General features: G+C 63.5%; 51 protein-coding genes and 6 pseudogenes (1 of these 57 cut by a window edge). 16 read left to right on the top strand and 41 right to left on the bottom strand.

The features are described from left to right. Window positions 1-1392: the 5' portion of a 4-hydroxyphenylacetate 3-hydroxylase N-terminal domain-containing protein gene (locus ACSKB9_RS40695; protein WP_438079861.1), read on the bottom strand. It extends 186 nt beyond the left edge of the window; only the first 1392 of its 1578 coding nucleotides appear in the window; it begins with the start codon at window positions 1390-1392; its stop codon lies beyond the left edge, outside the window. A 251-nt stretch (window positions 1393-1643) separates the two neighbouring features. Between ACSKB9_RS40695 and ACSKB9_RS40690 the strand changes: the two genes are divergently transcribed. The 5 genes from ACSKB9_RS40690 (at window position 1644) to ACSKB9_RS40670 (ending at window position 6051) form a co-directional block, all read left to right on the top strand. Beyond that, complete coding sequence (locus ACSKB9_RS40690) at window positions 1644-2261, top strand: FAD synthetase (RefSeq protein ID WP_438079860.1); 618 nt, start codon at window positions 1644-1646, stop codon at window positions 2259-2261. After that, the gene (locus ACSKB9_RS40685) at window positions 2258-2782 is read left to right on the top strand and encodes a flavin reductase family protein (protein ID WP_438079859.1); all 525 of its coding nucleotides are present in this window, start codon (window positions 2258-2260) and stop codon (window positions 2780-2782) included. Before ACSKB9_RS40690 ends, ACSKB9_RS40685 begins: the two co-directional genes overlap by 4 nt. 70 nt (window positions 2783-2852) lie before the next feature. Continuing rightward, entirely contained in the window at window positions 2853-3722 is an 870-nt protein-coding gene (locus ACSKB9_RS40680; RefSeq protein ID WP_438079858.1) for a dioxygenase, read from the top strand. 67 nt (window positions 3723-3789) lie between these two features. Continuing rightward, window positions 3790-4968 (top strand): muconate/chloromuconate family cycloisomerase, encoded by a 1179-nt coding sequence (locus ACSKB9_RS40675; RefSeq protein ID WP_438079857.1) that lies wholly within the window; start codon window positions 3790-3792, stop codon window positions 4966-4968. Between the two features lie 165 nt (window positions 4969-5133). Continuing rightward, entirely contained in the window at window positions 5134-6051 is a 918-nt protein-coding gene (locus tag ACSKB9_RS40670; protein ID WP_283062172.1) for a LysR family transcriptional regulator, read from the top strand. A gap of 9 nt (window positions 6052-6060) precedes the next feature. Here ACSKB9_RS40670 and dusA read toward each other — a convergent pair whose 3' ends face one another. The 6 genes from dusA to ACSKB9_RS40640 all read right to left on the bottom strand — a co-directional run bounded on the left by dusA (window position 6061) and on the right by ACSKB9_RS40640 (window position 11404). Next, on the bottom strand, window positions 6061-7047 hold the full coding sequence (gene dusA, locus ACSKB9_RS40665; RefSeq protein ID WP_438079856.1) for a tRNA dihydrouridine(20/20a) synthase DusA: 987 nt from the start codon (window positions 7045-7047) through the stop codon (window positions 6061-6063). Between the two features lie 162 nt (window positions 7048-7209). Beyond that, window positions 7210-7890 carry a cupin domain-containing protein gene (locus tag ACSKB9_RS40660; protein WP_438079855.1) on the bottom strand — a complete coding sequence of 227 codons (681 nt, stop codon included), beginning with the start codon at window positions 7888-7890 and terminating at the stop codon, window positions 7210-7212. Between the two features lie 91 nt (window positions 7891-7981). Then, window positions 7982-9292, bottom strand: a complete 1311-nt coding sequence (locus tag ACSKB9_RS40655) for a tetratricopeptide repeat protein (RefSeq protein ID WP_438079854.1) — start codon at window positions 9290-9292, stop codon at window positions 7982-7984. After that, window positions 9289-9519, bottom strand: coding sequence for a hypothetical protein (locus ACSKB9_RS40650; RefSeq protein ID WP_438079853.1), 231 nt, complete (start codon window positions 9517-9519; stop codon window positions 9289-9291). Before ACSKB9_RS40650 ends, ACSKB9_RS40655 begins: the two co-directional genes overlap by 4 nt. Window positions 9520-9861: 342 nt before the next feature. Then, a complete protein-coding gene (locus ACSKB9_RS40645; RefSeq protein WP_438079852.1) occupies window positions 9862-10164 on the bottom strand; it encodes a hypothetical protein in 303 nt (100 codons plus the stop codon). A 19-nt stretch (window positions 10165-10183) separates the two neighbouring features. After that, a complete protein-coding gene (locus ACSKB9_RS40640; protein ID WP_438079851.1) occupies window positions 10184-11404 on the bottom strand; it encodes an MFS transporter in 1221 nt (406 codons plus the stop codon). Between ACSKB9_RS40640 and ACSKB9_RS40635 the strand changes: the two genes are divergently transcribed. Further along, window positions 11394-12419 (top strand): AraC family transcriptional regulator, encoded by a 1026-nt coding sequence (locus ACSKB9_RS40635; protein ID WP_438079850.1) that lies wholly within the window; start codon window positions 11394-11396, stop codon window positions 12417-12419. The genes ACSKB9_RS40640 and ACSKB9_RS40635 overlap by 11 nt on opposite strands. A 134-nt stretch (window positions 12420-12553) precedes the next feature. On the opposite strand, the gene aspT (ACSKB9_RS40630) is transcribed toward ACSKB9_RS40635, so the two are convergent. Beyond that, window positions 12554-14248, bottom strand: a complete 1695-nt coding sequence (gene aspT, locus ACSKB9_RS40630; RefSeq protein ID WP_438079849.1) for an aspartate-alanine antiporter — start codon at window positions 14246-14248, stop codon at window positions 12554-12556. 26 nt (window positions 14249-14274) lie between these two features. Further along, on the bottom strand, window positions 14275-15966 hold the full coding sequence (gene aspT, locus ACSKB9_RS40625; protein ID WP_057017161.1) for an aspartate-alanine antiporter: 1692 nt from the start codon (window positions 15964-15966) through the stop codon (window positions 14275-14277). A gap of 362 nt (window positions 15967-16328) precedes the next feature. Between aspT (ACSKB9_RS40625) and aspD the strand changes: the two genes are divergently transcribed. Then, window positions 16329-17954: an aspartate 4-decarboxylase gene (gene aspD, locus ACSKB9_RS40620; protein WP_168856808.1), complete on the top strand. Its 1626-nt coding sequence runs from the start codon at window positions 16329-16331 to the stop codon at window positions 17952-17954. A gap of 105 nt (window positions 17955-18059) precedes the next feature. Here the strand turns inward: aspD and ACSKB9_RS40615 are convergent, their stop codons facing one another. From ACSKB9_RS40615 to ACSKB9_RS40560, 12 genes and pseudogenes are all read right to left on the bottom strand, one after another. Next, entirely contained in the window at window positions 18060-18797 is a 738-nt protein-coding gene (locus tag ACSKB9_RS40615) for an outer membrane protein (protein WP_438079848.1), read from the bottom strand. A gap of 214 nt (window positions 18798-19011) precedes the next feature. Next, the gene (locus tag ACSKB9_RS40610; protein ID WP_229189088.1) at window positions 19012-19278 is read right to left on the bottom strand and encodes a hypothetical protein; all 267 of its coding nucleotides are present in this window, start codon (window positions 19276-19278) and stop codon (window positions 19012-19014) included. 209 nt (window positions 19279-19487) lie between these two features. Next, on the bottom strand, window positions 19488-19781 hold the full coding sequence (locus ACSKB9_RS40605) for an HdeA/HdeB family chaperone (RefSeq protein WP_438079847.1): 294 nt from the start codon (window positions 19779-19781) through the stop codon (window positions 19488-19490). Window positions 19782-19804: 23 nt separating this feature from the next. Then, entirely contained in the window at window positions 19805-20101 is a 297-nt protein-coding gene (locus ACSKB9_RS40600) for an HdeA/HdeB family chaperone (RefSeq protein WP_016842236.1), read from the bottom strand. 53 nt (window positions 20102-20154) lie between these two features. Next, window positions 20155-20583 (bottom strand): universal stress protein, encoded by a 429-nt coding sequence (locus ACSKB9_RS40595; protein WP_438079846.1) that lies wholly within the window; start codon window positions 20581-20583, stop codon window positions 20155-20157. A 187-nt stretch (window positions 20584-20770) separates the two neighbouring features. Continuing rightward, window positions 20771-21193: a hypothetical protein gene (locus ACSKB9_RS40590; RefSeq protein ID WP_438079845.1), complete on the bottom strand. Its 423-nt coding sequence runs from the start codon at window positions 21191-21193 to the stop codon at window positions 20771-20773. A gap of 29 nt (window positions 21194-21222) precedes the next feature. Next, window positions 21223-22156: pseudogene (locus tag ACSKB9_RS40585) on the bottom strand (DUF2950 domain-containing protein). Then, window positions 22153-23872: pseudogene (locus ACSKB9_RS40580) on the bottom strand (DUF3300 domain-containing protein). Before ACSKB9_RS40580 ends, ACSKB9_RS40585 begins: the two co-directional pseudogenes overlap by 4 nt. 99 nt (window positions 23873-23971) lie before the next feature. After that, entirely contained in the window at window positions 23972-25294 is a 1323-nt protein-coding gene (locus tag ACSKB9_RS40575; protein WP_438079844.1) for a TAXI family TRAP transporter solute-binding subunit, read from the bottom strand. A 91-nt stretch (window positions 25295-25385) separates the two neighbouring features. After that, on the bottom strand, window positions 25386-25799 hold the full coding sequence (locus ACSKB9_RS40570) for a hypothetical protein (RefSeq protein WP_438079843.1): 414 nt from the start codon (window positions 25797-25799) through the stop codon (window positions 25386-25388). A gap of 24 nt (window positions 25800-25823) precedes the next feature. Beyond that, on the bottom strand, window positions 25824-27056 hold the full coding sequence (locus ACSKB9_RS40565; RefSeq protein ID WP_438079842.1) for an HlyD family secretion protein: 1233 nt from the start codon (window positions 27054-27056) through the stop codon (window positions 25824-25826). After that, window positions 27049-27486: a hypothetical protein gene (locus ACSKB9_RS40560; protein ID WP_438079841.1), complete on the bottom strand. Its 438-nt coding sequence runs from the start codon at window positions 27484-27486 to the stop codon at window positions 27049-27051. Before ACSKB9_RS40560 ends, ACSKB9_RS40565 begins: the two co-directional genes overlap by 8 nt. Window positions 27487-27642: 156 nt before the next feature. On the opposite strand from ACSKB9_RS40560, the gene ACSKB9_RS40555 reads away from it, so the two are divergent. Next, window positions 27643-28098: a hypothetical protein gene (locus tag ACSKB9_RS40555; protein ID WP_438079840.1), complete on the top strand. Its 456-nt coding sequence runs from the start codon at window positions 27643-27645 to the stop codon at window positions 28096-28098. A 22-nt stretch (window positions 28099-28120) separates the two neighbouring features. Then, on the top strand, window positions 28121-28921 hold the full coding sequence (gene ppk2 / locus ACSKB9_RS40550; RefSeq protein WP_438079839.1) for a polyphosphate kinase 2: 801 nt from the start codon (window positions 28121-28123) through the stop codon (window positions 28919-28921). Between the two features lie 42 nt (window positions 28922-28963). Here ppk2 and ACSKB9_RS40545 read toward each other — a convergent pair whose 3' ends face one another. The 3 genes and pseudogenes from ACSKB9_RS40545 to ACSKB9_RS40535 form a co-directional block, all read right to left on the bottom strand. After that, a complete protein-coding gene (locus ACSKB9_RS40545; RefSeq protein WP_253610045.1) occupies window positions 28964-29398 on the bottom strand; it encodes a hypothetical protein in 435 nt (144 codons plus the stop codon). A 91-nt stretch (window positions 29399-29489) separates the two neighbouring features. Next, complete coding sequence (locus tag ACSKB9_RS40540) at window positions 29490-32237, bottom strand: decarboxylase (protein WP_438079838.1); 2748 nt, start codon at window positions 32235-32237, stop codon at window positions 29490-29492. Between the two features lie 184 nt (window positions 32238-32421). Next, window positions 32422-34115: pseudogene (locus tag ACSKB9_RS40535) on the bottom strand (SulP family inorganic anion transporter). A 162-nt stretch (window positions 34116-34277) separates the two neighbouring features. Between ACSKB9_RS40535 and ACSKB9_RS40530 the strand changes: the two are divergent. Further along, window positions 34278-35166 (top strand): annotated as a pseudogene (locus tag ACSKB9_RS40530) (alpha/beta hydrolase family protein). Continuing rightward, window positions 35124-35774 (top strand): invasion associated locus B family protein, encoded by a 651-nt coding sequence (locus ACSKB9_RS40525; RefSeq protein ID WP_438079837.1) that lies wholly within the window; start codon window positions 35124-35126, stop codon window positions 35772-35774. Before ACSKB9_RS40530 ends, ACSKB9_RS40525 begins: the two are co-directional and overlap by 43 nt. A 16-nt stretch (window positions 35775-35790) precedes the next feature. Here the strand turns inward: ACSKB9_RS40525 and ACSKB9_RS40520 are convergent, their stop codons facing one another. From ACSKB9_RS40520 to ACSKB9_RS40510, 3 genes are all read right to left on the bottom strand, one after another. Continuing rightward, on the bottom strand, window positions 35791-36138 hold the full coding sequence (locus tag ACSKB9_RS40520; protein WP_438080611.1) for a response regulator: 348 nt from the start codon (window positions 36136-36138) through the stop codon (window positions 35791-35793). A 196-nt stretch (window positions 36139-36334) separates the two neighbouring features. Next, complete coding sequence (locus tag ACSKB9_RS40515; protein ID WP_076826313.1) at window positions 36335-36967, bottom strand: response regulator transcription factor; 633 nt, start codon at window positions 36965-36967, stop codon at window positions 36335-36337. A gap of 118 nt (window positions 36968-37085) precedes the next feature. Further along, entirely contained in the window at window positions 37086-38834 is a 1749-nt protein-coding gene (locus ACSKB9_RS40510; protein ID WP_438080609.1) for a sensor histidine kinase, read from the bottom strand. A gap of 347 nt (window positions 38835-39181) precedes the next feature. On the opposite strand from ACSKB9_RS40510, the gene ACSKB9_RS40505 reads away from it, so the two are divergent. Continuing rightward, window positions 39182-39850, top strand: coding sequence for a helix-turn-helix domain-containing protein (locus tag ACSKB9_RS40505; RefSeq protein WP_057017143.1), 669 nt, complete (start codon window positions 39182-39184; stop codon window positions 39848-39850). Between the two features lie 6 nt (window positions 39851-39856). On the opposite strand, the gene ACSKB9_RS40500 is transcribed toward ACSKB9_RS40505, so the two are convergent. Next, a complete protein-coding gene (locus ACSKB9_RS40500) occupies window positions 39857-40336 on the bottom strand; it encodes a potassium channel family protein (RefSeq protein WP_438079836.1) in 480 nt (159 codons plus the stop codon). Then, window positions 40294-41373, bottom strand: a complete 1080-nt coding sequence (locus tag ACSKB9_RS40495) for an AI-2E family transporter (protein WP_438079835.1) — start codon at window positions 41371-41373, stop codon at window positions 40294-40296. Before ACSKB9_RS40495 ends, ACSKB9_RS40500 begins: the two co-directional genes overlap by 43 nt. 404 nt (window positions 41374-41777) lie before the next feature. On the opposite strand from ACSKB9_RS40495, the gene ACSKB9_RS40490 reads away from it, so the two are divergent. Next, window positions 41778-42197 (top strand): hypothetical protein, encoded by a 420-nt coding sequence (locus ACSKB9_RS40490; RefSeq protein ID WP_438079834.1) that lies wholly within the window; start codon window positions 41778-41780, stop codon window positions 42195-42197. Window positions 42198-42233: 36 nt separating this feature from the next. On the opposite strand, the gene ACSKB9_RS40485 is transcribed toward ACSKB9_RS40490, so the two are convergent. Together ACSKB9_RS40485 and ACSKB9_RS40480 are read right to left on the bottom strand one after the other, a co-directional pair. Then, entirely contained in the window at window positions 42234-42551 is a 318-nt protein-coding gene (locus tag ACSKB9_RS40485) for a hypothetical protein (protein ID WP_082653777.1), read from the bottom strand. 440 nt (window positions 42552-42991) lie between these two features. Beyond that, complete coding sequence (locus tag ACSKB9_RS40480) at window positions 42992-43735, bottom strand: ATP-dependent Clp protease proteolytic subunit (RefSeq protein ID WP_438079833.1); 744 nt, start codon at window positions 43733-43735, stop codon at window positions 42992-42994. A gap of 605 nt (window positions 43736-44340) precedes the next feature. Between ACSKB9_RS40480 and ACSKB9_RS40475 the strand changes: the two genes are divergently transcribed. Next, a complete protein-coding gene (locus ACSKB9_RS40475) occupies window positions 44341-44463 on the top strand; it encodes a hypothetical protein (RefSeq protein WP_256520575.1) in 123 nt (40 codons plus the stop codon). A 29-nt stretch (window positions 44464-44492) separates the two neighbouring features. On the opposite strand, the gene ACSKB9_RS40470 is transcribed toward ACSKB9_RS40475, so the two are convergent. The 10 genes and pseudogenes from ACSKB9_RS40470 to ACSKB9_RS40425 all read right to left on the bottom strand — a co-directional run bounded on the left by ACSKB9_RS40470 (window position 44493) and on the right by ACSKB9_RS40425 (window position 53664). Beyond that, the gene (locus ACSKB9_RS40470) at window positions 44493-45485 is read right to left on the bottom strand and encodes a formate dehydrogenase subunit gamma (protein WP_057017138.1); all 993 of its coding nucleotides are present in this window, start codon (window positions 45483-45485) and stop codon (window positions 44493-44495) included. 41 nt (window positions 45486-45526) lie between these two features. Beyond that, window positions 45527-46123, bottom strand: coding sequence for a formate dehydrogenase FDH3 subunit beta (fdh3B, locus tag ACSKB9_RS40465; RefSeq protein WP_438079832.1), 597 nt, complete (start codon window positions 46121-46123; stop codon window positions 45527-45529). Between the two features lie 12 nt (window positions 46124-46135). Then, window positions 46136-49079, bottom strand: a pseudogene (locus tag ACSKB9_RS40460) (molybdopterin-dependent oxidoreductase). 2 nt (window positions 49080-49081) lie between these two features. Further along, window positions 49082-49300: a twin-arginine translocation signal domain-containing protein gene (locus ACSKB9_RS40455; protein WP_028345027.1), complete on the bottom strand. Its 219-nt coding sequence runs from the start codon at window positions 49298-49300 to the stop codon at window positions 49082-49084. Between the two features lie 29 nt (window positions 49301-49329). After that, the gene (locus ACSKB9_RS40450) at window positions 49330-50109 is read right to left on the bottom strand and encodes a Cro/CI family transcriptional regulator (RefSeq protein ID WP_438079831.1); all 780 of its coding nucleotides are present in this window, start codon (window positions 50107-50109) and stop codon (window positions 49330-49332) included. Window positions 50110-50238: 129 nt separating this feature from the next. Beyond that, on the bottom strand, window positions 50239-50859 hold the full coding sequence (locus tag ACSKB9_RS40445; protein ID WP_438079830.1) for a DUF3306 domain-containing protein: 621 nt from the start codon (window positions 50857-50859) through the stop codon (window positions 50239-50241). Further along, window positions 50856-51371, bottom strand: coding sequence for a DUF3305 domain-containing protein (locus ACSKB9_RS40440; RefSeq protein ID WP_438079829.1), 516 nt, complete (start codon window positions 51369-51371; stop codon window positions 50856-50858). The genes ACSKB9_RS40445 and ACSKB9_RS40440 overlap by 4 nt, the downstream gene beginning before the upstream one ends. Next, window positions 51368-52376, bottom strand: a pseudogene (locus ACSKB9_RS40435) (DUF6352 family protein). Before ACSKB9_RS40435 ends, ACSKB9_RS40440 begins: the two are co-directional and overlap by 4 nt. After that, window positions 52373-52912 carry a DUF6505 family protein gene (locus ACSKB9_RS40430; RefSeq protein WP_438079828.1) on the bottom strand — a complete coding sequence of 180 codons (540 nt, stop codon included), beginning with the start codon at window positions 52910-52912 and terminating at the stop codon, window positions 52373-52375. The pseudogene ACSKB9_RS40435 and the gene ACSKB9_RS40430 overlap by 4 nt, the downstream one beginning before the upstream one ends. Beyond that, window positions 52909-53664: a biotin/lipoate--protein ligase family protein gene (locus tag ACSKB9_RS40425; protein ID WP_438079827.1), complete on the bottom strand. Its 756-nt coding sequence runs from the start codon at window positions 53662-53664 to the stop codon at window positions 52909-52911. Before ACSKB9_RS40425 ends, ACSKB9_RS40430 begins: the two co-directional genes overlap by 4 nt. 148 nt (window positions 53665-53812) lie before the next feature. Here ACSKB9_RS40425 and ACSKB9_RS40420 point away from each other — a divergent pair, with 148 nt between their 5' ends. Together ACSKB9_RS40420 and ACSKB9_RS40415 are read left to right on the top strand one after the other, a co-directional pair. Continuing rightward, window positions 53813-55783 carry a 4Fe-4S binding protein gene (locus ACSKB9_RS40420; RefSeq protein ID WP_438079826.1) on the top strand — a complete coding sequence of 657 codons (1971 nt, stop codon included), beginning with the start codon at window positions 53813-53815 and terminating at the stop codon, window positions 55781-55783. Between the two features lie 4 nt (window positions 55784-55787). Continuing rightward, window positions 55788-56081 carry a hypothetical protein gene (locus tag ACSKB9_RS40415; RefSeq protein WP_225159402.1) on the top strand — a complete coding sequence of 98 codons (294 nt, stop codon included), beginning with the start codon at window positions 55788-55790 and terminating at the stop codon, window positions 56079-56081. Window positions 56082-56143: the final 62 nt, after the last annotated feature.

The following is a 56143-nucleotide window of genomic DNA, read 5'->3' as shown; positions in this document are numbered from 1 at the left end:
ATAGTTGCGCTCGTAGAGCTCATGCCGGCCGCCGAACTCGGAGCCGACCGCGTCCCAGAGCAGCTTCAGCAGCTTGATGCGGTCGATCGCGGCATAGCCGTTGGAGCCGCGCACGAAGCGGTCGAGATAGGGCCGGATCGCCTCGCTCTCCAGATCGGCCGAGCTCGACGGCAGATAGATCAGGCCGCTCGCGACATGGCGCTCGATCAATTCCTTGATCCGCGGATAGGCCATCGGTGCGAACACGCGATAGGCCAGCCCGTAGTTCAGGTTCGGCAGATTGTAGCCATCGGTCCCCTGCCAGGCGATCGGCGACTTCACCATGGCGTCCGCAATGCCGTGGAACAGATTGCGCCAAGCGATCACCTCGCCCACTGCCGTCTGCACGCCGCGAAAATCCTTCGACCCGGTCGCCTCGACGGCCATCGAGAACAGGCCGGCGATGAAGTCGAGCTTGACGGCAAGCCGCGTCACGCCGTGCAGCGTGAACCGCGGGATGAAACCCGAGGCCGGGAAGAACTGGTTGATCTTGTCGACATCGCCATAGATGAAGACGTTCTCCCAGGGCACCAGCACCTTGTCGAACACGAGGATCGAGTCGTTCTCGTCGAAGCGGCTGGACAGCGGATAGTCGAACGGCGAGCCGGTCGCCGCCGCCGTGAATTCGTAGGACGAGCGGGCAATCAGCTTGATGCCCTTGGCATCCATCGGCGCCGTGAAGATCAGCGCGAACGACTTATCCTTGATCGGAATACCGTAGTGGGCGATGAAGTTGTAGTGCGTCAGCGCCGAGCCGGTCGCGACCACCTTCGCGCCCGAAACGATCAGGCCGGCGTCTGTCTCCTTCTCGACATGCATGAAGACGTCGCGCACCTCCTCGATGGCGCGGTCGCGATCGATCGGCGGATTGACGATGGCATGATTCCAGAAGTCCAGACGCTCCTGGGTCCGGGCATACCACTTCTTCGCATTGCCGGCGTAATCGCCATAGAAGCTTGAATTCGCCCCCAGCGTGCCGAGGAACGACGCCTTGTAGTCCGGCGAGCGGCCCATCCAGCCGAACGCAACCTTCTGCAATTCGGCAATCGCATCGCGGCCCTTGACGAGGTCGTCGGTCGTCTTCGAGCCGAGGAAGAACGGATGGGTCAGCTGTCCCGAGCCGGTGTCGGTCAGGACGCCGATCTGATCCTTCTTCTCATGGAAACGGTCGTACCAGCGCGCCACCATCCGCGCCGAATTGCGGAAAGCGGGATGCTGGGTGACGTTCTTGACGCGCTCGCCGTAGATGTAGATTTCCCGGCCGTCCTGGATGCTGTCCAGGAATTCCGCACCGGTATAGACGCTGGTGGTCGACGCTGGCACGTCGGCCCGCAGGGCTGCTGCTGTAGTCATGGGTTTCTCCTCCGCTTGTGTCGCTGGACCGGCGGCGTTGCCACACCGGCCTTAAGACCATCTCGTCACGCTCTTGGACGGCGTGACATCGGAGGAAACGCTACGCGCTCACCCGAAGCGGGCGAAAGGTATCACACGATACCGCGCAGACCGGCCCGGCTCGGGCTATGACTCGATGGCACGGACCGGACGGCAGGGATCGTTCGGCCGGCGCAAGCCGCAGCTGATGCAGCACGGCAAGGGAGCGAACCATGGGCAAGGGTTTTGACAGCAGCGCTGTCGCTTTCCATCGCGATGGGGAATTGGCCCTCGGCGCCTGCGTCGTGACCATCGGCGCATTTGACGGCGTCCACCGCGGCCATCAGGAACTGCTGCGGCAGACCATCGCGGCAGCGCGGCGCCGCGGCATTGCAGCCGTGGTCTACACCTTCGATCCGCCGCCAAAAGTGTATTTCGGCCAGGCCGAGCCGCTGATTTCGCTTCGCGAAAAACTCGAGCGCATCGCAACATTCGCGCCTGACCACGTCGTCGTCGCCGATTTCAACCAGATCTACGTCCGGCGCACCGCGCTCGATTTCCTCGCCGAATTGCAGCTTCTGCGACCACGCGAAGTCATCGTTGGCGAGGATTTCCGCTTCGGGTCCTGCAAGGGCGGCACCGCGCTGCTGTTGCGGCAGCACTTCAACACCCGCATCCTGCCGCCAGTGCGCTGCGGCAATGGCGAGATCGTCTCCAGCAGCCGGATTCGCGCCTTGCGACGATCCGGCCTTGCCGCCACCGCGGCGACGCTGGAAAACTGGCGGGATATCGTGACCGCGCCACCGGCCAACCGATCCGGTTTGGCCCAACTCGAGGTCGCAAGCCAATGACCGCCATCGATCCGCGAGAGTTGCGCAATGCCTGTGGCCAGTTCGGCACCGGCGTCACCATCATCACCACGCATTGCCAGGGCCGCGATCACGGCATGACGGCCAACGCCTTCATGTCGGTCTCGCTCGATCCGCCGCTTGTCGCGATCTCGATCGCGAAGAGCGCGAAGATGCTGTGCAACATCCAGAACACCGGCCGCTTTGCGGTCAGCATCCTCTCCGAGGGCATGGAGGATTTCGCCTGGCATTTCGCCGGCAAGCCAAGGCTCGACCTCTGCAACGTCTTCGAACGCCGCAACGACCTGCCTGTGATCGCCAACGCGGCGGCATACTTCGTGACCGATCTCGCCGATGAGATCGTCGCCGGAGACCACACGATCTTCCTTGGCCACGTCCGCGAGATGTCGCTGGAGCCCAGCAAGAAGCCGCTGCTGTTCTTCCGCGGCCGCTTCGGCGGCCTTGCCGATCCGCACCCTGCGCCCGCAACGCTGGAGAATGCCGCTTACGAATTTGTCTGGTGAGACCAGCAACCGATATTCCCGAAAACGGGGATGCAAGTTTGAGCAAACTGCAAGAAAAGGAGGAACGACCATGCCGAACGTCAACAAGGACACCATCACCGACCACGTGATCGCCGCGCTCTCCAAGGACATTCCGGATCGCAACCGGCGGATCATGACGAGCCTGATCCGCCACATGCACGACTTCTGCAAGGAGGTCGACCTGACCTTCGCCGAGTGGTTCGCCGCATGCGAATTCCTGCGCCGCGCGGGCGACATCTCGGACGAGAAGCGCAACGAGTTCATCCTGATCGCCGACATCCTCGGCGTCGAAGTGCTGGTCGACATGCTCGACCACCGGGTCACCGACGGCGAGAGCGAATCCACCGTGCTCGGACCGTTCTACCGGGAAAACCCGCCAGTGCTTCCCAAGGGCGCCTCCATCATCAAGAAGACGTTCGACAACGCGCAGACCGTCAAGGTCTCAGGGCGCATCAGCGACACCGCGGGGCGGCCGATCGAGGGCGTCACGATCGACGTCTGGGAAGACGCGCCGAACGGCCTCTACGACCTGCAGGATCCGGAACAGCCGGCCTACAATCTGCGCGGACGCTTCACGACCGACGCCAACGGCGAATATGCCTTCGTCGCGCTCCGCCCCGAGCCCTACCCGATCCCCTATGACGGCGCCGGCGGCGAGCTGCTGAAATATATGGGCCACCATCCCTGGCGTCCTGGCCACATCCATTTCATGCTTTCGAAGGACGGCTATCAATCGCTGATCTCGCAGATCTACGATTCCGAGACCAAGTATCTCGACAACGATTTGGTGTTCGCCGTGAAGCAGAGCCTGATCGGCAAGTTCGCCAAGGCCCCCGCCGGCGCCGACACCGATCTGGTTCTCAACTTCGACTTCAAGCTCAAGAAAGCCGCCGTCGAACGGCTCGTCGCGGCCGAGTAAGACCCGTTACGTCCTGCCAGGCCCATCAGCCTGGCAGGGCTCACTCTGAACTGACCTGCGAGGACATATGAGTCGTGCCGTGATCGAAATCGCCGAGCCCGTGGAGCGCGTGCAGGCTCACGCGAAGGACACTGCGATCCGCAGCATCCGCGCGACCATCGTGGAGGCACCGACCCGCCGCCGGCACAAGCTCTCGAACACGGAAGTCACGCATCAGGGTTACGTGCTGGTGCGCGTCCTGCTCGATAACGGCGTGACGGGCATCGGCGAAGCCTCGACGCTCGGCGGGCCGCGCTGGGCCGAGGAGAGCGTGGAGTTGATCAACGCCACGGTCACGAATTATCTGGCGCCGGCGCTGCTCGGACAGCCTGCGCTCGCCTTCGAAGCCAATGCCTTGCGCATGAGCAAGGCCGCCACCCGCAATTTCGCCGCCAAGGGCGCCATCGAGTCCGCCCTGCTCGACGCCACCGGCAAGACGCTGGGCCTGCCCGCCAGCGCGCTGCTCGGCGGCGCCGTGCGCGAACGCATGGAGGTGATCTGGGCGCTGGCCTCGGGCGACAGCGGCCAGGAGGTGGAAGAAGCGGAAGAGAAGCTGCGGCGCCGCGAACATCGCCAGTTCAAGATCAAGTTCGGCTTCAACCGGCCGCAGGTCGATCTGAAGCGGCTGCAAGCGCTGCGCGCCGGCCTCGGCGACGAGGTGCGCCTGATCGTCGATGTCAACCAGGGCTGGACCGAGGCGGAATGCATCCGTTTCATGCCCGCGCTGGAGGAGCTGGATGTTGCCCTGATCGAACAACCGGTGTCGGCGCTGCAACTGGAAGCGATGGCGCGTGTCGCGGCCCGCACCTCGATTCCGTTGCTGGTCGACGAAGCGGCTTTCACCAAGGAGGAAGTCGCGCGCGCGGGCGCGATGGGCTGCGGCAGCGTCTACTCGCTGAAGCTCGTCAAGAGCGGCGGCCTGTTCGAGATGAAGCGCGCCGCGGCGGTCGCCAGCGCGCACGGCCTCGAGCTCTATGGCGGCTGCCTGCTGGAGAGCAGCATCGGCGCGGCGGCGCATCTCGCCGCCTTCGCCACCCTGCCCAGGCTCGAATGGGGCACCGAACATTTCGGTCCGCGAATCCTGGTGGAGGATCTGGTCGTCAACCCGATCAGATTCGACGAGTTCGAAATCTGCGCCCCTGACGGCCCCGGTCTCGGCGTAGAGGTCGACGAGGACAAGATCCGCGCCTTCGCCCGGAAGGACTAGCCGGATGGCGTCGTTCCCGCGGACAATTGACAATCCACGGACCCACGCCCAGTCTTCGCGTCGGAACCGTCGTCTCGATCGTGCGCACATGACCACGCGATATCGAACCCGGCAGGATTTTTCCGCCGCTTCCGCGGAAGCGCGCGAACAGGCGTTCGGCTAGCCGTGACCGATCGCGACGATGTCATGGATCTCAGGCGGCTGGTCTATTTCGTCGCCGTCGCCGAGGAATTGCATTTCGGCCGTGCCGCATCGCGGCTTGCGATCGCGCAGCCGCCCCTCAGCCGGCAGATTGCGCAACTCGAGAGCGATCTCGGCGTCATGCTGATCGACCGGAGCCGCAGCCAGATCCGGCTGACCCAGGCCGGCAGCGTTCTTCTGGAACGTGCGCGCGACGTGCTGGAGCGGCTCGACCGGACGCACCGCGAGATCAAGCGGATCGGCGAAGGCTTTTCCGGTCACCTGCGCGTCGCCTTCGTCGGATCGGCGACCTATGGCGTGCTGCCGAGCGTGATCCAGGCGTTTCGTTCGGCCTATCCTGACGTCGAGCTCGCGCTTTCGGCGATGAACAACGCCGAGCAGAAGCGCGCGGTGATCCAGCGCGAGATCGATATCGCCATCGCCCGCCCCTCGCTCGACGACGAGGAGCTGAAGTCCGAGCCGCTGCTGCAGGAGCCGCTGATCCTCGCGCTCTCTGACACTTCGCCCCTGCTCGAGCAAAAGGTCCCGCGGCTGGCGGCGCTGAAGGCCGAGACGTTCGTCCTCTACCCGCGCAAGCCGCGCCCGAGCTTCGCCGACCACATCCTCAATATCTGCCTCGAAGAAGGCTTCATTCCGAAATCGCAGGTGCTGGCCCAGGACTATCAGACCGCGATCAGCCTGGTGTCGGTCGGCGTCGGCATCGCGCTGGTGCCGAAATCGGTCTCGGAGGCGGAGCGGCCCGGCGTCGCCTACCGCGCCTATGAGGGACACAATCCGGGTACTGCGCTGTCGCTGAACTACCGGCGCGACAACCGGATGCCGCATCTGTTCAATTTCCTGAAGGTCGCACAGGACGTCACGCGGCGTCAGCGCAAGCCGTAACGATCGCCCTCAGGCCGCGACCGCCGCCGGCGTGCGATCGTCGACGCATGCGATCGCCTCGCGCAGCACATCGATGTCAGCCCCCGGCCGAACGCCGTTCTCCGCGAGGTGCCTGCGGAACGCACGCGCGCCCGGGACGCCATGGAAGGCGCCGACGAAATGCCGCGTGATCGAATGCAGCCGCGTGCCTTCGGCAAGGTGCCGCTCGATATAGGGCAGCATCGCCGCGAACACGTCCTTCATCGTGGCGCGCGGCGCAGTCTCGCCGAACAGCTCGGAATCGACGGTGAGCAGCCGCCACGGCTCCTGATAGGCCGCCCGCCCCAGCATCACGCCATCGACATGCTTCAGATGCTGCTTTGCCTCGGCAAGGCTGGTGATGCCGCCATTGATGATGATGGGCACGTGCGGCAACGCCGCCTTGAGGCGATAGACCCGATCGTAGTCGAGCGGCGGGATGTCGCGGTTCTCCTTCGGCGACAGTCCGTTGAGCCAGGCCTTGCGCGCGTGCACGACAAGCGCATCCGCGCCCGCGGCAATCACCCCGCGGGCCAGCGTATCGAGCGCGACTTCCGGATCCTGATCGTCGATGCCGATCCGGCATTTCACCGTGACGGGAATCCGCACCGCACGCTTCATCGCCGCAACGCCTTCGGCGACCAGTGCGGGCTCGGCCATCAGGCAGGCGCCGAAGCGGCCATCCTTCACCCGATCGGAGGGACAGCCGACATTGAGGTTGATCTCATCGTAACCGAACTGCTCGCCGATCTCTGCGGCGGTCGCCAGATCGCGCGGATCGGAACCGCCGAGCTGCAGCGCCACCGGATGCTCGCTGGCGTCGAAGCCGAGCAACCGCGCCCGGTCGCCATGGACGATGGCGCCGGTCGTCAGCATCTCCGTATAGAGCCGCGCCCGCCGCGACATCAGCCGATGGAAGACCCGACAATGCCGGTCGGTCCAGTCCATCATCGGGGCAACGGAAAATTTCCATGTCATCTCAATTGCCTAGCCGCAACATCGGTTCAATGCAACATGATGTTTCGGAGCGCTGCTCGGCGGCGACAGGCCCGGCCCAACCAAAATATCGAAAACAACCCCATGCAAAGTATCTTCGCTATTGCAGGGAGCTCAGCGCGGAGGTGGTCAGGATTGTACCGGCTACCCGGGAAGTCGACAGACATCCGGATGCAGCAGCGGCGCCTCCTTGATCCAGATTTTCGCGCCCTGCCGGCCCACCGTCGCCTTCAGGTCCATGCCGGCGGGTAGTCGACCCCAGCCCTGCGGCTGCAGCGTCTCGCCCCCGATCGTTAGTCCCCCCGATAGAACAAGGAACTCGAGCCCGCGCGCGTTCGCAAGGCTGACGATTTCACCCGGCCGCCAGTCTTCAAGGCGGACCTCTTCGTGGCCGTCGTCAAATAGCACGCTGACGTTGCTTGCACCGGGGCGCGGCGCAACCTGTTGGCCCTCACCTGGCTGACGCACGACCTGGGTCCGGTCCTCGTCCCGGAACTGCCAGAGCCGCACGAAGATTGTGCAGCCGTCCTTCGAGGCGGGAACATGTGACGTCCCCGGAGGGTTGCGGAAGTAGCTGCCCACGGGATAGTCGCCATGCTCATCCTGAAAGGTACCTTCAAGGACGACAATCTCTTCTCCACCGCCATGCGTATGACGCGGGAAGGCGCTACCAGGAGCATAGCGCACGATCGAGGTGGCGCGCGCGACCTCGGCGCCAATGCGGAACAGCATGCGCCGATCCACGCCGGCCGACGGACTGGCCACCCAGTCCAGCTTCGAGGCGTGAACGATAACAGGCTTCGACAGATCATCGTTGATGCGCATCGTTACTCTCCCTCAGGCTGCGCTATCCGAAACCCACCGCTTCGCCATTTCGGATCTCTTGGCCAGTGCAGGTCCCTAAACCAGGACACGTTCAGATGCCCGCGAGCGGAACGCCGCTCGCCGCATTCTGCGGTCGTCGTGACGCGATCAGCCGCCGCGCCTCGTCGGCGCGACCACTGCGCAGCAAGGCGCAAGTCACGGAATATTCCAGCAGGTCGCGCTGCGCGCGGCTGCCTCCAACCCTTTCATGGGTTGCCAGGACGGGCGTTAGCTCATCGACGACCCGTGTCCAGTCGCCCTTGGCCAAACCATCGAACCCGCGCGCGATGGGCACCACCATGTCCGCGGCGGGTCCCTTCGGGTTCTCGATGATCCTCGCCAAGGCCTCCGCATCGCCGGCCATTGCAAAGGCGAGCGCGCTGTGCATGTCGGCAAAGATGATCCCCGAGTTGGGAAACCACTTCGCCGCATACTGGCTGATCTCGCTCCACAGTTCCGGATATCGCGGCTCGCCCGCCATCTCGGCGCGCGCAAGGAACGAGGCGCAATCGGTGAGGACATTGATTTGCGGCCCCCACGAGCCGCCCGGATGCAGCGCCTCACGATAGATCTGCCAGGCTTGATCCCGCCTGCCGGTCTCCAGCGACCACAGGGCAAGATGCCAACTGATATGGCAATGCAGTTGCGCCTCGCGCGGGTAAGCGGCGTTCCATTGCTCGAGATAAGCCAGCCCCTCCTCGCGCTGTCCCTTCTCATAGAACAGATGGGCCTTGATATGCGCAGCGTGAGCGTTGCGGGGACAACCACGAAGTGCGGTCTCGATATTCCTGAAACCACTGTCGAGCCTATGCAGCTCGATTTCGGCAAACGCGAGCACGGTTCGAAACCACCAATCATCGCCATAATGGGTTGCAAGCGGCTCCAGCATCGCCAGTTGCTCAATCTCGCGGCCGGACTTGCCCGAGAAGCCGATCAAGCCGAAGACACCGGTGGCCGGTGCCAGCACCATGGCATCGCGCGGCCAGTGCTTGATATGTTCGGCGATCGCCGAAACCGCCGCAGCGCCTTGACCACTCAGGATCTTGGCAAAGATCGCAATATGACCTTGCTCGCGCGAAGTCGTAGCAGGCGCCAGCGCGATCGCGCGTTCGAGCGGCGCTTTGACTTCGTTGCCGCGACCGAGCAGTTGCAGGGTTCGCGCAAGCGCAATGTGCGCCAGCGCAAAACCTTCGTCGGCGGCGATCGCGTCGCGGAATGCCTGGTCAATCCCCGACCCAGCCGAGAGCAGCTTGTCGACGCCGGCGACATATGCGTCGCGGGCGGCGGCAGAGCTTGTGCTCAAGGGGTTGCCGTACCGGTCTTCAAGAACGCCCACCCGATTTCCCATCGAACTCTCGGTCATTTTGATGACACTCCCTCCATGGAAACCTGCTTGGCCTTGGCTTGCCGCCGGCGGCGCTCGTCACCCAGCTTGAGCAGCCGCTCGCGATCCTCTGGATTTACTCTTCCATACCGGGGCCGCCAAAGGGAACCCTCCTCCTTCCACGCAAATGGCGCTTTCACAGTCGTTCGCGGCGCCGTCGCCGTGTCGAAAAGGGCGAGCGCCTGGCGCATGATTTCGCGCTGCATGTCCGGTCGCCAAGGATGCCCGCAAGGATTGCCCAGCGGGAAATCCGTGAAATAGAACCGTGGCACGCCGCAGTGCTCCACGAACATCCTGCGCCGAGCCGACAATGACCGTCGGAATGCCGTTCGCTTCCAGATGCCGGGCCACCAAGCTTACGGTCTGATGACACACGGGGCAAAGGGGGCAAAGGATCGCAGCATCAGCCCCGTCTTTTCGAACCCGTGCCAGGATTTCAGGTGCATCCTCCGCGTTCGTTTTCCGTTGGCTGTATTCTGTCGGCACGCCGTGAAAGTGCCGGGTCAGTCCGACAAGGGCGCCCTCGCCGACCAATCCAAAAGCGGCTTCTACCGGCAGGAAGCTGCCGGATCATTGGTGTGGGTCAACTCCTTGTCCCACGCAACGTTGTCGGTAAACAGCTTCCCGGGCGGCGGCGAAACCTCACCCGACCACACCCGTTTGACGCCGTCAAAATCCGGCGGACTGGCCGTGGTAATCAGTGCGATACGCAGATCCGATGACAGTTTGGCAGGTTTGATGAAAGGGACATCATCAAACCTCGCCCAGACATAGTCGTTGTCGTAGCCAAGGGCACGGTAATATTGGCGCGTTCGCTCCATATATTGAACCGGGGTTTCCGCTACGCTCATGTGGATTCTCCTCGAGACGCTAGCTTGGTCGTGCGGTGGGCCGGTATGAAAAGCCGATGAGTGCCAGCAATGCGGCGACGAGTGGTGCGAACGACAGCGTCAGGACGGTCGACCAGCCGAAGGACGACAGCAGCCCGCCCGACAGGAAGGAGCCGACGGTCATCGTGCCGAAGACCACGAAGTCATTGAGCGACTGAACGCGCGCCTTTTCCTCGGGACAATGGCACTCCAGAACCATCGCGGAGGCGCCGATGAAGCCGAAGTTCCAGCCGATCCCGAGCAGGCTCAGCGTCGCCCAGAAATGCACGACATCGATCCCGAGCAGGCCCACCGACGAAGAGGCCGCAATCAATACCAGCCCGACCGCGACGATCGCGGATGCGCCGAAGCGCGTGATCAAGCGGCCGGTCCAGAAACTCGGGGCGTACATCGCAATGACGTGCCACTGCAGACCGAGATTGGCCAATTCCTGAGGCAGCCCGCAGAGCTTCATCGCCAGCGGGGCTGCGGTCATGAGGAAATTCATGAGCAGGTAGGAGACGACCCCGCAGATCACGGCCAGGATAAAGCGCGGCTGCCGGGAAATGACGGCGAGCGGCCTTCCGGCGTTAAGATGCGTTGCAGTCAGCGGAGGAAGCTCAACGCCCGCCAGAATAACCGCGGAGAGCGCCGCAACCACCGCCTGGCCGACAAACGTCGCGGCAAAGAGGTACGGCGCCCACAGATTCATGGTGTGCGTCACAAGCTGTGGACCGATCACACCGGCGAACACACCGCCAGCCATCACGGCCGAGAGCGCGCGCGGACGCCGTTCAGGTGCTGCGCAATCGGCCGCCGCAAAGCGGAAAGAGAGCACCACGGCCGCATAGACGCCGCCAAAGAAGGTCCCGGCGCAGAATAGCGGGAACGACGCGTTGAGTACCGCCAGGAGCGCAATCAAGCCAGCGAGGACGCCGCTGCCTGCACCGAACAGAAATGTCGTGCGCCGGCCATAGCGCTGCGCGACAACGCCCGCCGGCAGCGTGCACAGAGCCATGCCGACGACAAAAACCGAGACAGGCAGCGTCGCAAGTGCCTTGGTGGGCGCCAGCATGTCGCCGACCACGGCCCCGGTTGCGTAGACGACCGTGGAGTTGGCGCCTGCGAAAGCCTGGGCGACAGCCAGCCTTGCGACATTGTTGCGCTCGCGGCGAATGGCGGTCGGCGCCTCATGGGTGGGAACGGAAAAATTGAAGTTCACGCTGCGGCTTGCTCCGCCGTTAGATGTCCGTCGACGGGACGTCGCCGATCAGACCAGTGGCCGATCCACCGGGCCGTGGATCACCGCGTCGGAGTTAAGGAGAAATCGCTGGACTTTTCCTTCTACAGATTGCCAATTTATGTCGATGAAACGTCACATTCCGCCAAGGAACGCCGGCTGGAAGACGGTCGATGCCCCGCAGGGCCTCGGATCACCGAAGCCTTTGATCGTTCGGGTGCAGTCTCTTCCCGCGAGGAGCTACTTCGCCGAACACAGTCACAGCTGGAATCAGCTGGTCTACGCGATCTCAGGCACGCTCACCGTGAAGGCGGATGGACGGCGCGTCGTCATTTCTCCGGAACAGGCCGTCTGGCTGCCGGCCGGTACGAAGCATTCGGTCGGCTCGCTGATGGGAGCGGAATTCCGGAGCCTCTGGGTCGCCAATGCTGCCAGCCAAGGCATGACTTCGCGCACGACCGTCATCCATGTGTCCCCGCTCCTGCGGACGCTCATCGTGGAAGCCGCGTCGCTGAAAAGCGAGGATCGTCGCTACGCCGACCGCGTTATCGCGCTCATCCTCGATCAGTTGCGGCGGGCGACGCCGATCTCGGCAGCGTTACCTTGGCCCACCCACCCGGGCTTGCTGGCCCTCTGTGAAACCCTCTACGCCGATCCTGCGAATCCGCGCCACGCCGAGAGATGGGGGCGTGAGATTGGCATGTCGCCGCGAACCTTGACGCGACACTTCGAGCGCGAAGTCGGCATGAGCTTGCGTGCATGGCGTCAGCGTCTCCGCCTGCTCAAGGCTATCGAATTGTTGGGCAGCGACCTGCCGATCACAGAGATCGCGTTGCGGCTGGGTTACTCATCGGCCTCCGCATTCATATTCATGTTTCGCTCTGAAATGCGCGTTAGTCCCCTGCAACATCGGCGCAGTCTGGGCCACGCGGCCAGCAGAGGGACTTCATCAAGGCATCGATCCGGATCTCGAGATTCGCCCCGCCGGGCGCGCTGACCCTTCAGCCGCAGGGACTCGTTGGAAACCGCGGTTCAGTTCGGAACAGGCGGAATACGGTCGTCCGGACCAGGGGGACGCTCGCTTGTGCGCCGCTCTCAATGGCGAGGTAGGCGCGAGCCGTCCCTGCCCCGTCATCCAGCGAAAACAACGACCATGATCGATCCCCAGGTCGTCAGCAGAATATTGGAGATCGGATAGGCGGGCGTGTAGCCAAGCACCACCACGGAGCTGCCCGAGCGCTCCTGAATGGCCGCCATCGCGGCCGTGACCGTCTGTGCTCCAGTCAGCGCACCGAGCAGGAGGATCGGGTTCATGCGCAACACGAAATGGCCGAAGCAGAAGCCGACGATCTGCGGCAACAGGGTGACGATCATGCCGCCCAGCAGCAGCCCGATGCCCGACTCGCGTATCGCGGAAAGGAAGATCGGCCCGGCATGAATCCCGGTCAGGCCGACGAACGCAGCCAGTCCGAGCGATGTCATCAGGCTGATGGCGCCGTCGGGGATCCGGCCGAAATACGGCAGACGCGTACGGAGGTAGCCGACCAGAAGTCCGGCGAGCAGCGTGCCGACGCTGGTGCTCAGCGAGATCGTGATGCCGCCAACCGAAAAGCTTATGAGAACGCCAAGGAGGCCGCCGAGGAAAATCGCGAGCCCCAGCACCACGAAATCGATCGTGGTGCTGGGCGCGACGATGACGCCGATGCTCTTGGCTGCATTCTGCACCACCGATTCAGGACCGACGATGCGAAGCATATCGCCGCGCTGCAGGACAACGCCGGCCGCGATAGGGAGAGCTTCATCGCCGCGGCTCAACGAACGCAAGTAGAGGCCGCGTGCCCAGCTCTGTTCCGACGCCTGCTGCAGACTGCTGCCTGCGAGCTCCGGGTTGATCAGGAACACGTCCGCCGAGATCACGGGGATGTCGAGCAGCTCGCTGTCCTCCACCTCCTCGCCGCGCGGTCCGATCAGTTCGACGATGGTCTGGCGCGGCGCCGACAGCGCGATGATATCGCCGGCCGCGAGCACCGCCCCAGGCTCAGCCTCCAGGATGCGCTCGCCGCGACGAATGCGGTGGATGAACACGCGCTGCCCGGGGACGCGAGCTTCGGCGGCCGCAACCGACAATCCGGCGATCGCCGCGTGAGCTTCCAGCCGGTAGGCACGCATTTCGAATTTGCGCCAAGCCGATGCCAGCCCGGGCTTCGCGCGCGTGATGCCCAACGTCTGTTCCAACTTGAGCGCTTCCGCCTTCAGGTCGATCTTCAGCAGCGCCGGAACGACAATGGTGCAGAATGTGATCACGCCGGCATAACCGAAGATGTAGCAGACCGCATCCGCGACCGCGATGTGCGAGACAAACAACGCGCGCTGTGCCTCGGACACAGGCAGGGAATTGACCGCGTCGGTCGCCGTACCCATTGCAGCGCTCTGGCTGAGCGCGCCCGACAGGAGCCCGGCGGCAAAGCCGGGGTCGAGCCGCAGCACGCGTGCCACGACGATCGCCGCCGCAAGACCGGTAAGGCTCACGACAACGGCCATCAACATCGGCTTCAGCCCATCGCGCTTCATCGCCAGCACGAATTGCGGACCGACCGAATAGCCGACCCCGAACAGGAACAGCAGGAACAGGAACGATTTGGTCATGCTGGAGACGGGCACATGCGCAAAATCGCCGACCGCCAGTCCTGCGAACAGCGCGCCCGTCACCGGGCCGAGGCTGAAGGCGCCGATCTTGAAGCTTCCGATCCAGTAGCCCGCGGCGATCACCAGGAACAGCGCGAGCTCCGGATAACGAACGAGAAATTGCGCCAGCCAGGTCAACATCGTCTCAACACGGTCCCGCGCCGCGGCTATGTCATCATCATCACCAGCACCATGCCCCAGATCGTCAGCAGCGTGTTTCCGACCGCATAGGTGACGGTGTAGCCAAGACCGGGAATCTGGCTCTTCGCGCGGTCGTTGATCATGCCCAGCGAAGCGGTCGTGGTGCGCGCGCCGGAGCAGCATCCGAGCAGGATCGCGTCGTGGAATCGGAACACGTATTTGCCGACGAACATCGCCAGGATCAGCGGCACGGTGGTCACAACGACGCCCCAAAGGAACAGGCTGAAGCCGAGCTTTTGCAGGCCGGCGACAAATCCCGGGCCCGAGGAGATTCCGACCACGGCAATGAAGACGTTCAGGCCGACCGAGTTCATGAACCACACGGTGGGTGACGGGATGCGGCCGAAGGTCGGGTGCACGGATCGGAGCCAGCCGAAGAACAGGCCGGAGATCAGCGCGCCGCCGGAGGTGGACAACGTCAGCGGCACGCTTCCGATCTTGTAGACGAAGGCGCCGACCAGGGCGCCGATCGCGATCGCAGCCCCGATGAAGGCGACGTCGGCAACATCGGTTGCGCGGTCTGGCCGGCCCAGCATCTTTGTGGTGGCAGCGACATCGGACGTGCGGCCGACCAGGGTGAGGATGTCGCCCCGATTGATCTTGGTGTTCGGCAGGATCGGAATCTCGGTCGCGATCGCCCCCCGGGCGATCTTGCGCAGGAATACGCCGCGAGCGCCCGGTTCCTTGGCCAGTTGCTCCAGCGTCTTGCCGTCGACGTCCTTGCTGGTCACGTAGACATCGACACCTTCGATCGGCACCGCCAGCAGCTCGCGATCGTCGACTTCCTCGGCCTGCTCGCCGATCAGCTGCACCAGCACATCGCGGCGCCCGGCGACGGCGACGACATCGCCGGCATGTATCACGGTGTCGGAGGTTGCCTCCACGATCTTGCCGGCTTGCCGGAGCCGGAGGACGAAGATGCGATGATCGGGAAGCAGCGCCTCGGCCTGCCCGACGGTCTTGCCGGCGACGGGTCCGCGCTCATGAACGCGATAGGCGCGCACATCGAACTGGTGCCAGGCCGTCCCTGGGCCGCCCAGCTCCTTCTTGCCGCCATGCTCCTCCTCGTATTTCTTGCACGCGGCTTCGAGATCGATCCCGAGCAGCGCCGGTCCGAGCAGCGCCAGCACGATCGCCGACCCAACCGTGCCGAAGATATAGGTCACGGCATAGGCGACCGGCATGGCATCGAGCAGCTTCTTGGCTTCGTCCGCGGGCAGACCAAGGCGATTGATGGCGTCGGTCGCGAGTCCCATCGACGCGGAGATCGTCTGCGAGCCGGCATAGAGCCCGATCGCCGATCCGACGTCGTAACCGGCGACCTTGGCGCCGAGATAGGCGGACAGCAGACAGAAGACGCAGACCACGGCCGCGAAAATCGCCTGCGGGACGCCGTCCTGCGCGATACCGCGCACGAATTGCGGTCCGACGCCATAACCGATGGCGAACAGGAACATCAGAAAGAAGAACGGCTTCAGCGGCCCTGATATAGTGATCCCGATCTGGCCGATGATGACAGCGGCGACCAGTGTCGCGGTGACCGCGCCCAGTCCAAGCCCCTTATAGGTGAAGGAACCGAAATAGTAGCCCAGGGCCAGCGAGAGGAAGATCGCAATTTCGGGATAGGTGCGGAGCGTCTGGAAGAGCCAATCGATCATGATGTCACCCGTTCATGCTGTCCCGGGGCTTCGGCGTGCGCCCGCTTCGATCTCGTGCACGGGTGCCGAAAAGGGCGAGCAACCGTATCGGTCGACATCAGACGGCGGTTGGCGAGCAGGATGTTGATCTATGTCAACCGCAGCTGCGAGAGCCTCGCGATTTCATGATCTTGCCGACACCACACATGTGCCGCGCACTCGCATCGTGAGCGACTATCCGTCGCAGCATCGCATCGCCTGCGCGTGACCGTTGACATAGATCAAGGCTCGTAACCGGTCGCCGATCATGCTGCGCGCGATTGCGCAGGCAACGGAGCCTGTCGCCTCCATTCCAACAGCATGCATCGCCCCGGGAGTGTCAAATGGCCGATCTTCTGACCCTGAAGAAATTCGAGGCGTTGAGCCCCTTCGAGATCAAGGACGAGCTGATCAACCTCGCCAAGAGCAATTCGAAGCGGAGCCAGATGCCCTTCCTGAACGCCGGGCGGGGCAATCCGAACTGGGTGGCCACGACGCCGCGCGAAGGCTTCTTCCTGCTGGGACAATTCGCCATCACCGAGAGCAAGCGGGTGATGGAGCACCCGGCGGGCATCGGCGGCATGCCCCAGGCAAGCGGCATCGCCGGCCGGTTCGAAGCCTGGCTCAAGCAGCACAAGGACATGCCGGGTGCGAGCTTCCTGACCGAGATGCTGCCCTTTGCGGTCAAGAAATTCGGCTTCGACCCGGACGCCTTCGTCCACGAGCTGGTCGATTCGATCATCGGCGACAATTACCCGGTGCCGGACCGCATGCTGGTGCACAACGAAAAGATCGTGCACGAATACCTGATGTGGGCGGTTTGCGGCGAGCCCCGGCCGGCCGGAAAATTCGACATCTATGCGGTCGAGGGCGGCACGGCGGCGATGTGCTACCTCTTCAAGTCGCTGAAGGCCAACCGGCTGCTGGTGCCCGGCGATACGATCGCGTTGGCGACGCCGATTTTCACGCCCTACATCGAGATGACGCACCTGGAAGACTACGACCTGAAGGTGGTTCAGATCAGGGCTCCGCAGGAGAACAAGTTCCAGTTCACCGACGAGGAGATCAAGAAGCTGGAGGATCCGAAGATCAAGGCCTTCTTCGTGGTCAATCCGTCCAACCCTCCGGGGATGGCGTTAAGCAAGGAGACGGTTGCCAAGCTGGCCAATCTGGTCAGGACCAAGCGCCCCGACCTGATGATCCTCACCGACGACGTCTACGGCACCTTCGTGCACGGGTTCCGTTCGCTGCTGGGCGAGCTGCCGCACAACACCATCGGCGTCTACTCCTATTCGAAGTATTTCGGCTGCACGGGATGGCGGTTAGGGGCGATCGCCATCCACGAGGACAACATCTTCGACAAGATGATCGCCAAGCTCCCGGACGAGGCCGTGAAGGCGCTCGACAAGCGCTACGGGCCGCTCACGCTCGAACCGCGCAAGCTCAAGCTGATCGACCGCATCGTCGCCGACAGCCGCGACGTGGCGCTCAATCACACCGCGGGCCTGTCGTTGCCGCAGCAGGTGATGATGAGCCTGTTCTCGCTCGCCGAGATGATGGACGAAAAGAAGGCCTATCAGGCCGCCTGCATGGAGATCGTCAACAAGCGCCTGTGGTCGCTGCTCGACGGCCTCGGGCTTGCCGACAAGCTGACCCCGAATCCGAGCTATGATGCCTACTACGCCCTGATCGATTTCGAGTTCTGGGCCCGAAAGAACATCGGCGACGAGGCGGTTGAATACCTGAAGAAGAACGTCCATCCGCTGGACCTCGCGTTCAGGCTGGCTGAAGCCCACGGGATCGTGCTGTTGAACGGCGGCGGATTCGATGCGCCCGAATGGTCGCTTCGCGTCTCGCTCGCGAACCTGCCCGACGATGTCTATGACGATATCGGGCGAGGCGTTCGGACCATCGCCAGAGGCTATCGCGACGCCTACGAAGCAGCGAAGGGCGCAGCCGCAAAGCGCTGACAGCGGCGCTTGCCGCACTTCGGACATTTGGTCCGGTAGCCGCCAAAACTAAAAGAAAGGCCCCGGCAAGAATGCCGGGGCCCAAATTACATCCATCCAGGGAGATCAGTATTTCGCGACGACCGGCCCGCCGAACCGATAGTTCAGGCGGATCGTCAGCAGATCCACATCCTGTCCGATCCGGTTGGCGGCGCCGGCCACGATGGGATTGACCACCGAGAACGTGTTGTTGGCATCGCCCATGAACAGACGGTCATATTCGAGCCCGACGGACCAGTTCGGGGTGAACCCGTACTCGAAGCCCACGCCGACGGTACCGCCCCAACGGGTCGATGTCGCCGACGCGACCCCAATTCCGCCGACCGTGGTAAAGATGTCATAGCGATTGCTGGTGACCGCTGCACCGCCCTTCACGTAGAACAGCGCGGCATCCCAGGCCCAGCCGAGTTGGCCAGTGAAAAGGCCCAGTCCGTCGGTCTTCGTTGTCGTCGAGAACCTCGGATCGATCAGGCTGAGGCGCGAGCTCTTCAGGTCCGCCCAGTCACCCTGTCCTTCCAGGCCGAAGACGAACTGGCCAGCCTGCCAGCGATAGCCGAGCTGTCCGCCGAAAACGCCACCGGAGCGCGAGCTGCATCCATCGGCCACGACACCTCCGACTGCGGGGATGAAGTCCCAGCAGGTGCGGCTCTCACCCCAACCGCCGTTCGCACCGATATAGAAGCCGGTCCAGTTGTAGACCGGCGGAGGAACCGGCACAGGCGCCGCCTTGACGGCCATGTCAGCCGACAACGCCGGCGTGGCCATGCCGATAATCGCGGCGACAGAAAGCAAAAATCTCTTCATGGAATGATCTCCGGGTCTCTTCGCGTTAATCGAGAAAAGCAGTCCTTGCGCTCGCCCAATCGGGGCAGTGATCGAAGCCTAGATGTGAGTCACGAAAAGGCGCGTGCCAAAATGGCAACACTCAAGGGCAAACCAACACCGTGCTTGGGCTGTGCTTTCAACATTCGGTGCAGCACGAAGCTCGTGCTGCCGGAGAGGAAGCGCCGGAGCCGACTCACTGTTCGACGAGCCAATCGGCGATGTTCTGCGAGGGGATCAATTGCCTGGGGAGGTGCGGATTGATGGTGCCGGCAAACACGACCAGCCCTTCGTCCAGTTTTGATCGCGCGAATGCCTTGGCTTCCGATTCAGTAGCAAATGTCCTGGTCTCGCGAGGACTGCGCGCCCTTCGAGCCAGCAGACCACGTCGGCGAATTTCATAAGTGACATACCAGATGGCCGACACCGCGACACCGGAGAGAGCGAACAGCCCTAGCGACACACCATCTTGCCAGTGGCCGCGCCTTGACCTCGGTCAAGCGCCCGGACCGTAAAAATACGGGAGCCGCGGCCGGCATTGAGAGACAGCCGGTTCGATCGGAAGCGCGAGTGAACCGCGACGAGCCTGCCGACCGTTGGCATCGCCGGCTTCATCGCAGACGCGACGGACAAGAATGCCCTCCAAGGCTCGCGCGATCGCAGCGACGATGATCAGCGCCAGTTCTTTTGCATCGCATTCATCACGGTGTCTGTCTTGTGCGACTTGCAGTACTTGCCGATGACCTTGCCGTTCCGCTCGACGTAGCGAAAATCGACGACGGTCAGGTTCTTCGATGCGCTGAAGTAGCCCGACATCCAGGAGCTGATCAGCGTTTGTCGTTCCTGGTCCGACTCCAGCAGTTGCTTGCAGGTAATGAGGGACAGATCGACGACGACTTGCGCTTTGGCCACGACGCTCGTGGCGAGCAGTGCAACGGTCGCAATGGCAAGAATCGATGGTTTCATTGTTATCTTCCAACCCTGTTTGATCACTGGCCGGCCGTAGAGCGCTCAAGGCCGGCCATCACGGTCTGAGTGGGATTAATCGCGCACCACGCCTTCACGCTTGCGACATTTCGCGCATACGCGTTGAGATCGACGAAGACGTATCCCTTCTTTTGATTGAACCAGCCGCTCATCCAGGCAGAAAATACGGAAGAATCGCCCGGGGACATGGCGAGGTACTGCGAGCAGGTTATCCGCGCCATATCGATGCTGGTCTGCGCTTGCAGCGGGCTCGACAACGCCGCACCGGCAAGAGCCAGGCACACAGTGATTTTATTCATTCGATTTCTCCCAAGCTCCGTGCACAGTGATTTCTATCCAGCGATCTGCGCCCTCACTGACAGACAAGGACCGGAGTCTTTGCTTGCGTCAGCACCTTGTTTGTCACACTGCCGATGAGCAGCATGGAGAGCCCGCTGCGCCCGTGCGATGACATGACGATGAGATCGCAGCCCTTGTTCTCGGCTGCTGCGATGATGGCTTGATGGGGTTGCCCGCTCTCGACCTGGCTTGTCTCGCAGGGAACGCCGGCCTCCCTGGCCGCGTGTGCGGCGCGATCCAGCGCGCTCGTGGCCTCTTCCTTGCGTATCTCGGCAAATCTCGCGAGCAGATCACGGTACCGTCCTCCGATTTCAGAGAGCGGCTCAACGACGAAGATGACCGATACCTTGGCTCCGAGGGATTTCGCCAGCGCCAACCCGTGCTTCACCCCATGCTCCGCCAGTTCCGACCCATCTGTCGGAATGAGAATGTGCCGGTACATGCCTTCACCTCCCGGTTATCTGGATGACGTATCGCCGCCCGCCGAATGCAAGCTGAACCTGAGCCTCGGACCTGGCCTTGAGATAGATCAATCCATCGCTCGGCGCCGCACCCCGGACGCTGGTCGTCGCTCGGCGGAGGCACCTTCCACCTGCGGCCATCTGAGGCAGGGCGAATCGAGCCCGAGCTCAGCGCAGCGAAATCGTGAGCCCGCCCAGATTGGCGGCAAATTCCAGCCCTGCCTTCGGCCCTTTGAGCATCAGAACCACGCCGTGTTCATTTCGCAGGCTCACCCCGCCTACGCCACCAGCCCATGCGCCACCTGCTCCGACCAGCGCGTAGCTGCCGGCGAAATCGTTGACGTCCCTGATGCCTGAGGCGGTGCCCTCCAGCCAGGTCACCGACGCACCGGCAGTCACGCCGAGGCTGAAGCCGGACGCGATGAACCGATAGTGCCGCCCGCGGTAGGTCAACGTGCCGCTGCCGCCGCCGCCGCCCACGACGAGCGCCGCCTTCACGAACTTGACCTGGACGTGGCCGACGGCCTGCGCGAAGCATGGCGCGACCACGAGGACCATCGCGACAAGCGCCAGTACGACGGAACGGATCATGGGTCGCGTCACTGCAGCCCCCTCCTCGCTCAGGGATTTGCCGGATCCACTTTCTTCCAGGTCTGATCCGGATCGAAGACGATCATGCGCTTGGCGAGGAAATCGGTGCGTGAGCCGAGATCCTTCTGATAGACCGTGCCTGCGTGGTTGACCAGGAAGGTCATGACGCCGGAATTGCCGTATTCGGCGGGATAGGCGACCAGCGCGAATCCACCGATCATCTTACCCCTCACGACATAGTTCAGCGCGCCGCCAGCAGCGTCGGAGCCCTGTGCCTTCAGGATCCGATAGTAGTAGCCGTGGTACGGCATGCTCTGCTCGCCGACCTTGTAGCCTTCCGCAGCGGCCTGGGCGGCCAGCTCGCCAAGCGGGCTTGGATCCTTGTCGTCGCGCCAGAACAACCCGTCCGTCTTGCCCGGCCTGCTGACGATGCGCTGGGCATAGGCGCCCACACCCTCGCCGCGATCCTTCTCTGCGTATTCGTTCTGCGCGTCGACATAGGCAAGACAGGTCTGGATCGCGGCCAGCTCGTTGCGGCCGATCCTGCGGTAGAGGATTTCGCGACGTCCCGCGGCGGCGTCGAAACTCCAGCCGTCATTGTTGTTGACGAGCGGGATCGGGAACGGGAAATCGTCCCTCCCCGAGAATCAAGGTGGCCTTCTTGTTGCCGTCAGCCTTGATCGAATGCTTGGCGTCGTAGGCAGAAAGAAAGCTCTCTCGCGCATTGGCGTCGGCGACATCGTCACCCGAGTCGATGATATCGGCGGCATCGCGGCCCAGCACCTTCAGCATCGCCCGGCTGGTGCCGGCCTTGACGGCGGTTGCCAAGGCGGACGCCGCGTCTTCCGGATTGGGGAAGCCCTGCTGCGCGCGCGCCGGAGACAGCAGCAAGGCGAGTGCTGTTGCCGCGGCGACGCCGATCGACGCAATACGCTCCAGTCGCGAGTATGAGGGGCCTGTCATCGTGATGCCTCCGACGGGGATGGAATCTTCGCGCCGGCGGCAAGCCAGTCGTGGTAGCTGCGGAACTTGAGCCCAAGCTTGTCGTAATAGACCCTGAGATAGCCGTCGGCGCCGCGCGTCACCGCCGCCGGCATGACCTGCTCGACCTCCTGCGCCATCACGCCGACATAGGCCTTGCTGCTGCCGAGATAGCTGAAGCGGTAGTAGCCGAGGCCGTTGGCGAGATGCCCAAGCAGCTCGATGTCGTGCTTGAGTGCGATATCGGAACGCCGTCCGCCGCCACCGCCGCCGCGGAAACCGCCGCCACCTCCTCCGCCGCGGAAGCCACCTCCGCCGCCGCTGAAGCCACCGCCACCACGGCCGGCAAAACTTGCGCCGCCGCCGCGCGGCATGCTGGCCATACTCGATCGCCCGCGCGCCGATGCCGCCGCAGCTGCCCGTCCGGACGATACGTTCATGGCGCCGCCACGACTGCCACCGCCACGATTCGCCGCAGCTGTGCGGTTACCGGCATTGCCACGGTTGGCGGCCTTGGCGCGATCGCCGCCGCCCTTGGCCTTGTTGCCGGCACCGGCGCGGTCGCCGCCCTTGGCGCGATCGGCCGCACCGGCACGGTCACCACCCTTCGCACGGTCTCCGCCGCGGTCGCCTCCACGGTCTCCAGCGCGATCGCCCGCACGATCTCCGGCGCGATCGCCGCGGTCTCCTGCCCGGTCACCTGCGCGATCAGCACCCGGGCGATCGCCGCCGGGCTTGAGGACCTGCTGACCATCGCGGCCGCGAAAATCCATCCGATCGCTCGCACCAGCCCGATTGGCGTTGCCGCCGAAGCGCTGCTGGACGTTGCTGTTGTTGTAGCGGACGCCCTGGCGATGCGCCGGATTGTGCTGCCAGCCATTTGCGATGTTGGTGGTCCGATGATTGACATAGACGTTGCGATTGCCCCAGTTGAAGCCGCCGCCCCAATAATTGCCCCAGCGCCCGATCGCCCAGCCGGCGCCGAAGGCAAGACCTGCCGCGATCACCCCGGCGCCGATATAGGACGGATAGCCGAAATAATACGGCGGATAGTCTGCATAGGGCCACGCGCCATAGACCGTGGCCGGATCGTAATAGGGCACATAGACGGTGTTCGGATCGGTCTGCTCGATGACGATGACCTGCTTGTTCTCCTGGGTCTGGACGCTGACCTTCTGCCGCTTGGTCGTCACCAGCTTGTTGTTTGCCTGCGCCTTGCTGCGCAGCCGCTGGATCGCGTCCATGACGTCGGGCTGCTGGGCCAGCACGGCATCGCCCAGGTTCTTCGTCCAATCGATCTTGTCGCTCATCATCGCGAGCACGTCGGCGGTGCTCGTGAGCGCCTTCACGCTGTCATCCCAGGCCTGCTTGTCGACCTCGGCCTTCAGCGCATCCCCTTTCAGGCTCTTGCGCTCCTTGACCCACCGATCGGCCTGAACGACCTCGAGCGGATAGGTCGACGCCGCCAGCACGTTGGCCAGCAGCGAGTTCTGGGTAAAGCGCGATCGGTGCCACAAGGGCTTCCAGCTGTTCCGGCTTCAGGAGCTGATCGGTCGGCTGGGTTGCCGCAGCCGGCTGGCTAGCCTGAGCGGGCTGGCTGGCCTGGGCCGGTGGCTTGTCAGCCGTCTGCGCGAATGCGGCAACGGACGTCACCGACACCAGCACAACGGCGAGCAGAATCTTGCCCCAACGGAACATCGCGACCTCCATCGACACCAACGGTCGACAGCATCGGCCACGATCCCCTCCCCTCCTTGATCGAGATCAAGGAAACTGTCCTTCGGCTCAGCTTTCGACTCAGCTTTCGACCTGGCTTCCGGCCTGGCCCGGCTGTCGCGACGCAAGGTGAATGCGGCGGTCGTGAATCAGGTTCTCGAGCCGATGGGCCGCAACGTTCACCGCCGTGACAGCGCGCTCGGCCTTGTCGTCCGCGACCGGCTGCTCGCGTTGCGTACGCAGCACCTGATCGATTTCGCGCTCGATCTCTTCGAGATCCGACACACGCCTGGCCATCCGAATTCGCCCTGCCAGTGCATAAAGCGTGTCGAGCGCCTCCTTCCGGCTCGGTGTCTCGCTCGAGCGGAGAAACTTCCACGCCGCCGCGAGCACCGACGCAAGCCCGCCCGCGATCATCGGCGCCAGGAAGATCGCATTGCCCCATTGATCGAGAAAGCTCTCCCTGGTCCCCTCATAGACCGCTGCCGCCCCGGGATGCACGGGAATGTAGGCGCCCGCGTCGGTATCAGGCGTAGCGATCTGGGAGAGCGCCGGCAGTTCGGCGAGCAACTCTCGCCGCGCGTTCATGATCGACTGCGTCAGGTCGCTGATCACGTCATTCCCAAGCTTCTTCTGTGCCACCAAATAAAACGACGTCTGCAGCGTCGTCAGGTCATCGGCAGGAACAGGCGGCGAGCCGCGCAGGGTTCCCTTGGGTACGTCGAAGCTTTCGTAGGCGCGCTCTTTCTCGGCGATCGCTCCGGCGGACTCGATGGCGATCATCACCGGGCCGGCTCGCGTGGTGCGCGCGAAGACATTGCGCAGCAGCGAAAGATATTTTTCAGTCAAAGGCATGACGAGCAGGATCGCCCGTACCTCCTTGGTGTCGAGCGCCCGGCGCGCATCCGCGGGGGCGAGCGGCTTGAACGTCACGCCCGCGCGCGTCAGATCGTATTCGTCGGTCAGCACCTTGATCAGCTTCTGATTGGCTTCGGCGCCGATCACACCGATCGCGACGCGTTTCAACTCCGCCACGTCAGATATCGCAGCGCCGGGCGGCGCGACCAACAGGACGGTGGCGTGGGCCAACACGATCACGGCCTGGGCCTGCGATAGATCGCCGACGTCTCCACGGACGACCGCGAGGTCCACCTTTCCGGACGCGAATGCCTTGGCGGACTCAAGCGGTCCCGGCGTCTGGACCAGGCTGAGCCGGACTGGTGCTTTCGATTGGGCGAACTTTCCTGCGATCGCCGAGACCAGCCTCCCGGCCTCGCCGTCCAGCGACCCAACCGCGATCGTCAGGGTCGTCGGCCGCTCGTACCAGCGATAGGCGAACAGGCTCGCACCCCCCGCCAAAAGCACAAGGCCGGCCACCAGGGCGATGCGCAATGACCTCGGCAACCTGCTGGGATCCACGGCGCATCACTCGATCGGTTCGGCGCCAGCCGACAACGGTCCGGCGGCGCTGAGCCAGCGCGGGGAGCGGATGCCTCTAGATCTTGCAACGATGATAGTCGACCTCCATCCCCTCGATGCCCGGGAATTGGCGCGTAATGGTATCGTCGTCGACGGCCTTAAGGAAGAACTGCACATTCGATACCATGATTCCGGACGCGCAGCCGACGATGATGTTGATGGTCTGGCCGTCGTCCTTGCGCGATTTGATCTTGCAGTTCTCGAACTTGCTCCGGAGGCGATCGGGCTCGGCGATGAATCCGCCGCCATAGACGCCTGAGAAGTTCGTGAAGGTCAGCTGGTTCGCCCTGCCCTTGTGGGCGAACACTTTCCGGCATTGCTCGGCGCTCGTGGCCCAGGCACCCGTGAGATCGAAAGCGTGCGCGCAACCCGGCAATCCGAAGATCATGCCCGTCGCCACGATTGCGCGAAACTTACAGTCCGGTTTCATATGGTGTCTCCCCGTTCGCGCCCGTCAGTGACCGCTTAACACCAGCGTCTTGATCGGCAGCAGCAGAGCTTGAATCCGAAGCAGCAAGGCATGAACGAGTGCAGTCGCGTCGACGGCATGCAGGGCAAAGCCTTTCAACGCCCCGGTTTTCGGATCGGCAATCTCATCATGGTTGTTGGTGTAGGCATTGACGATGCAAGTGCTGCCCGGCGTCACGCCGTCAAGGCCGCCCTTGTAAAGCGGCTCGAGGAACACGAGGATCGAACCTGGCTGTTGCAGATTCTGCGGATCGATCAACAGCTCGCTGGCCCGAAACTGGCCGGCGGCGATGAAATCCTGCACGCTGGTGACGACCAGCGGAATGATCACCCAGGGTTTCGACATGCAGGTGGCTTCCGCGACCATGCCGGGCTTCATCACTTGGGCCTCGATCTGCCCGAATCCCGCCTGTAACCTGTTGCGGCCCGCTTCGTCCGGTATCAGGATTCCGGCCGGCCGCATGATCTGGGCGACGAGGTCCCCGGGGCGAACGAGGAATTGCTCGACGCGGCCATCGACGCCGGCACGGACGAAAGTCTTGTCGAGATCCACCTGCGCCTGCGCCCGCGCGGCTTCGGCGCTCGCCTTCTCGGCCGGCAGGAGCGTGGAGACCCGCAACGCCGCCGATTCCTTGGCGGCGCTGGCGGCATCGACGCCGGACTGCCGCTGATCAACCAGCACCTGCAGCTTCTCGATGTCACGTTGCGGCACAATGCCGGGATTGCGGCGCTGCAACTCGCTCTTCACCTCCAGCTCGTCCTTGGCCTGCTGCGAGGAGGCTTTCGCCTCCCCGATCTGAGCGTCCGCCTTGACAACGTCGGCCTGCGCCGCGATCAACGACGCATCGACCTCGGCGATCTTTCGTTTGGCGGTCTCGAGCGCGGCCTCCTGCTTCGAACTGTCGAGCCGGAACAGAACGTCCCCCTTCTTCACCGGCGCGGTGAAGCCGACATTGACCTCGACGACACGCCCGGAGCCTTCGGGCAGGATCGGCACGGTCCTGAAGTAGATCGCCGCCGAGGTTGTCGAGGGATGAAAGTAGAAGATCATCGTGATCAGCGAGATCGTGAGCATCAGGCAGCCGGTGATCCCCCATCTCAGTTCATACCAGACAGAGAAGAACGTGATTTCCTTTCCGAACCGCTTGCCTTGCCGATAGCGGCGGTAGAGGTAATCCGGCAGGATCGTCACCAGCGAGCAGATCATCAGCTCAAGCATGGTTGTGCACCTCTTGCTTCGCGGGCGTCCGGACGTCGGGACTGCCGCCAGGTCCGGATTCGGCTTCCGGTTCGGCAGCGCCCGGCGTGGCGTCGGCTATGCGCTCGACCGAATCTGCGATGCTGCGCATCGGCGTACCGAAATCCGGCAGGTCGATGAGTGCCAGCAACAGGCCGGCGACCCAGAAGATATGCATGTGGGTGAAAAGCGATATCAGGCCGAGGACGGCGACGATCTCAAACTGAAGTTTCTGGCTCTTGTGCGCCATGCGCTCCGGCAGGCTGTGCAGCTTCCAGTACAGAGTGCCAACCCACAAGACGGTGGCGACGAGGAAAATGCCCATCACCACCATCAGGGCGTCCGACCCGTCGGCGCCGGGAATGAAAAACGGCAGATGATGGGGGGCCGCCGGATGCATCTGTTCGCTCAAGCCAAGTCTCCCGGTCGCAATAACACCGCAAGCGAATCTTGATTGACACTGCTGACGATCCTATCGCGCTTGCTTGATCTGGATCAAGGAAGCCGGTCGGCTCATCCCTACCGTTCCGGGGGCAAGGTGGAAGATCGGGCTTAGGAGTTCCCAGCCATGCGAGACAAGATCGATGATCTGATCCCCAAGGCACACGAAATCCAGAAGCAGGCGGCGCTCAAGGAAGCGGAGAAAGCCGAGGAGCACGCCAAGCGTGCGGCTGCCATCGAAGCCGAGAAGCGCGCGTTGATCGAGCGGCTGAGCAAGCCCTCCGGTCTCAGCGAGGACGAGAAGGTCAAGCTGGCGTCGACGGTGATTCAGCGGGCGGTGCGCAACGGGTTGAGCGAAGTGCAGGTCTATCGCTTTCCCAATACGCTGTGCTCCGACAAGGGACGGGCCATCAATCAGATGGAAGCGGGCTGGGAGAAGACGCTGACAGGTATACCTAAGGAAATATACCAGCTTTGGGCTGACTACCTGCAGCCGCGCGGCTACCGCATCCGCTATCAGATCGTCGATTACCCCGGCGGCATGCCCGGCGATATTGGCATCGTCATTGCCTGGGGCGATTAGTTGAAACGATGGACGGATATCCATGGCGAAAGACAAGCCCGCTGGGAAGATGAAGCGCAAGGACTATGAGGAACAGCTGCAAAAGCTGCAGATCCAGCTCTGCCATCTCCAGGAATGGGTGAAAGCGAACAATCTCAGGGTCATCATCCTGTTCGAGGGACGCGATGCGGCCGGCAAGGGCGGCACGATCAAGGCCTTGACCGAGAAGGTCAGCCCGCGCGTGTTTCGCGTGGTCGCCCTGCCCGCGCCATCGGATCGTGAGAAGTCCCAGCTCTTTATCCAGCGCTACATGCAGCAGTTTCCGGCGGCCGGCGAGATCGTGATCTTCGATCGCAGCTGGTACAATCGCGCAGGCGTCGAATATGTGATGGGGTTCTGCACGCCGGCGGAGCACAAGCGGTTTCTCTCGCTCTGCCCGCAGATGGAGCAATACATCATCGAGGGCGGCATCATCCTGATCAAGCTGTGGCTCGAGGTCGGGATGGATGAGCAGGAGCGCCGCTTCAGGGCCCGGATCGACGATCCGCTGCGGCAGTGGAAGCTGAGCCCGATGGACACGGAATCCTACCGCCGCTGGTACGATTACTCCCGCGCGCGCGACCTGATGTTCAAGGCGACCAGCTCGAAGCACGCGCCCTGGAACGTCATCCGTTCCGACGACAAGCGGCGGGCGCGGCTGAACTGCATCTCGTTCCTGCTGAAGACAATTCCTCACGGCCGGGTCAAGCGCGACCAGGTCAAGCTCCCCAAGCGGTCCAACAAGGGTCGCTACAACGATCAGGCCGGGCTGCGCGGAATGAAGTTCGTCGAGGAACGCTATTGAGAGGACAGGCCGCGCAGGGCGCGCGGCCGGCCTCCCTTAGACCTACTTCAAGCGGATGGAAACCCCGCCCACGGCGGCCGAGACTTCGGCGCCCACCTTCGGGCCGCTGAGCTGCAAGATCACGCCATTGGCGTTCTGCAGTTGCACGCCGCCGGCGCCCGCCGCGATCGCCCCACCGGCACCTGCCGCGCTGTAGGAGCCTTCGATCGAGGCAGGCCCTCTGAGATTGAGGGCGCGCCCGACCAGCTTGGTGGTCGATGCGCCGATCGTGAAGCCGACGCTCATGCCCGACACCGTGAACGGATAGTGCTTGCCGCGCAGCGTCAAGACGCCCTCGCCGCCTCCGACACCAACGATGAATCCACCTTTGGTGAAGATGACGGCGACCGAGCCGGTTTCAGCCAGCGACGGCGTGCTGAAGCCGGCCAATCCAACCGCCAGCGAAGCAAGAACTCCGATCAAACTCACTTTCCTCATCTTGTCCCTCCAGGAACCGGTTGCGTTACGACAGTTGCGCAAGACTTGATCGCCGCAAGAATGCGAAGACGCCTTGCGGACTCTCCTTCGTCTATGATGCAGCCTTGAACTTCGGCGCGGCCGCTCGCGGCTTGCCCATCCTGGCCAATGCCTCGGTCGTCACGAGCTTCAGGCCCTCGGCCGCGTCGTAGCCATGGATCTCCTTCACATCCAGCTTGCGCATGAAATCGATGGTCTCCTGCGTGATAACCTGGCCAGGGACCATGATCGGGAAGCCCGGCGGATAGGGAATCACGAAGTTGGCGGAGACGAGAGCGGGCCCGTTCTTCAGGCGCCTGTCGATCTCGGGATCGTGCAGGCGAATATATTCGCATCCTGCCGCGTCATAGGCCGAATAGAATCCGCCGCGGATGTCGCCCTCATTCGTCTTCGCGCCGGCATCGCCGCGATAGGCGTCGTGGAAATGCGAGAAGTTCGGCAAGTCGGGGACATCCTTCATTAGGCTGTTGACCCGCATGTCGAAGTCGACCCTGGCGTTCGCGCCGCCCTTGGTCAGGCCGCGATCGATTTCACCGGAGATTTCGGCCAGCACCCGGACGAGATGCGCGACGTCGCTCCGGGTATTGTTGATGTTGGACTGGATCAGGACCGAGTTGCGCGAGGTCTTGTTGACCTGGATGTTGTAGCGGCTGGCGAGCAGCCCCTTGAACGACGTTCCGTCGTACCCGGCGGTGCCGCAGACCAGCGTCATGCGGGTCGGATCGAGACAGAACTCATCATCGTTCAGGCTCTGCAGGGCGCTCGCCCAGTTGGTCCCGGCCGCCAGATAGTCGGTGAAGCCGCTCTGGCGGTATTGCTTCGGCACCATGGCATCCGCGCCGAGAACGCGGAAATATCTCGAAATCAACGGATTGGTGTTGACCGCGTTGCGGACGGCGAACGCAATCTCCATGGCATTGGCCACCAGTCCATAGCCCTCGAGCTCCATCTGCCGGCGCGAGACGTCGAGGCTGGCAATCAGCTGCTGGTTCGGGCTGGTCGAGGCGTGCGTGAATACGGCCTCCTTGAACTGCGCTTCGACGGTGTGGAATTCGATGTCCTTGACCGCCAGCATCGAGCCCTGGCGGATCGCCGACATCGACTTGTGCGTCGAGTTGGTCTGGTAGACGCGCAGCCGGATCTGGCGCGGATCGGGGATCAGCCTGGTCTTGAGCAGAACCTCGTCGGACGGATTCTTGCCGAGCTCGGCCTGCTGTTTCTCATAGGCGGCGACCGATTTGGGATCGCGCATCCAGGCTTCGATCTCGTTCGCCGCACCCATCGCGGTTCGCCGCCTCAGGAACGGGGAAAACCGCGCGAAGCCGAACCAGGCCTCGTCCCAGAGGAAGATCAGGTCAGGCTTGATCGCGAGGCATTCCTCCATCACCCGCCGCGTGTTGTAGATGTGGCCGTCGAAGGTGCAATTGGTCAGGTCGATCATCTTGACCCGATCGAGCCGGCCATCCGCCTTCGCGTTCAGAAGCGCCTGCTTGATAGTCTGCAACGGCACCGCGCCATACATCGAGTATTCCGTCATCGGGAATGCCTCGACGTAGAGCGGCTGCGCGCCGGCCAGCACCATGCCGTAGTGGTGCGACTTGTGGCAATTGCGGTCGACGATCGCGATGTCGCCGGGACCCAACAGCGCCTGCACGGCCATCTTGTTGGATGTCGAGGTGCCGTTGGTCACGAAGTAGACGCGGTCGGCGCCGAGCGCGCGCGCGGCCTTCTCCTGCGCCTTCTTGATGTTGCCGGTCGGCTCCAGCATGCTGTCGAGGCCGCCGGTGGTCGCGCTGCTCTCGGCAAGGAACAGGTTCAGCCCGTAGAATTCGCCCATGTCGCGGATCCAGTCCGACTTGAACACGGACTTGCCGCGCGCGATCGGCAGCGCGTGGAAGGTACCGATCGGCCGCTGCGCATATTTCTTCAGATTGTCGAAGAACGGCGTGTCGAAGCGATCCTGCACGCCTTCCAGAATTGAAAGGTGCAATTCGAGGATATCCTCGACCGAGTAGAACACGCGGCGCACCACATCGGCTTCGGGATTGCCGGCCAACTCCTCGACGTCGCGATTGGACATGAGGTAGAGGTCAAGCTCGGGACGCACCCGCTTCAGGATATGGGCCAACCGGAGCGCGGACGCATCGGACTCGTCATTCAGTCCCATGGCGCCGGTCATGGCGCGAAGCACCGGTGCATCGTGGCGCGAGCGCAGCCCGAAGCCTTCATTGATCACCACCGCCGCAATATTGGGGTTCAGCATTGCCGCACAGAAGGCGTCCTCGAGGTTGCCCACGACCACGGGCTCATAGATGAAGGCGTCGACCGGACGCCGCAGCTTGCGCCATTCCGCCAGGAGCCCCGGCCAGTTGCTGGCTGGCACTCCGGTCACGATCAGGGTCTCGAAGTAAGGACGGCGCGCCCCCGATTGTCCGAGAGTTGGCGGGAGCAGGTCGGGAACGTCGCCATTGCCCTCGTCCTGCGTGCTCCAGTCACCTGCATGCTGGCGGAAGGATTTTGTCTGAAGTGCCTGGGCGATCCGCGTCGCAAGCATATGCGAGGTGGCGGCGTCGCCCGCCGCCGCTTCCTTCAGCGCCGCCATCAAACGAAGGCCCGGATAACCGTGAAACTCCTCCGTCACCGCAAGCGCCGACAGCGCCGCGTCATACGCCGCACGGTCGCCGCCCCTGCTCCACACCTTCGCCGCCTCGACCAGATCGCGCCAATTGTCGGCTCGTCCGCCGGGCCCGGAGAAGAACTGGTCGATGCGCTGCTGTGCCGGCTTCGCCTCGTTGGCCATGAGTGTCTCCCGATCTCGTGATCTCAGCGCTGGTTCTGTCCAATCGTACAAACCGGGCCCATTGCGCCCTTTGATCCAAGTCAAGCTGCAAGCTGGATTGAGACAGTCCCCAAGCGTGCGTGATCGCCACGTCTTGCGACGCAACAAGGCTGGAATGTCGCAACAGTCCGTACGGCCGCGCACGCTAGATGCTTGCCTGCGGCTTCCAGTTGCTCAATACGCTGTCGAGCGTACGCGTCCAGTCGCCGCTATCGGTCTTGTCGGCAAGACCATCGGCCCGAAGCAGATCCCGCAACTGCGCGTGCGCGCCCACAATGCAGAATGTGATCTGGCGCGATGCGAGCTCCTGGTGAAGGTCGTGCAGCATGCGCGAGCCCGCAAGGTCGATGAACGGCGAGGCCGACAGGTCACAAGCCACCAGCTTGACGTCGGGCGACGTCCGAAGCGCCGCCAGCACCGTTTCCAAGATCGTCTCGGCATTGACATAAAGCAGCGAGGTCTCCGGCGGAACGCGATGATCCCGGTCAGGGGCTCGACGTCATCGTGTCGCGCCCGGTCGGAATAGCGCCCGCTGCCGGCTTGACGGCCCAGAAACGCGATATTGGGCTGGGAAGCCCGCAACAGCAGCAGGAAGATCGAGGCGACGGCCGCCAGCAGCACGCCCTGCAATATCCCGAGGAACAGCACGGACACCAGCGCGATGATAGCGGCATAGAAATCGAGCCGACTGATCCGCCACATTCTGGCGAGCGCCGGAATATCGACCAATTTGTAGACGGCTGAGAAAACGATCGCGGCGAGCACGGTCTTCGGCAGATTGGTCAAGAGGCCCGTGAAGAACAGCAGGCAGAGCGCGAGGGTTGCCGAACAGAACACCAGCGCCAGCGGCGTGCGTGCGCCGGCGGCGTCATTCACGGCCGACTGCGACAACCCGCCGGCGACGGGATAGCCATGCCCGAAGGCTGCGGCGAGATTGGCCGCGCCGAGTCCCAGAAACTCTTGCCTGACATCCAGCGGATAGCCGTGCTTTGCCGCAAAGCTTCGCGCGGCGGACACCCCCTCCACATATCCCAGCACGAGGCATCCGGCGGCGATCGGAAAGAGATCGTCAAATTCGAGCAAGCCGAACGTCGGCAGCGAGATCGTCGGCAACCCGGTCGGGATCGGCCCGGTCACCGGCAGTCCCATTTGCGCGAGCCCGAACACGGAGACCGTCAGGATCGAGAGCGCGACCACCGCCAGCCCGATGGGCTTTCCCGGCAGTCGCTTCTCGCCGAGCAGGAGCAACACGATCGCAGCTACGCCAATACCGAGCACCAGCGGCCTGGTATCGCCGAGCTGGCCGGCCAGCTTAATCGCGCGGTCGAAGAAATTGTGGCCGCCTCCAGCGACGCCGAACAGGCTGGGCAGCTGGCTCATGATGATGGTGAGCCCCGCTCCGGCCTTGAAGCCCACCAGAATACTGTCGCTGATCAACCGCACCAGCACGCTGAGCTTGAACAGCCAGGCAATCAGGCAGAGCACTGCGACGCTGAAGGCCACGAGACTGGCAATCTGCCCGTAACGCGCGGCATCGCCGCCGGCCAATATGCCGACGGCGCCGGCGATCATCAGCGAGATCGCCGAGGTCGGCCCCACCGCGAGCTGCCGGGACGAGCCCAGCAGGGCGTAGCCCACGCCGCCGAGCAGATAGCCATAGACGCCGATCTGCGGCGGCAGACCCGCGAGCCCAGCATAGGCCAGCGACACCGGAATCGCGTAGGCCGCCAGCGTCACTCCCGCGATCGCGTCCGCCCCAAGCCAGGATGCGCGGTAGTCGGCGAGCCAGTTCGACGGCGGAAACCAGCGCATCCAACTCGTCTCTGCCTGGATCGACATCAAGCCCGCCGTATGACGCACAATGGTCGCATGTGGTTGCGCCGGCGGGCCCGATGCGCGTTGATTCAGATCAAGCTTTGCAGTCGGCAATGTGCTTGTGATCTTGCGCGGCTCGATCGTCGTGGCCTGCAGATTTGCCAGATGACTGCCGGAGCGCATGGCATGCGTCAGCACCGCTTACGGACCCTCGCAACCGCAGCGCTGCTGTTGCTTGGCCTGATCGCTCCGGCGCGCGCGGAGGACCGAGACACATCCCAGCGCATCCAGGAAGAGATCTGGGCGTTGCCGACCCCGCTGCCAATGTTCGCTTATCTGGTCCGTCCGCTCGGCGATGGCCCTTTCCCACTGGTCATCATGAACCACGGCGTGTCACTGAATGCCAGGGATCGCAGCTTCTTCCCGCTGGTCGAATTCCGCGATGCCGCAATGTGGTTTGCACGGCGCGGCTATCTCGTGGTGGCACCGGTCGGGACCGGCTATGGCGCGGCGGCCATCGATATTCCGGAACGCGGTCTTTATGGCCCGTTCTTCTCCAAGATCGGCAAATGCACCAATCCGAATTTCCTCGATGCAGGCCTCGCCGTCGCGCAGGTCGATCTCTGGATCATTGATTACATGGCCGCCGAAAAGCGCACCTTGCCGAAGGACGTCATCGTCGTCGGACAGTCGGCCGGCGGCTGGGCTGCGATCGCGCTGTCGAGCCTCAACCCACCGCAGGTCAAGGCCATCATCACCTTCGCGGCAGGCCGCGGCGGCCGTGTCGACGGCAAGCCCAACAACAATTGCGGCCCCGACAGACTGGTCGAGGCCACCGGCATGTTTGGCCATACATCGCGGGTGCCGATGCTGTGGTTCTACATTGAGAACGATACATTCTTCGGCCCGGCCCTGTCGAAGCGAATGCACGAGGCCTTCACGCGCGCCGGCGGTCGTGCCGAGTACCATCTTTTGCCGCCGTTCGGCGACGAAGGGCATTTCCTGATCGGCTCTCCCGATTCGATTTCCCACATGGTCGCCCCTGGTCGAACGATTTCTCGACAAGGTCCGCTAGGCGGCCGTTCCCGCTGGAGGAGCATCCATGGTCCGATATGGTGCCTTGGCGAAGTTGGCGCTGTTTGCGGCCGGCATCAGTGCTGCCCACGCTCAACAGACGCCCTCACCGCCTGCTACGGTGAAGGACGGCGGCGAAGTAGCCCGCGGGGGGCACGTCAGCCGGTGCGGGACATCAAGTATGGCGAGTGGCGAAAGGTCTGCTTCAACGCCGCCGGCGCCAAGACACTATGCCGGACGACGATCACCGGCACCTTCCCCACCGGGCAGACGGCCGTTCGCCTCGATCTGATCGAGCGAGAGGACGGCAGCAGCCGCGTCCAGCTATTCCTGCCGGTCGGGATGTATCTGCAGGCCGGCGTCAAGCTATCGGTTGACCAGAGGGCGGTTCATCGGCTGCCCTACACCTGGTGCGTGACCAACATGTGCATCGCGGCGGATGTCGCCGATCCCAAGCTTCTCGAGGACATGGATGGCGGAAAGACGCTCTCGATCGAGGTCGTCGACACCAGCATTCTGACGATGACGACATCGGTCCCGCTCGACCGCTTTGCAAGCGTGCGCAAGGGGGCACCCGCGCTGACACTCGATCAAGTGATCGATGAATGATTGAGACCGGCAGCCGCTAGACCACGCCGGCCAACAGCCGTTCGATCGGTTGGATCAGCGAGTTGGCGGTGAATGGCTTGGTCAGATAGGCCACGCATCCCGATGCCGTTGCCGCCATGCGCGTCGCCGGGTTGTCATTTCCGGTGATGTAGATGACGGGGATTTCGATGCCCTGATCCGCCAGGCGGTGCCGCAGCTCGATCCCGGACCCATCGCTGAGATTGATGTCCAATATCAGACAGACCGCGTTGTCAAAGCTGCCATGTCTCAGTAGCGCGCTTCCGGTCTCGAATAACCTGGATGCAAATCCACACTGCCGTAGAAGCCGTCCGATTCCACGGAGCATGGAGGGATTATCATCCACGACGAAAACGAGTTTCGCGGTCGGCAAATCCTGAAGCCCCTACCTATCGCTGAATGACCTTCGCCCGCGTATGGATAAAGGGCACGTCAAGCGGCTACCGGCGCGCAATATTCTCGCGGCCAAGATCGGAGATACGCCGCGTCACAGACCTTTCATATTGTACCATGGGACAGGAGGAGCAGAGCTGCCAGGCCGATCAAGCCTTGACCTCGCCACCGGATGCGCGCGTGCCGAGCTGCTCCGCGATCGAAACCAGCTCGGCAAGTGACTGCACCTGCATCTTCTCCATGACCTGGTGACGATGCGCCTTGATCGTGCGTTCGGTCGTGCCAAGCTCGTGAGCAATCTGCTTGTTGATCCGGCCGCACACAATCAGATCGAACACCTGCCGCTCGCGCGGGGTCAACTTCGCCAGCAGCGCGCGCAGCGAATCGAGCCTGGTTCGCCGGCCGCGGGCCAGTTCGTGCCGCGCAAGGGCGCGATTGATCGCCTCGATCAGCTGTTCCGACGCGATCGGCTTGGTCAAAAAATCTTCGGCACCTGCCTTGATCGCCTGGACGGTGGTCGCCGTGTCGGCATGTCCGGTCAGGAATACGATCGGGAGCGTCGACCCCAGCTCGTTGAGGCGGCCCTGCAGCTCCGGACCACTCATTCCGGGAATGCGGACGTCCAGCAGGATACAGCCGGCCCCTTCGTCGTCGGGCAATTGGTCGAGCAATTCCCGGGCCGATGCGTAGGTGACGACGCGATAGCCTGCGAGCTTGAGCCGGCGCTCGAGCGCTGCGCGAAACGAGGCGTCGTCGTCGACTATGTGCACGTAAGCGTGCATTGCTGCTCCATCGCCGGGTGATCGCCGCTAGCTGTAGAATGTCCATCAGCGGCGATCTGAAAATGCTGCGTTCGTCGTAAATCGAACCTTGCACCCCGGCAAACAAGACCCAAACGCGCTACGCGGCCAGCGGCAGCGAAAGGTGGAATACCGCCCCTCCTCCGGACTGATTCTCGGCCCAGAGCTGGCCGCTATGCGCCAGAACGATCGTCCGTGCGATGGACAGGCCGATGCCCATGCCCTGCTCCTTTGTGGTGAAAAACGGATCGAAGATATCGTTCAGCCTGTCCTGCGGAATTCCCGGCCCGGAATCGCTGATGGAAATCACCGCCGATGCGTCCCCATTGACCTCCGTACGACCGATGATGGTGCGCCCGTAGGGCATTTTGGCCATCGCGTCCATGCTATTGACCACGAGGTTGAGAATGACCTGCTGCAACTGCACCGGATCGCCCTTCACCCGCAGGGTCTGCGGCGAGGTCTGCAGGTAGATCGCGACGTTGCGTGCCGAGGCCTGCAGCTTCAGGAAATCGAATGCTTCCCGCATGGTCTGGTTGAGGTCGATCTCCTTCTTCTCAAATGGCGCACGCTTGAGCAGGCTGCGCATCCTGCGGATCACCTCGCTTGCGCGCAGATCATCGCGCTTGATGTCCGAAATGATTTCCCGCACCTCCTGAAGGTCGGGCGTCGGCGAAGCGAGGATCAGCTCCGCGCTCTCGGCATTGGTCAGGATCGAGCCCAGCGGCTGGTTGAGCTCATGGGCGATCGAGGACGAGAGCTCTCCGGCAGTCGCCTGCCGATTGATATGGGCGAGCTCGGACAGGCGACTGCGGGCTTCGACCTCGGCACTGCGCCGCATGTGACGCTCGTGGAGCAGGAATGCAATCAGCGCGGTTTGAACCAGCAGCGCCATGACCAGCGCAACGGCCCGCCAGCGATATTTTTCCAGGAAGGACGGCTCACGGAAGCGAATTTCGCTGCCCTTTGGCAGACTGGCTTGTCCGACGTTCCAATGCTGCATCTGCCGCCAGTTGAAAATCGGCTTCACCGCATCGATCACCGACGATGGGAGGCTTTCCGGTGCCTCGCCATCCAGAATCCGCAGTGCCCTGCCCGCTGCTTCGGCACCGACCCGGGATGGGACGATGACAAATCCGCCGATGCCGCCCAATTCGAGGAACGTCTCCGCCGTAACCACGATGGGACGATTTGCCTTCGCTGCGACAAATGCGAGGGCATCCGAGGGCGGATAGTAGTTGCCTTTGCCGTCGCTGTAGAGGCCGGTGTAGATGATCGCGCTATGGTCGGGAAGCGCTGCGACCCGCTCAACGATCTCCGGCATCGGACGTCCGATGATCTCAACGATGTCGAGGCCGGGAATGCCGGCCGCTGCCTGGTCTTTCCAATTGCGAAACAGAACCTGCTGCTCCCAGTCTGCGCCAACGAGCACGACGGTCTTGAGCTCCGGCACCACGGCTCGGGCGGCCGTGACGGCATCCTGGAGCTTCGATGCCACGATGCCGCCGGTCACGGAGGCCGGCGGTCGCAATCGCTTGAAATCGGCCTCTTCGACCAGCGCAAACACGATTGGCGTATCGGCCCAAAGCTGCGGACGCCAGCGGAGCGCCAGTTCAAGCGCAGCCGCTCCAATGGTGACCACGACGCCGATCGGTCGATCGCGATATTTCGCCTCGAGAAACTGCCGGAAATTCTCCTGATAGGCGTCGCCACCGAAGCGATTGAGGTCGAGGCTCTCCGTGTAGACGGTGGTCGGCGCGTGACCGTGAGCGCTCACCGCATCCCTCAAGCCAACGAACACCTGGTAGTAGAAGGGGCCACGTCGATCGGATTGGTCCAGCACCAGCATGGAATGCGGGCGCATCTGTTGCGCCTGGAGGCCGACCGGCGCCAATAACGCAGCCAGGAAGATGACCAGGCCAGAGAGCCGAATTGCCTTGCCCATAGCGTTCGGAGCCGGAGACCAACGAGTTAGAAAGCTAGCACCCGGTTATCATCGTGAAAATTGAAAAGTGATCTAAGACGGTGCGCATCAATTTACGAACAAATTGCCGCATTTCGCGCACCCTGTCCTTTAGGACAATGACCTCAAGACCAATAGAGACCGGCCGAACTCCGTCGTAGTCATTGCGCGCGGGACAAGCATTTCGAGCCGCCGCGGACGCTGCACCAGTCGTTACCCGAGAGAGTTAGTCCATGTTCGCTCGCGTCAATGTCAGACCGGCCAATGTGCCGAGCATCCTCGGTGGGTTGACCGTCCGGCACGCCAACTGCATCACCAGCGAATTCCACTACAGGAAAGGCACCGAGATCTACGGGGAGAAGGAGCCGGCCGAATACGTCTACCAGGTCGTTTCGGGGGCGGTCCGCAGCTACAAACTGCTTTCCGACGGACGCCGCCAGATCGGTGCCTTTCACCTCGTCGGGGATATTTTCGGCCTCGAGAATGCCGAAACCCATCGCTTTACCGCGGAAGCCATCGTCGACACGAACGTGCACCTGATCAGGCGGATCAGCCTCGAACGCGTGGCCGATTCCGATTTCGCCCTGGCCCGCAACCTGCTGGTCATGACGACCAGCAACCTGCGGCATGCCGAGGAGCACATGCTGCTGCTCGGCCGCAAGACCGCATTGGAGCGGGTTGCCGCGTTTCTGCTCGAAATGGATCGCCGGCTGACCGGGGTCGGTGTCGTCGCCTTGCCGATGTGCCGGCGTGATATTGCCGACTATCTCGGGCTGACGCTCGAAACCGTGTCACGTGCGCTATCCAAGCTGCACGCCTACGGCGCGCTCAACTTCCTTGGCTCGAACCAGCGCGAGATCATGCTGGTCGACCGCGACCAGCTGTCCAGGCTGGACAACTAGGCGACGTCAGGGGGATTTCGTCAGCGCCGTCTGGCGCTCGATGGTCTTTTGCAACACCTCGAACAAGACCGCGGTCGACCACCCGAACATGAGAATGCCGTTCATGGCCGCCATCGGTCCGATCAATAGCCATTGCTTGACCGGGATGACGTCGCCATAGCCGAGCGTGGTGTAGTTCACAAAGGCGAAATACAGCAGATTGCTGCCGGCGGGCGCGGCGCCGAGCACCCAATAGGCCAGGCTCCACACCACGATCTCGAGCGTGTGAGCCAGCATCAGCGCAAGCGCGGTTGCGACCATCACGCCGCTGAGCTGTAGCCCCGCCCGGCCGGCCGCGCTCAAGGCAACGTTGCGAAGCAACCCGATCGCCGCGACGGTCCACAGCGAATGGATCGCGATGTTGATCGCGCTCACCGCCGATCCCACGAGGAGCTGAAACGGCGTTATCGCTCTCCCGCCAGCCGGGCGCGGTCGTCCCGGATCCATGCCGTGAGCAATTCCCAGGCGACCGCGAGAATGATTGGGCCGATGAACAGGCCCACGATGCCGTGGGCAAGCGTGCCGCCGATCACGCCGACAAAGATGACGAGCGCCGGCGTGGTCAGGCCCCGCCCCATCACCAGCGGCTTCAGCACATTGTCGAGGACGCCGACGACCAGGAAGAAGAACGTGAGGGCGAGTGCGGTCGTGAAATCCTTGGCCGACCAAAGCCAGATGATGACCGGAAACAGCACGATTGCCGCCCCGATCTGCACGATCGCGAGCAGCATCACGACAAACGCCAGCAGCCCCGCACTCGGGATCCCCGCCAGCTTGAAGCCAATGCCGGCCAGCAGCGATTGCAGGACGGCGACGCCAATGACCCCGCGGGAAACCGCCCGGATGGTCGCACCTGCAAGGTCGAGGAAGTGCTCGCTCTGCTCCGGCACGATGCGGGACAGGAAGCTCCGGCACGCCGCTGCAAGCTGCAAGCCATAGGGGAACAGAAACCCTGCCACGACGACCGCCAGCAGAAACTTCAGCATCCCGATCCCGGCATCGCTGGCAAACGCAAACAGGGTCCCGGCCAACGGCTTCAGTTGCGGCACGACCTCGCGCAGCACGGCACGCAGATTGGTCGACGCCCGATCCCAGATCTCATGGAGTGGGCCGCCGATCAGCGGCCAATCCTTGATCTCGGGCGGCGGCGACGGCACGACCACGTGGCCGGCGCCGAGTTGTTCGGCGAGTTCCCTCACCCCCTCTACCGCTCCGATTCCGAGCCAGGTCGCCGGCCCGATGACGACTTCCAGAGAGATCAAGGTCAGCACGAGCGCCGCGACGCCGGTATGGCCGCCGAGCATTGCTGCGAGCCAGGTGAAGACGGGGTAGAGCGCGACCGCGAGCACCACGCTCCAGGCCAGGATCGGCACGAACGGGCTGACCAGAACGAACGACCAGTAGATCAACAGTGCCAGCAATCCGAGGCGAATTGCGAGCTGGACGAACTCGTCTCCGGTCACGAGCTGGCGAAGGGTTTTCAAGAGCGTGCTTTCGAATCGAGCATCAGCAGCTACGCGGGAAGCGATGCCATCGCCTTGCTGCGCACGGCTTGATTCAGATCAAGCGTGACGCGTCCGGACTTTCACCGAAGAAGCGGCCCGGTTCGGGGACAGGAATCGGGGGCCGCTCCGACTTCGCCGGGATGCATTCGCGGTCGGGATCACGAGCGCGATCGCGCCCCATCAGGCGGCGTCCTGCCTATCCGCGGCAATTGTCCCAGGCGCAGGATCAATCGTCCGCACCGCCCTCTTGCCACTTTGATTCAAATCAAGCTTCGGGCCGGCCGCGGCTGACAGGCTCGGCGTCCTCATGGATCGGAAAGCCGCTCTCGATTTGGCTGCCTTTCGGTCGCGACTGCCTGTGTCACCCCGATGTGGAGGACGTCATGAAGAACACCAAGACCCTGCCGGCCTTGATCCTGCTTGCGAGCATGGTCGGCATTGGCGCGAGCCAGGCGGCCCCGTTGCCGACCAACGTCGCGGCCATGAAGGGCATGGTCGAGAGCAACACCGCCCTTCAGGTGCGCTGGGGCGGCTGGGGCGGCTGGCGCGGCGGCGGCTGGGGCTATCGCGGTTGGCGCGGCACCGGCGGCTGGGGAGGCTATCGTGGATGGGGCTATCGAGGCTGGGGCGCCGCGGCCGCCGGTGCGATCGTTGGCGGAGCCATCGCGAGCTCGGCCTACTATGGCGGGTATCCCACCTATGGCGGTGGATACGGCTATGGCGGCGGCTATGGCTACGACTATTGCCCGCCGGGCGGAGGCTACGGCTATTACGCTCGGCCACGCTACTATGACGGATGGTAGTGCCGGCTTTACGTGACAGGCCGGCCTTCGGTGATGTCACCGAAGGCCGAGCAGCGAACGCCGATAGCCGCTCTCGCGCGCTTCATTCCTGCACACGAAGCCGCCATCGAAGCCCCTGGCATAGCGGCTTTGCCCTTTGAGGTAGTAGCGTCCGCGCCGAAAATCGAGCCAGACCACGCTATCGCCGGGGCAATGCCGCTGAGCCTGGGCTTCATAGCGGAAAGGCGTCAGCGGCAGCGCGGCCGTCTGTTGCGCGCAGCAAAACAGGAAGGTCGCGGCGCAGGTCCCGACGCCCAACCTGGCCGCCAGACGGTCTCGACGTCCGCTCGATTTTTCAGCTAATTCGAAGTGCATTCATTGCCGCCGGGAATGATCCGTGTCGTGCTGAAGACGATATCTCATGTTGTCAGAGCTTCACGGGCGGAGCACCTCAGAACGACAATTCCAGCATCACGCGCGGCAAACAAGAGGCGCGCTCAGGACGATAGCAATCCAAAGGCGATCGCCGCGGTCGACAGCATCCCGGCCGTCACGACCACGACCTTGAAGGCAATATCGCCGTCGGCCGCTTCAAGCCAGCGACGCAGCCAATTGCGAGCGCCAGCCGGCTGGCTTGCGCCACGCACTCGCCGAAATCTGTCGCTGGTATACCCCATGGCTGCGATTGTAGATCGCGGTGGAATGGAGAGACCAGTGCAGCTTGTGCCAAGCAGTCAGGGTCACGTGCGACGGCTTGACTGACCCAATTGGGCTATACGAGCCGGTTCGGCGCCAAAGCCCGCTCAACCAGCGCCCTAGCTTCCCTTCGAGCCGGCGGCGTTCCGCATCGGCCGCTCCTCCTCCGACGCGCTCTTCGAGGGCGCCGCGCCGCACATGGAGCCACTCCTTGATTCCGCGGTCGCCGCGCGAGCGGTGCGATCAAACGGATTCCGCTCCATGACCTTCAGCGAAGCGAGTTCCTCCTTGTTCAAATAGGAGATCTTTCCCGGCGGAGTCATGACCATCCTGCCGATCGCCGACGGAGGAATACGGAGCTTGGCCGACAACCTCGCAAGCTTGATCGTGTCACGAATCGTTCGACTGTCCTCGTTGCCGTGTAAATTGGAAACCGAATGGACGCCGATCTTGGCATTTGGCGCCACATAACGCTTCCTGCTCGCCAGGAAAATAAAAGCGCATGCCGAGTCGCATTCTCCGGAAACGTAACTGGCGATTTGCTTCTGGTGCGCGAGCATGGCAATTCGGAAGCCTTCGTAGAGGGACCCACCTCGGGAATCGAGATCGAGGCCAACGACCCGGCGCTCAGTCGCCAGATATCCGCGAAAGCGGACAAAGTCCCATCCCTGATATCTCCACTGAGCTTCAAGACATCTCCAAAGCACCCCTGGACACGAGAGAACTCCATCGCGAGACAGTTCGTCGAGGTCAGCACGACCGCGATGCTCAAAACGTATCCCGCAATCCGCATCGAGCGAATTGCAGGCGCTCGAGAATGAAGCTGACCCGTTGCGACATCGCTTCGGGGTGGCCGCAACCATGCGTGGCGGACCGGCTGTTTGCGTCGCCGTCGATAAATGTCGCGCGGAGGACCCTCAAAGCGTACTTCCAGGCTGCCACGGCGCTCCCCATTGGACCCGGGACCTCACACGATAAACAGAGCATCGGAGCGCATCGTGGGTTGATCTGAATCAAAGCCAACTCAGCAAGCGCGCAGCGGCAGCGCCATTTCGACGTCTGGAGAGGAACACCGGCCCTCAAGCGCACGCTCTGTGCCGAGAGCGAACATCATCTACCGTGACCCTGGGATCAGCCAGTCCAATCCGGCATCGGGGTCACCGACAATCTCCACCTTAAGTCATTCATTTCATTTATTTCTTTTTGCCCCGATCCTTGCGGGCCTGGACCGCCTGGAGATCCCATTAAGGCTCGACATGCGCGATCAATCCACGCTCCACGCGAACTGCTGGTCGCCAAGGCAACGTAACGCGGGATGCGGCGTCTCGATGGTGCAGCGTCCCGAAAGCGGCCGCTTGCACTCCATGGCTTGGGGCGATGGCCGCTTACACGGGCCGGACAACGCTGTCCGCGACGCGTCATCTTGTGTAAACTCTCACGGCATCCCGATCGATTTGGGAGAACGACAATGAAAGTCTTCTTGCTCGCCTGCGTGGCCGCCGTCGTCGTGTCGGCATTCGGGGCCCTGGCGCTGAACCGGGTGCAAGAACCGGTCGCACAGGCCTTTGCAACGACGGGCGTACGGCTGTAGCAATTTCGCGTTCAACGGCTGCGCGCCCCCTACTCCGCCGCGGTGACGGAGGGCTGGGGTCGCGCATCGCGCGCATTCTCCTCTTCCAGCCAGAGGCTGTGGTGCTCCCTGGCCCAATTGACATCGACGGTGCCGCTTCCCATCGCCTCGAACGCGCCTTCCATGCCGATCGTGCCGATATAGATGTGCGCCAGCATCACTGCCGTGAAGAGCATCGCGACGATGGAGTGGACGATCTGCGCGAGCTGCATTCCTTCGATGCCTGACAGGTAGAACGGGAACATCAGCGCATATCCCGTCGCCGCCACCAGACCTCCGCCGATGACCACGATCCAGTAGATCGCCTTCTGGCCGGCGTTGAAACGATAGGCCGGCGGATGATCGTGCCCGACGATGCCGCCGCCGCGCTTGATCCAGTCGACATCCGCCTTGTTCGGGATATTGCCGGCGATCCACATCAGGAAGATCAGCACGACGCCGATGGTGAACGGGAAGCTGAGATAGTTGTGAACATATTTCGCCCATTGCGACCATTCGGAAAACGCCTCGTGGCCGATCAACGGCAGCAGCAATGGACGTCCAAAAGTGACGTTCAACCCCGAGATCGCCAGAATGATGAAGCAAGTCGCCGTCATCCAGTGCACGAAGCGCTCGAATGCGGAAAAGCGCACGATGGTGCGGCCGGAACGACCGCTCTGCAGCCGCACCATCCCGCGGCTGAGATAGAAGATGACCAGCGCCGCGAGCATGCCAAGAATGGCGATGCCGCCGATCCAGCGCAGCGTCACGTTCCGGAACTCGCGCCATTCACGGCCGGCCGGCTGTTCGAGAACGCCCGAGCGCTGGTCGGGAATGCTGACGCGTCCCTGCACCCGGTTCAGTTCCTGCAGCAGCTGCTGCTCCTTGACCGCGCTTGCGGTCGGGTTGACCTGCTGGGCTACGGACGGGGAAGCCGCGGAGACGAGCAGCAGGAGTCCAGCCACGCCAATGACGAGCCGAACACATCGTGCAAAACACGCCATAAGGTCCTCCCGATATCGACGCGACCCGCGCCAGGTCGTCGTCAGGACTCGATCGTCTCGCGATAGGCGGTCTTCCAGCCCCATGCGCCTGAGCCGTAGCCGCGCTTCAGCACGCGCTCTTTATAGATCTGGGCAATGATCTCGCCGTCGCCGGCGAGCAGCGACTTGGTCGAGCACATCTCCGCGCACAGCGGCAGCTTGCCTTCGGCAAGCCGGTTCGCGCCGTATTTCTCGTACTCTTCCTTGCTGCCATCGGCCTCCGGGCCGCCGGCACGATAAGTGCACTTGTCCATTTTTCCGCGCGAGCCGAAATTGCCGACCTTCGGATATTGCGGCGCGCCGAACGGACAGGCGTAGAAGCAGTAGCCGCAGCCGATGCAGAGATCCTTGGAGTGCAGAACCACGCCGTCGGCGGTGGTATAGAAACAATTCACCGGGCACACCGCCGCACAGGGCGCGTCGGTGCAGTGCATGCAGGCCATCGAGACCGAGCGTTCGCCCGGCTTGCCGTCGGCGATGGTGACGACCCGGCGGCGGTTGATGCCCCAGGGCACCTCGTGCTCGTTCTTGCAAGCCGTGACGCAGGCGTTGCACTCGATGCAACGGTCGGCGTCGCAGAGAAACTTCATACGTGCCATCGTCGTTGCTCCTTATGCCGCCGCGATCTGGCAAAGAGTGACCTTGGGCTCCTGCATGCCCGTCGCGGGATCGTATCCGTAGGTGGTGATCGTGTTCGCGCTTTCGCCGAGCACGATCGGATCGGTGCCCTTCGGGTAGTTGCCGCGAAGATCCTTGCCCGCAAGCCAGCCGCCGAAATGGAAGGGCATCCAGGCAACGCCCTTGCCGACCCGCTCGGTAACGAGCGCCTTCATCCTCGCCCTGGAATTGTTCTCGGCGCCGGTGACCCAGACCCAGCCACCGTCCTTGACACCGCGATCGGCGGCATCGGCGGGATTGATCTCGATGAACATGTCCTGCTGCAACTCGGCGAGCCACGGGTTTGTGCGCGTCTCCTCGCCGCCGCCCTCATATTCGACCAGACGGCCGGACGAGAGGATGAGCGGAAACTGCTTTGCAATGCCCTTCTCCACCGCGGCCTTCTGCACCGAGAATCCGATATTGGGCATCCGGAACTGCTTGGCGTCGGGCAGCGTCGGGTATTTGGCGACGAGATCGACGCGTGGCGTATAGATCGGCTCGCGGTGAACGGGGATCGGATCCGGCAAGCCGAAGGCATTCATGCGCGCCTTGCCGTTGCCGTAGGGTACGCAGCCGTGCGCCAGCGCGACGCGCTGAATGCCGCCCGACAGATCGAGCGACCACGACACCGTGTCCGGATTGGCCGGATTGATCTTGTTGATCACGGCCATTTCCGCTTCGGTGAGCTCGGTGTCCCAGCCGAGCTTCTTCAGGCTCGCCAGCGTGAATTCCGGATAGCCATCCTGGATTCCCGACCCCAACGAATACGAGCCGTCCGCGAGCAGGCTTACCTTCCGCGTCGTGCCGTCCGGCAGCTTCTCCTCACGCTCGACACCGAACCGCGGCCGGAACGTGCCGCCGCCGTCCATCACGTGCAGATTGGTGTTGTAGAGCAGTGGCGTGCCGGGGTGCCTGACCTCGGGTGATCCCCAGCACGGCCAAGGCAGCCCGTAATAGTCGCCGCCAACCTCGGGATCATCCTTTGGCGCCCGCATCGTCAGCATGTCGAACTTCGCCTGGTTCTTCATGTGCGCCTTGAGGCGCTCGGGCGATTGTCCGCAATAGCCGGTCGACCAGCTACCGCGGTTCATCTCGCGCAGCACGTCCTCGGCCTCGGGCAGGTTGTTCTCGACCTTGATCTTCTTGAACATCTGATCGGCGAAGCCGAGCTTCTTCGCCATCAGATAGATGATTTCGAGATCGTCCTTCGAACTCGAAGATCGGCTTCACGATCTGCTCGCCCCATTGCAGCGAGCGGTTGGAAGCGACGCGCGACCCCTTGCACTCGAACTGGGTGGCGACCGGGAGAATGTAGACGCCTTCGGTGCGTCCCGCCTCGACCGCGAGCGAGGCCCAGGTCGTCGGATGCGGATCGGCGATGACGAGCAGCTCGAGCGCCTTCAGGCCGTTGAGGGATTCAGGGATACGGGTGATGCTGTTGGAGGCGTGTCCCTGCACGAACACCGCCTTCACGTTGTCCTTCTGCGCAACCTGCTCCTTCGGCAACGTCACCGCCTCGAACCAGCGGGTCAGCGGAATGCCGGGGGTTTCCATGATCTGCTTGGAATCGAACCGCGCCTTCAGGAAGTCATAGTCGACCTCCCAGACCCGCGACCAGTGCTTCCAGGCGCCTTCGGCAAGGCCGTAGTAGAACGGCAGCGTGACGATATCGAGCCCGACATCGGTCGCGCCCTGCACGTTGTCGTGGCCTCGGAAGATGTTGGCGCCGGCGCCGGCCTTGCCGACATTGCCGGTCATCAGCAGCGCGATGCAGCTCGCCCGCACATTGGCGGTGCCGACGGTCTTCTGCGTCTGGCCCATGGCCCAGATCAACGTTGCCGGCTTCTCGGTGGCGAACATCTTGGCGACGCGCTTGAGCTGCTCGCCGGGAATGCCGGTGACGCGCTCGACTTCCTCAGGAGGCCATTTCTCGACCTCCTTCTTGAGGTCGTCGAAACCGTAGACGCGCTGCCGGATGAACTCCTTGTCCTCCCAGCCGTTCTGCAGGATGTGCCACATCATGCCGTAGAGCACCGGAATGTCGGTACCCGGCCGCATCCGCACATATTCGGTCGCGTGCGCGGCGGTGCGCGTCAGCCGCGGGTCGATGACGATGAAGTTGGCCCTTTGCAGCTCCTTGCCCTCGAGCAGATGCTGCAGCGAGACGGGATGCGCCTCGGCCGGATTGCCGCCCAGGATGACCTGCGTCTTCGCATTGCGGATGTCATTGTAGCTGTTGGTCATCGCGCCGTAGCCCCAGGTGTTGGCGACGCCGGTGACGGTGGTTGAATGGCAGATGCGGGCCTGGTGATCGGTATTGTTGGTGCCCCAGAACGCACCGAGCTTGCGGAACAGGTAGGCGCCTTCGTTGGTCATCTTGGCCGAGCCGAGCCAATAGACGGAATCGGGACCCGACTTCTCACGGACCGCCTGAATCTTGTCGCCGATCTCATTGATCGCGGTGTCCCAGGAGACGCGGGTCCACTGTCCGCCCACCAGCTTCATCGGATAGCGCAGCCGCCGCTCGCTGTGCACGAGCTCACGCACGGAGGCGCCCTTGGCGCAATGCGAGCCGCGATTGATCGGAGAATCCCAGCTCGGCTCCTGGCCGATCCATACCCCGTTCAAGACCTCGGCCGTCACCGTGCACCCAACCGAGCAATGCGTGCAGATGCTCTTGCGCACGGTCGCTCCCGCCGTGAGCGGACCGGCCGCCGCGGCTTCCGCCTTGCGCACGCTGCCGAGCGGCAAGGTGCCGAATGCGGCAAGCGCGCCGCCAGCAAGACCGGATTTGCGCAGGAAGCTGCGGCGGTCGAGGCCACCGGCCTGATCTGCAAGGGAGCTGGCGGCGGAGCCTTGGCGCAGGGAACGCTGGTTTGTTCGCTTGATCAGCACGGTCAACCTCCCTTGGCCGGATAACGATTGACGCGGTAGAACGCCTTGACGTGATCGGTTTCCTTGTAGCGCGCCTTGCGCTTCTCATCGTTGGTTTCGCTGTCAGCCTGCGCAGCCCCGACCAGCGGCGTCGCGAGGGTCGCGCCGGCGCCCACCGTGCCGACGCCGACCTTGCGCAGGAAATCGCGGCGCCCGACTGTGGTTGTCCTGTCTTCACTCATCGCATCTCTCCTGGACCTGCGGATGCGGGTCAGTTCGCGAACGTGAATGCTTCTGTCTCGATCTCGATAAAGGCGCGACCAAGCGCACCGACCGCACGATAGAAGACGGCGCTCTCCGCGCGCTCGATGTCGACGAACAGCCGCCCCATCCACGGCGCGACGTGTTTGCCGAAGAAGGCGCGCTGCGCGTCGAACGGCGCCGGGAAACGCCCTCCCGCGAAGCCTGCCATGATCTCGCACAGGATAGCCGCGTGATCTTCCGGCTCGGAATTGTTCGCGATGCGCTCGATCCCGGAGGCAGCGAGGTCGGCGCGCAGACGGGACAGCGGCCGCTCGTTGAGAAAGCCGGTCAGATGGTCGGAGGCGTAGGGCAAGAGCTCGCCGCGGCCGAGACCTGTGAACAGATCGAAATATTCGCGTTCGACCGTCGCCGCGACTGCATTGGCGGCGGATTCGGCCAGCGCGGCATGCGCGCGCCCAAGCGGCGTCGCATCGGCGGTCAATGCAGCCAGTTGATCGAGCAGTTTCTTCGATGGTGCGGCGGACAACAGCGTCGCGAGCAGCAGATATTCCTGCGCGCGCGCAACATCGACAGAATCGATCGGCGCTTCGGCGTGAAGCGGCTCGCTGTACAGATCAGGCCGCAAATTATCGCGCGAGATGCCGGTGGCGGCTTCGACAGCGATCACCCGTTGCGCGGGCACCTTGCTCCAGTTCGAAACAGAGGGCTGGCTGATGCCGATTTTGCGCGCAAGCTCTGCAACGCCGCCGGCGGCGTCAATGGCTCGCTCAAGGCCAGCATCGCGCACGTGGACCTCCATCCAAGTCCCGGGTGCTGATTTTGCTTTTGTTACAAAGCGCTAGCGGAGCCTAGTCCCGGCCCAACGGGGGGTCAATCAGCTCGCATAGTCTGAGGCTATGGCCTTTCGTCGCGGTCCCTAGCGGGGCAGCGCACTGCCGTGCGTGCGGCGCTCAACCGGCACCTGTTCGCCGTCGGCGCTTTCGGCGAGCGTTCGTTGCGTTGCAGCAGGATCAGGCGCGGATCCCGTGGTCGCGGCTTCTTCGGCGGCGATGCCCGGCAACTCGACCTCGCGCAATTCCTGCGATGAATCCGCGACTTCAACCGAACGTTCAGGCAGCGCCTCGGCCGGCTTGCCGAGGCCGCCGACGATTCTGTCGATGAGCGCGGTGAGCTCGGCCTCGGAGCAATCCAGCGGGCCAAAGCCCGGCATCGCGGTCGGGTCGTTGAAGTCCCAGGCGTTCTCGGCAAGCCCGACAAAGTCGCGAATGACGGGATCGGCAGTCCAGGCGCGACGAAGCGCCGCACGCGTCAGCTCCTGCGGAATTCCCTTGCGCAGGAAGGCCGTGATGTCGGTCGCCGACGTAATCGAGTCGAGCGAAGGCAGGCTCGAGAGGTCGAATTCCGTGTCGTCGTCGTTCACGGCAGGCGGCGGCATCGACTGCATGTCGTCGCGCATTGCCGGGTCCGGTTGCGTGGCGTTCGCCTTTGCCTCCTGCTTGCGACGGGACCAGCGCGCCAGGAACTTGTCCTCACTCATTCGTGTCCGCCTTCATGCTGCCGGCGCGCGAGCGCCTCCGGATCGGCCTGCCGTCGCTTGCGCTTGAAGAACTCACGTTCGACGTGGTGCTCGGCAATGAAGCTTTCAATCTGCTCACGCAGCATCTCCGGCATGGGGACAGCCTCGACCAGATTCGCACCGGCCTCCGTGAACGCCTCGCCCTCCGAAGGATCGGCGGTCGCGGCAGCCACCGAATAGGGCCAGGCGCCTTCCGCCGGCGACAAGACCGTCCAGATGGCCGGACTGCCCGAGGCGAGATTGTCGCGATAGCGCGCCGTCTCGGAACCATAGAGATCGACCATGGCGCTGCCGGCATAAAACAGCGTCGTCCCGTTCTCGTCGCGAAGCACCGTCCAGGGTTTGGTGTCCGGCTCGTCGGGCAGAACGGCAACCGCGCGCCAGACGAAATCGGTCCACGGCGAGTCCGCCTGATGCCGTTCCACCACGACGCCGACGGGAACACGCACAAGCGGCAGCGCGGCCGGACTCATGTCGCCATCTCCAGATGTTTGACCGGCAGCCCCGTCAGCAAGTTCTGCGGCTTCATCCGCAGCTTCTGATCGGCGTTCATCGACAGAATGAGATAGACCGGCTCGCCCCGTATCTCGTCTGCGGCCGCGCTCGTGTCCGCAAACGTCAGGCGGAACAAGGAGAGCACGCGTCCGGCGCTGCGGTCGTCGAGCTGCTCGCCATGCCAGAGACGGTCGCCGAGCCTGGTCGCGTCGGCGTCGAGCCCGACATACCAGGTGAGACGTTCATCACGCAGCTCGCGCAGCGGCTCAATGCTGACGTCGATCCCGAGCAGATGGGAGATCCAGCGCACCATCGCCTGCGCCAGCGCCGCCGGCCCGCGGCCGCCTGCGGTGAGGTCGAATGCCATGTCGAATTGATCGCTCCGGCGCCAGTAGTCGTCGGCATTGTCCTCACGCAAGACGTCCAGCTCGGCATCGGTCACCGCGCCCAGCATCGACATCAGCGAGAGCACCGGGGTCGGAGTCTCGTCCACCGACGACCTCTTCATCGCCGAGCAGCAGGGCCTGCTCCTGCGGCAGGATGCGCTGCGGGCGGAAGAACAGTTCGGCTGCGCGCAGCACGAACGGATCATCGCAGCCATCGAGCGCATTGCGCAGGATCACGTGCACGAGCTGATTGACAAACAGCGGCGGCAAATCGTTGGTCCCGGACCGGACGGTTGCAAGATAGGCCTGCTCCAGCGTCGGATGCCGCACGAGGAGGTCGCGGAAGGCAAGCACGAGCCGCCAGTTCTCTCGGGCATCCGCATCGACAATCGCTTCGATTTCTTCCGCGCCGACCGGCCTGCGGGGAGCCGCGAGCAGCGCGCGGTGCAGCCGCCGCTCGACTGGGCATGCTTCGTTCGGCGGAACCAGCTCCGGACGAACAAAATAGGCCTTCAGGAACTCGTCGGTGACGCAAAGCCCCCCGCTCTCGTCGCGATCGAGCAGATGGTGGCCGCACGCGATCCAGAAATCATTCATCGGTGCCGCAACTCCCCGCGCATATCGGCAAGCTTGAGATCACCGTCAGGCTCGACATCGTCTTCGACTTCCATGAACGAGAACGCCTTGCCGTGTCCCTGACCCTGGCGCAGTTGCAGCCTGCGGAACGATTCCCGGACTTCGCCGTCGCTCACCGAACGGTGAACGGCAATGAGCGAGCTGACCGGATGGTTGCAGAGCGACTGCGCGAAGGCGACCTCCTCTTCCGCCGCCGTCCGCGCGGTCGCCAGATCCGGCGCTCCGAAGCGATCGATCAATTGCCTCGCGAGGCGGTCGATCAGCGCGCTGCAATCGTTCTCGGTGGCAGGCACGATCTGCACCAGCGTCGACCAGCCCCAGGACTGCACCCCAAGGAAGCCACTGCGGAACGCGACGCGGGCCTTGCCGGTCAGCTTCGTCGGATCCTGATCGCAGAAGCGGAAGGCGCCGGAGACGGCCCATTCGCCCGGCTCGGCCGCCACATCGAATACGAAGGTGTCGGAGGGATCGAGCGCGATGCTGCGGAGCAGTTTCATAGCCGCGGCCCTCCGAGCTTCGGATCGAACCAGGACGGCGTTCCGAGTGCCTTGACGAGTACGCTGCGTTCGATCCTGTCGGCACCGACGCGGCGCGTGAGGAGATCGCCGCCGTCATCGATCCGCAGCACGGTTCGCCGCTCGCGGGGGATCCGGCTGAGATAGTCGCGCGCGAGGCTGCCAAAGCCGTCGGTCTGCCAGCTATCGATCGCCCGCATCAGGTGCCGCGCAAAGCTCTCGGTCACCTGCACGGCTCCCGCTTCGCCAAACCCCTCCTCATCCAGCGCGGACGCGAGCGGATGAACGCCCGATCCCTGATCGGCCATTGCGACCGTCCGGATCATGGCGCCGAACACCAGCCAGGCAGGCGGCTCGTCCTCGCGCGCGGACATCGGCCATCCCATCCGTCCGCCGCCGACCAGCCCACCGTCGATCACGACGGCGTCGGGCCAGCCGATCGCGACCGTCTTGTGCGGCGGCGCATAGGCGCGCAGAGCGTCGGTGAGCGCGACCATGCCCGCATAGAACGCGCGCCGCGCGGTGGCCAAGGGCTCGCCCGGCTCGAGCACCACGGCGAATTCGGCAAGATCGAACCGGCCGACGCACACCAGCGTGCCGGCACCGCTTTTGGGTGCAATGCGGCAAGCGTGAGCAAAGGCGTCTCCGCTCTCACGCAACCGAACGAGCGTGAATGGCGGCGGCAGATGGATCGCTTCCGCCACGGAGACCCGGCTGGTTCGGGTCGACCGCAAGGTCCTCCACTTTCCTTTTCTTCCCGATAGTGAATATCTATACGAGGTGAAGGAATGGCGCGAGTCCGTAAGACGGCGCCGCACCCGCGGAGGGATCGACCTGGAGCAGCCAGCGAAGACCGTCCTGATCTGCTCGTGTGAAGACACGATGCGCCTTGACGTGGCCGCGATCCAGCGTGGATGTCCCAACTGCGAGATCAGGAGCCATCGTCATCTCTGCGGCGCCGAGCTCGAACATTTCCGCAATGCCGCGAAAGCCGACGGCCCGCTGACCGTCGCCTGCACGCAGCAGGCCGGCCAGTTCACCAATGAGATGGGCGAACGCGCTGGCCCGACCAGCTTCGTCAACATCCGCGAGACGGCAGGCTGGTCGCACGACGGCGCGAAGGCGGGCCCGAAGACGGCGGCACTGCTTGCGGTGGCGGCGGTTCCCGCGCCGGACTATCCGCTGGTCACATTGTCGAGCGATGGCATCATCCTGATCTATGGGCGCGACGAGACCGCGATCGAGGCCGGCCGGCTGCTGGCGGACCATCTCGACGTCACGGTCATGCTCAGGAAGCCGGCGGACGTCGTGCCGCCTGCCGCAGCCGTGTTCCCGATCGTGAAGGGCACAATCCGCAACGCACGGGGGCATTTTGGCGGCTTCGAGCTCACGATCGACGACTACGCGCAGCCACGCCCGTCCTCACGCGCCCGCTTCGAGTTCGAAGCCCCCCGCAACGGCGCGATCTCGCGCTGCGATCTCGTGCTTGACCTCTCCGGCGAGCCGCCTCTGTTTCCCGCACACGATCTGCGGGACGGCTATCTCCGCGCGGATCCGAGAGATCCCGCGGCCATGCTGCGTGCGGTGCTTGCGGCCCGCGATCTCGTCGGAAGCTTCGACAAGCCGAGATATGTCGACTTCACACCCAGTCTGTGCGCGCATTCGCGCTCGAAGCTGACCGGATGCCATCGTTGCCTCGATTTGTGCCCGACCGGCGCGATCACGCCGGACGGCGACCATGTCGCAGTCAACGCGGAGGTGTGCGCAGGCTGCGGGCAATGCGCGGCCGCCTGCCCCACGGGAGCAGCATCCTACGCGCTGCCACCCGCCGATACCCAGTTGCAGATCCTCCGCGCCATGTTGCGCGCCTATCGCGAGGCCGGCGGAACGCATCCGGTCCTGCTGCTGCACGACAGCCAGCACGGCACGCCGCTGATCGATGCGCTCGCCCGCCATGGCGACGGATTGCCGGCCAATGTGCTTCCCCTCGCCGTCAACGAGCTGACGCAGGTCGGCCTGGAAGCCATCATCGGGGCCTTCGCATATGGCGCGGCTGCCGTGCGGCTCCTGCTGCGCGCCAAGCCACGACACGACGTGACCGGATCGTTGCAGACGATCCGGATGGCCGAGACCATTCTTGCCGGACTCGGATTTGACGGCCGCCGCGTGAGCACGATCGAAACCGACGATCCGGACACTCTGGCCGAGCAGCTGACGGGGATTGGCCCCCTCGCCGGCCTCGATAATCCCGCGACGTTCCTGACGGTCGGCAAGCGCGGCGATCTCCTTCGCTTCGGCTTGAGCGAACTGCATCGCCTCGCCCCCAAGCCGGTTGACGTGATCGCCTTGCCCGAAGGTGCACCTATCGGTGCGATCACCGTCGACGTCGGCGGTTGCACGCTGTGCCTGTCCTGTGTTTCGGCCTGCCCAACCGGCGCGCTCCGCGCCGATCCCGACCGCCCTGTCCTCAAATTCGTGGAGGACGCCTGCGTGCAGTGCGGTTTGTGTCAGAGCACCTGTCCTGAAAAAGTCATCAGGCTCACCCCGCAGATCGATTTCCGGGCAAGACGCGCGCCGGCGCGGGTGATCAAGGAAGAAGAACCTGCCCTGTGTATTCGCTGTGGCACGCCGTTCGGCGTCAAGAGCACGATCGATCGGATCGCGACCAAACTCGAGGGACGGCATTGGATGTACCCTGCCGGGGACCGCCGGACCGAGGCCTTGCGGATGTGCGCCGATTGCCGGGTCATCGTCATGAGCGAACAGCAGTTCGATCCGATCCAGGACGTGCCGGAACGCGCGCCGCCACGAACGACGGATGACTACCTGCGTCAACGCGAGAACAAGGACTAGCCGCATGCCTCGATTCATGAAGGTTCTGTCGACGTGCCTTGTCACCACCGCCCTTGGCGGCACAGCCGTCGAGGCCGCCGCTCTTACCAAAGCCGAAAAGGTTGCACTCAAGCAGGCAGTGGTCGCCTGCAAGGCCGAGGCGAAGGGCAAGAAGATCAAGTGGCTGTCCCGCCGCAAATACGTCAACCAGTGCGTCGTGGCAGCGCTCAAGGAACATCCCAGCATTAATATCGCCCGCATGCTCAAGGAGAACCCGGAGCTGACGAAAATTCCAGTGGAGCAATGGCCGGGGTATTAGAGCCTGATATCGCGGCTTGACGCTTTCGCTTGAGGACGCCGCAAGGCGGCTAGCGCCAACTC

Origin of the sequence: Bradyrhizobium sp. BR 1433, from assembly GCF_051547665.1 — a bacterium.
GTDB classification, from domain to species: domain Bacteria; phylum Pseudomonadota; class Alphaproteobacteria; order Rhizobiales; family Xanthobacteraceae; genus Bradyrhizobium; species Bradyrhizobium australafricanum.
This window is presented reverse-complemented; position numbering and strand designations above follow the sequence as displayed.

What these genes read in the sequence shown, in the direction of transcription:
- ACSKB9_RS40690 (WP_438079860.1), top strand. Translation starts at nt 1,644, where the DNA reads ATGGGCAAGGGTTTTGACAGCAGCGCTGTCGCTTTCCATCGCGATGGG.
- ACSKB9_RS40685 (WP_438079859.1), top strand. Translation starts at nt 2,258, where the DNA reads ATGACCGCCATCGATCCGCGAGAGTTGCGCAATGCCTGTGGCCAGTTC.
- ACSKB9_RS40680 (WP_438079858.1), top strand. Translation starts at nt 2,853, where the DNA reads ATGCCGAACGTCAACAAGGACACCATCACCGACCACGTGATCGCCGCG.
- ACSKB9_RS40675 (WP_438079857.1), top strand. Translation starts at nt 3,790, where the DNA reads ATGAGTCGTGCCGTGATCGAAATCGCCGAGCCCGTGGAGCGCGTGCAG.
- dusA (WP_438079856.1), bottom strand. Translation starts at nt 7,047, where the DNA reads ATGACATGGAAATTTTCCGTTGCCCCGATGATGGACTGGACCGACCGG.
- ACSKB9_RS40660 (WP_438079855.1), bottom strand. Translation starts at nt 7,890, where the DNA reads ATGCGCATCAACGATGATCTGTCGAAGCCTGTTATCGTTCACGCCTCG.
- ACSKB9_RS40655 (WP_438079854.1), bottom strand. Translation starts at nt 9,292, where the DNA reads ATGACCGAGAGTTCGATGGGAAATCGGGTGGGCGTTCTTGAAGACCGG.
- ACSKB9_RS40650 (WP_438079853.1), bottom strand. Translation starts at nt 9,519, where the DNA reads ATGCAGCGCGAAATCATGCGCCAGGCGCTCGCCCTTTTCGACACGGCG.
- ACSKB9_RS40645 (WP_438079852.1), bottom strand. Translation starts at nt 10,164, where the DNA reads ATGAGCGTAGCGGAAACCCCGGTTCAATATATGGAGCGAACGCGCCAA.
- aspT (WP_438079849.1), bottom strand. Translation starts at nt 14,248, where the DNA reads ATGTTGACCTGGCTGGCGCAATTTCTCGTTCGTTATCCGGAGCTCGCG.
- aspT (WP_057017161.1), bottom strand. Translation starts at nt 15,966, where the DNA reads ATGATCGATTGGCTCTTCCAGACGCTCCGCACCTATCCCGAAATTGCG.
- aspD (WP_168856808.1), top strand. Translation starts at nt 16,329, where the DNA reads ATGGCCGATCTTCTGACCCTGAAGAAATTCGAGGCGTTGAGCCCCTTC.
- ACSKB9_RS40615 (WP_438079848.1), bottom strand. Translation starts at nt 18,797, where the DNA reads ATGAAGAGATTTTTGCTTTCTGTCGCCGCGATTATCGGCATGGCCACG.
- ACSKB9_RS40605 (WP_438079847.1), bottom strand. Translation starts at nt 19,781, where the DNA reads ATGAAACCATCGATTCTTGCCATTGCGACCGTTGCACTGCTCGCCACG.
- ACSKB9_RS40600 (WP_016842236.1), bottom strand. Translation starts at nt 20,101, where the DNA reads ATGAATAAAATCACTGTGTGCCTGGCTCTTGCCGGTGCGGCGTTGTCG.
- ACSKB9_RS40595 (WP_438079846.1), bottom strand. Translation starts at nt 20,583, where the DNA reads ATGTACCGGCACATTCTCATTCCGACAGATGGGTCGGAACTGGCGGAG.
- ACSKB9_RS40590 (WP_438079845.1), bottom strand. Translation starts at nt 21,193, where the DNA reads ATGATCCGTTCCGTCGTACTGGCGCTTGTCGCGATGGTCCTCGTGGTC.
- ACSKB9_RS40570 (WP_438079843.1), bottom strand. Translation starts at nt 25,799, where the DNA reads ATGAAACCGGACTGTAAGTTTCGCGCAATCGTGGCGACGGGCATGATC.
- ACSKB9_RS40565 (WP_438079842.1), bottom strand. Translation starts at nt 27,056, where the DNA reads ATGCTTGAGCTGATGATCTGCTCGCTGGTGACGATCCTGCCGGATTAC.
- ACSKB9_RS40555 (WP_438079840.1), top strand. Translation starts at nt 27,643, where the DNA reads ATGCGAGACAAGATCGATGATCTGATCCCCAAGGCACACGAAATCCAG.
- ppk2 (WP_438079839.1), top strand. Translation starts at nt 28,121, where the DNA reads ATGGCGAAAGACAAGCCCGCTGGGAAGATGAAGCGCAAGGACTATGAG.
- ACSKB9_RS40545 (WP_253610045.1), bottom strand. Translation starts at nt 29,398, where the DNA reads ATGAGGAAAGTGAGTTTGATCGGAGTTCTTGCTTCGCTGGCGGTTGGA.
- ACSKB9_RS40540 (WP_438079838.1), bottom strand. Translation starts at nt 32,237, where the DNA reads ATGGCCAACGAGGCGAAGCCGGCACAGCAGCGCATCGACCAGTTCTTC.
- ACSKB9_RS40525 (WP_438079837.1), top strand. Translation starts at nt 35,124, where the DNA reads ATGGTCGCCCCTGGTCGAACGATTTCTCGACAAGGTCCGCTAGGCGGC.
- ACSKB9_RS40515 (WP_076826313.1), bottom strand. Translation starts at nt 36,967, where the DNA reads ATGCACGCTTACGTGCACATAGTCGACGACGACGCCTCGTTTCGCGCA.
- ACSKB9_RS40510 (WP_438080609.1), bottom strand. Translation starts at nt 38,834, where the DNA reads ATGCTGGTGCTGGACCAATCCGATCGACGTGGCCCCTTCTACTACCAG.
- ACSKB9_RS40505 (WP_057017143.1), top strand. Translation starts at nt 39,182, where the DNA reads ATGTTCGCTCGCGTCAATGTCAGACCGGCCAATGTGCCGAGCATCCTC.
- ACSKB9_RS40500 (WP_438079836.1), bottom strand. Translation starts at nt 40,336, where the DNA reads ATGGATCCGGGACGACCGCGCCCGGCTGGCGGGAGAGCGATAACGCCG.
- ACSKB9_RS40490 (WP_438079834.1), top strand. Translation starts at nt 41,778, where the DNA reads ATGAAGAACACCAAGACCCTGCCGGCCTTGATCCTGCTTGCGAGCATG.
- ACSKB9_RS40485 (WP_082653777.1), bottom strand. Translation starts at nt 42,551, where the DNA reads ATGCACTTCGAATTAGCTGAAAAATCGAGCGGACGTCGAGACCGTCTG.
- ACSKB9_RS40480 (WP_438079833.1), bottom strand. Translation starts at nt 43,735, where the DNA reads ATGGTTGCGGCCACCCCGAAGCGATGTCGCAACGGGTCAGCTTCATTC.
- ACSKB9_RS40475 (WP_256520575.1), top strand. Translation starts at nt 44,341, where the DNA reads ATGAAAGTCTTCTTGCTCGCCTGCGTGGCCGCCGTCGTCGTGTCGGCA.
- ACSKB9_RS40470 (WP_057017138.1), bottom strand. Translation starts at nt 45,485, where the DNA reads ATGGCGTGTTTTGCACGATGTGTTCGGCTCGTCATTGGCGTGGCTGGA.
- fdh3B (WP_438079832.1), bottom strand. Translation starts at nt 46,123, where the DNA reads ATGGCACGTATGAAGTTTCTCTGCGACGCCGACCGTTGCATCGAGTGC.
- ACSKB9_RS40455 (WP_028345027.1), bottom strand. Translation starts at nt 49,300, where the DNA reads ATGAGTGAAGACAGGACAACCACAGTCGGGCGCCGCGATTTCCTGCGC.
- ACSKB9_RS40445 (WP_438079830.1), bottom strand. Translation starts at nt 50,859, where the DNA reads ATGAGTGAGGACAAGTTCCTGGCGCGCTGGTCCCGTCGCAAGCAGGAG.
- ACSKB9_RS40440 (WP_438079829.1), bottom strand. Translation starts at nt 51,371, where the DNA reads ATGAGTCCGGCCGCGCTGCCGCTTGTGCGTGTTCCCGTCGGCGTCGTG.
- ACSKB9_RS40430 (WP_438079828.1), bottom strand. Translation starts at nt 52,912, where the DNA reads ATGAAACTGCTCCGCAGCATCGCGCTCGATCCCTCCGACACCTTCGTA.
- ACSKB9_RS40420 (WP_438079826.1), top strand. Translation starts at nt 53,813, where the DNA reads ATGCGCCTTGACGTGGCCGCGATCCAGCGTGGATGTCCCAACTGCGAG.
- ACSKB9_RS40415 (WP_225159402.1), top strand. Translation starts at nt 55,788, where the DNA reads ATGCCTCGATTCATGAAGGTTCTGTCGACGTGCCTTGTCACCACCGCC.